At 43.3% G+C, this 57,044-nt stretch carries 63 protein-coding genes (1 of these 63 only partly in view); 49 read left to right on the top strand and 14 right to left on the bottom strand.

All coding sequences use genetic code 11. The features are described 5' to 3' along the window. The 3 genes from ACSQ2E_RS06735 to ACSQ2E_RS06745 form a co-directional block, all read left to right on the top strand. On the top strand, positions 1-129 hold the 3' portion of the coding sequence (locus ACSQ2E_RS06735; protein WP_435989842.1) for a cyclase. It extends 99 nt beyond the left edge of the window; the window shows 129 of its 228 coding nt (coding positions 100-228); its start codon lies off the left edge, out of view; the stop codon is at positions 127-129. A 174-nt stretch (positions 130-303) separates the two neighbouring features. Then, complete coding sequence (locus ACSQ2E_RS06740) at positions 304-888, top strand: histidine phosphatase family protein (RefSeq protein WP_435989843.1); 585 nt, start codon at positions 304-306, stop codon at positions 886-888. Between the two features lie 134 nt (positions 889-1,022). After that, a complete protein-coding gene (locus tag ACSQ2E_RS06745) occupies positions 1,023-8,570 on the top strand; it encodes a carboxypeptidase regulatory-like domain-containing protein (RefSeq protein WP_435989844.1) in 7,548 nt (2,515 codons plus the stop codon). Positions 8,571-8,685: 115 nt separating this feature from the next. Here the strand turns inward: ACSQ2E_RS06745 and mraY are convergent, their stop codons facing one another. Next, positions 8,686-9,636, bottom strand: a complete 951-nt coding sequence (gene mraY, locus ACSQ2E_RS06750) for a phospho-N-acetylmuramoyl-pentapeptide-transferase (protein WP_435989845.1) — start codon at positions 9,634-9,636, stop codon at positions 8,686-8,688. 167 nt (positions 9,637-9,803) lie between these two features. On the opposite strand from mraY, the gene ACSQ2E_RS06755 reads away from it, so the two are divergent. Next, positions 9,804-10,613, top strand: a complete 810-nt coding sequence (locus ACSQ2E_RS06755; protein WP_435994435.1) for a class I SAM-dependent methyltransferase — start codon at positions 9,804-9,806, stop codon at positions 10,611-10,613. Positions 10,614-10,636: 23 nt separating this feature from the next. Beyond that, on the top strand, positions 10,637-11,062 hold the full coding sequence (locus ACSQ2E_RS06760; protein ID WP_435989846.1) for a VOC family protein: 426 nt from the start codon (positions 10,637-10,639) through the stop codon (positions 11,060-11,062). Positions 11,063-11,305: 243 nt separating this feature from the next. On the opposite strand, the gene ACSQ2E_RS06765 is transcribed toward ACSQ2E_RS06760, so the two are convergent. Next, the gene (locus ACSQ2E_RS06765) at positions 11,306-14,338 is read right to left on the bottom strand and encodes an efflux RND transporter permease subunit (RefSeq protein ID WP_435989847.1); all 3,033 of its coding nucleotides are present in this window, start codon (positions 14,336-14,338) and stop codon (positions 11,306-11,308) included. A gap of 393 nt (positions 14,339-14,731) precedes the next feature. On the opposite strand from ACSQ2E_RS06765, the gene ACSQ2E_RS06770 reads away from it, so the two are divergent. The 8 genes from ACSQ2E_RS06770 (at position 14,732) to ACSQ2E_RS06805 (ending at position 19,009) form a co-directional block, all read left to right on the top strand. Continuing rightward, a complete protein-coding gene (locus tag ACSQ2E_RS06770) occupies positions 14,732-15,070 on the top strand; it encodes a hypothetical protein (RefSeq protein WP_435989848.1) in 339 nt (112 codons plus the stop codon). Between the two features lie 36 nt (positions 15,071-15,106). Continuing rightward, entirely contained in the window at positions 15,107-15,490 is a 384-nt protein-coding gene (locus ACSQ2E_RS06775; RefSeq protein ID WP_435989849.1) for a hypothetical protein, read from the top strand. Positions 15,491-15,534: 44 nt separating this feature from the next. Continuing rightward, the gene (locus tag ACSQ2E_RS06780; protein ID WP_435989850.1) at positions 15,535-16,206 is read left to right on the top strand and encodes an HAD hydrolase-like protein; all 672 of its coding nucleotides are present in this window, start codon (positions 15,535-15,537) and stop codon (positions 16,204-16,206) included. Between the two features lie 26 nt (positions 16,207-16,232). Further along, positions 16,233-16,895 carry an AraC family transcriptional regulator gene (locus ACSQ2E_RS06785; protein WP_435989851.1) on the top strand — a complete coding sequence of 221 codons (663 nt, stop codon included), beginning with the start codon at positions 16,233-16,235 and terminating at the stop codon, positions 16,893-16,895. Between the two features lie 84 nt (positions 16,896-16,979). Beyond that, positions 16,980-17,753: a class I SAM-dependent methyltransferase gene (locus ACSQ2E_RS06790; protein WP_435989852.1), complete on the top strand. Its 774-nt coding sequence runs from the start codon at positions 16,980-16,982 to the stop codon at positions 17,751-17,753. Between the two features lie 22 nt (positions 17,754-17,775). Beyond that, positions 17,776-17,991 (top strand): hypothetical protein, encoded by a 216-nt coding sequence (locus ACSQ2E_RS06795; protein ID WP_435989853.1) that lies wholly within the window; start codon positions 17,776-17,778, stop codon positions 17,989-17,991. Between the two features lie 59 nt (positions 17,992-18,050). Continuing rightward, positions 18,051-18,449 (top strand): VOC family protein, encoded by a 399-nt coding sequence (locus ACSQ2E_RS06800; protein WP_435989854.1) that lies wholly within the window; start codon positions 18,051-18,053, stop codon positions 18,447-18,449. A gap of 17 nt (positions 18,450-18,466) precedes the next feature. Continuing rightward, positions 18,467-19,009, top strand: a complete 543-nt coding sequence (locus ACSQ2E_RS06805; RefSeq protein ID WP_435989855.1) for a DUF402 domain-containing protein — start codon at positions 18,467-18,469, stop codon at positions 19,007-19,009. 48 nt (positions 19,010-19,057) lie between these two features. Here ACSQ2E_RS06805 and ACSQ2E_RS06810 read toward each other — a convergent pair whose 3' ends face one another. Next, positions 19,058-20,041: a phosphotransferase enzyme family protein gene (locus ACSQ2E_RS06810; protein WP_435989856.1), complete on the bottom strand. Its 984-nt coding sequence runs from the start codon at positions 20,039-20,041 to the stop codon at positions 19,058-19,060. A 392-nt stretch (positions 20,042-20,433) separates the two neighbouring features. On the opposite strand from ACSQ2E_RS06810, the gene ACSQ2E_RS06815 reads away from it, so the two are divergent. The 4 genes from ACSQ2E_RS06815 (at position 20,434) to ACSQ2E_RS06830 (ending at position 22,934) form a co-directional block, all read left to right on the top strand. Beyond that, positions 20,434-20,838, top strand: a complete 405-nt coding sequence (locus ACSQ2E_RS06815) for an SRPBCC family protein (protein ID WP_435989857.1) — start codon at positions 20,434-20,436, stop codon at positions 20,836-20,838. A 119-nt stretch (positions 20,839-20,957) separates the two neighbouring features. Next, positions 20,958-21,308, top strand: a complete 351-nt coding sequence (locus ACSQ2E_RS06820) for a PadR family transcriptional regulator (protein WP_435989858.1) — start codon at positions 20,958-20,960, stop codon at positions 21,306-21,308. Then, complete coding sequence (locus ACSQ2E_RS06825) at positions 21,295-22,122, top strand: permease prefix domain 1-containing protein (protein ID WP_435989859.1); 828 nt, start codon at positions 21,295-21,297, stop codon at positions 22,120-22,122. The genes ACSQ2E_RS06820 and ACSQ2E_RS06825 overlap by 14 nt, the downstream gene beginning before the upstream one ends. A 206-nt stretch (positions 22,123-22,328) precedes the next feature. Next, the gene (locus tag ACSQ2E_RS06830) at positions 22,329-22,934 is read left to right on the top strand and encodes a hypothetical protein (RefSeq protein ID WP_435989860.1); all 606 of its coding nucleotides are present in this window, start codon (positions 22,329-22,331) and stop codon (positions 22,932-22,934) included. Positions 22,935-22,973: 39 nt separating this feature from the next. Here the strand turns inward: ACSQ2E_RS06830 and ACSQ2E_RS06835 are convergent, their stop codons facing one another. After that, positions 22,974-24,674, bottom strand: a complete 1,701-nt coding sequence (locus ACSQ2E_RS06835) for a pyruvate oxidase (RefSeq protein ID WP_435989861.1) — start codon at positions 24,672-24,674, stop codon at positions 22,974-22,976. Between the two features lie 115 nt (positions 24,675-24,789). Between ACSQ2E_RS06835 and gpmA the strand changes: the two genes are divergently transcribed. Further along, positions 24,790-25,557, top strand: a complete 768-nt coding sequence (gpmA, locus tag ACSQ2E_RS06840; RefSeq protein ID WP_435989862.1) for a 2,3-diphosphoglycerate-dependent phosphoglycerate mutase — start codon at positions 24,790-24,792, stop codon at positions 25,555-25,557. A gap of 234 nt (positions 25,558-25,791) precedes the next feature. Here the strand turns inward: gpmA and ACSQ2E_RS06845 are convergent, their stop codons facing one another. From ACSQ2E_RS06845 to ACSQ2E_RS06860, 4 genes are all read right to left on the bottom strand, one after another. After that, entirely contained in the window at positions 25,792-26,004 is a 213-nt protein-coding gene (locus ACSQ2E_RS06845; RefSeq protein WP_435989863.1) for a type II toxin-antitoxin system PemK/MazF family toxin, read from the bottom strand. Continuing rightward, positions 25,994-26,191 carry a DUF2281 domain-containing protein gene (locus ACSQ2E_RS06850; protein WP_435989864.1) on the bottom strand — a complete coding sequence of 66 codons (198 nt, stop codon included), beginning with the start codon at positions 26,189-26,191 and terminating at the stop codon, positions 25,994-25,996. The genes ACSQ2E_RS06845 and ACSQ2E_RS06850 overlap by 11 nt, the downstream gene beginning before the upstream one ends. Before the next feature lie 105 nt (positions 26,192-26,296). Then, the gene (locus tag ACSQ2E_RS06855) at positions 26,297-26,824 is read right to left on the bottom strand and encodes a histidine phosphatase family protein (protein ID WP_435989865.1); all 528 of its coding nucleotides are present in this window, start codon (positions 26,822-26,824) and stop codon (positions 26,297-26,299) included. 216 nt (positions 26,825-27,040) lie between these two features. Beyond that, entirely contained in the window at positions 27,041-27,844 is an 804-nt protein-coding gene (locus ACSQ2E_RS06860) for an alpha/beta fold hydrolase (RefSeq protein WP_435989866.1), read from the bottom strand. 169 nt (positions 27,845-28,013) lie between these two features. Here ACSQ2E_RS06860 and ACSQ2E_RS06865 point away from each other — a divergent pair, with 169 nt between their 5' ends. Both ACSQ2E_RS06865 and ACSQ2E_RS06870 read left to right on the top strand, forming a co-directional pair. Then, positions 28,014-28,559 (top strand): sigma-70 family RNA polymerase sigma factor, encoded by a 546-nt coding sequence (locus ACSQ2E_RS06865; RefSeq protein ID WP_435989867.1) that lies wholly within the window; start codon positions 28,014-28,016, stop codon positions 28,557-28,559. After that, positions 28,546-29,217 carry a hypothetical protein gene (locus ACSQ2E_RS06870; protein ID WP_435989868.1) on the top strand — a complete coding sequence of 224 codons (672 nt, stop codon included), beginning with the start codon at positions 28,546-28,548 and terminating at the stop codon, positions 29,215-29,217. Before ACSQ2E_RS06865 ends, ACSQ2E_RS06870 begins: the two co-directional genes overlap by 14 nt. Positions 29,218-29,501: 284 nt before the next feature. Here ACSQ2E_RS06870 and ACSQ2E_RS06875 read toward each other — a convergent pair whose 3' ends face one another. Then, complete coding sequence (locus ACSQ2E_RS06875) at positions 29,502-30,728, bottom strand: TolB family protein (protein WP_435989869.1); 1,227 nt, start codon at positions 30,726-30,728, stop codon at positions 29,502-29,504. Between the two features lie 148 nt (positions 30,729-30,876). On the opposite strand from ACSQ2E_RS06875, the gene ACSQ2E_RS06880 reads away from it, so the two are divergent. The 19 genes from ACSQ2E_RS06880 to ACSQ2E_RS06970 all read left to right on the top strand — a co-directional run bounded on the left by ACSQ2E_RS06880 (position 30,877) and on the right by ACSQ2E_RS06970 (position 40,974). Next, positions 30,877-31,347, top strand: coding sequence for a DinB family protein (locus ACSQ2E_RS06880; RefSeq protein WP_435989870.1), 471 nt, complete (start codon positions 30,877-30,879; stop codon positions 31,345-31,347). 137 nt (positions 31,348-31,484) lie between these two features. Beyond that, a complete protein-coding gene (locus ACSQ2E_RS06885) occupies positions 31,485-31,901 on the top strand; it encodes a MarR family winged helix-turn-helix transcriptional regulator (RefSeq protein ID WP_435989871.1) in 417 nt (138 codons plus the stop codon). Beyond that, positions 31,892-32,260, top strand: a complete 369-nt coding sequence (locus ACSQ2E_RS06890; protein WP_435989872.1) for a DUF3147 family protein — start codon at positions 31,892-31,894, stop codon at positions 32,258-32,260. The genes ACSQ2E_RS06885 and ACSQ2E_RS06890 overlap by 10 nt, the downstream gene beginning before the upstream one ends. A gap of 103 nt (positions 32,261-32,363) precedes the next feature. Then, positions 32,364-32,909 carry an N-acetyltransferase family protein gene (locus ACSQ2E_RS06895; protein WP_435989873.1) on the top strand — a complete coding sequence of 182 codons (546 nt, stop codon included), beginning with the start codon at positions 32,364-32,366 and terminating at the stop codon, positions 32,907-32,909. Positions 32,910-32,921: 12 nt separating this feature from the next. Continuing rightward, positions 32,922-33,662, top strand: a complete 741-nt coding sequence (locus ACSQ2E_RS06900; RefSeq protein ID WP_435989874.1) for an HAD family hydrolase — start codon at positions 32,922-32,924, stop codon at positions 33,660-33,662. Positions 33,663-33,750: 88 nt separating this feature from the next. Next, entirely contained in the window at positions 33,751-34,101 is a 351-nt protein-coding gene (locus tag ACSQ2E_RS06905; protein WP_435989875.1) for a DUF4440 domain-containing protein, read from the top strand. A gap of 31 nt (positions 34,102-34,132) precedes the next feature. After that, positions 34,133-34,978 (top strand): DinB family protein, encoded by an 846-nt coding sequence (locus ACSQ2E_RS06910; protein WP_435989876.1) that lies wholly within the window; start codon positions 34,133-34,135, stop codon positions 34,976-34,978. Positions 34,979-35,103: 125 nt separating this feature from the next. Then, positions 35,104-35,244, top strand: a complete 141-nt coding sequence (locus tag ACSQ2E_RS06915; protein ID WP_435989877.1) for a hypothetical protein — start codon at positions 35,104-35,106, stop codon at positions 35,242-35,244. A 38-nt stretch (positions 35,245-35,282) separates the two neighbouring features. Then, a complete protein-coding gene (locus tag ACSQ2E_RS06920) occupies positions 35,283-35,483 on the top strand; it encodes a hypothetical protein (protein ID WP_435989878.1) in 201 nt (66 codons plus the stop codon). A 57-nt stretch (positions 35,484-35,540) separates the two neighbouring features. Next, positions 35,541-36,002 (top strand): NUDIX hydrolase, encoded by a 462-nt coding sequence (locus ACSQ2E_RS06925; RefSeq protein ID WP_435989879.1) that lies wholly within the window; start codon positions 35,541-35,543, stop codon positions 36,000-36,002. Further along, complete coding sequence (locus ACSQ2E_RS06930) at positions 35,999-36,763, top strand: hypothetical protein (protein WP_435989880.1); 765 nt, start codon at positions 35,999-36,001, stop codon at positions 36,761-36,763. Before ACSQ2E_RS06925 ends, ACSQ2E_RS06930 begins: the two co-directional genes overlap by 4 nt. Before the next feature lie 24 nt (positions 36,764-36,787). Next, positions 36,788-37,312: a phosphoribosylanthranilate isomerase gene (locus ACSQ2E_RS06935; protein WP_435989881.1), complete on the top strand. Its 525-nt coding sequence runs from the start codon at positions 36,788-36,790 to the stop codon at positions 37,310-37,312. Positions 37,313-37,366: 54 nt separating this feature from the next. Continuing rightward, complete coding sequence (locus ACSQ2E_RS06940; RefSeq protein WP_435989882.1) at positions 37,367-37,576, top strand: hypothetical protein; 210 nt, start codon at positions 37,367-37,369, stop codon at positions 37,574-37,576. Between the two features lie 49 nt (positions 37,577-37,625). Next, the gene (locus ACSQ2E_RS06945) at positions 37,626-38,030 is read left to right on the top strand and encodes a hypothetical protein (protein ID WP_435989883.1); all 405 of its coding nucleotides are present in this window, start codon (positions 37,626-37,628) and stop codon (positions 38,028-38,030) included. A gap of 205 nt (positions 38,031-38,235) precedes the next feature. Continuing rightward, entirely contained in the window at positions 38,236-39,036 is an 801-nt protein-coding gene (locus tag ACSQ2E_RS06950) for a class I SAM-dependent methyltransferase (RefSeq protein ID WP_435989884.1), read from the top strand. A gap of 36 nt (positions 39,037-39,072) precedes the next feature. Continuing rightward, the gene (locus ACSQ2E_RS06955) at positions 39,073-39,600 is read left to right on the top strand and encodes a chloramphenicol phosphotransferase CPT family protein (protein WP_435989885.1); all 528 of its coding nucleotides are present in this window, start codon (positions 39,073-39,075) and stop codon (positions 39,598-39,600) included. Positions 39,601-39,621: 21 nt separating this feature from the next. Continuing rightward, a complete protein-coding gene (locus ACSQ2E_RS06960) occupies positions 39,622-39,960 on the top strand; it encodes a hypothetical protein (RefSeq protein ID WP_435989886.1) in 339 nt (112 codons plus the stop codon). A gap of 81 nt (positions 39,961-40,041) precedes the next feature. Then, positions 40,042-40,236 (top strand): hypothetical protein, encoded by a 195-nt coding sequence (locus tag ACSQ2E_RS06965; protein WP_435989887.1) that lies wholly within the window; start codon positions 40,042-40,044, stop codon positions 40,234-40,236. 285 nt (positions 40,237-40,521) lie between these two features. After that, entirely contained in the window at positions 40,522-40,974 is a 453-nt protein-coding gene (locus tag ACSQ2E_RS06970; RefSeq protein ID WP_435989888.1) for a GNAT family N-acetyltransferase, read from the top strand. A 42-nt stretch (positions 40,975-41,016) separates the two neighbouring features. On the opposite strand, the gene ACSQ2E_RS06975 is transcribed toward ACSQ2E_RS06970, so the two are convergent. After that, the gene (locus tag ACSQ2E_RS06975) at positions 41,017-41,982 is read right to left on the bottom strand and encodes a quinone oxidoreductase family protein (RefSeq protein WP_435994437.1); all 966 of its coding nucleotides are present in this window, start codon (positions 41,980-41,982) and stop codon (positions 41,017-41,019) included. Between the two features lie 243 nt (positions 41,983-42,225). Here ACSQ2E_RS06975 and ACSQ2E_RS06980 point away from each other — a divergent pair, with 243 nt between their 5' ends. From ACSQ2E_RS06980 to ACSQ2E_RS07010, 7 genes are all read left to right on the top strand, one after another. Beyond that, positions 42,226-42,753 (top strand): sigma-70 family RNA polymerase sigma factor, encoded by a 528-nt coding sequence (locus tag ACSQ2E_RS06980; protein ID WP_435989889.1) that lies wholly within the window; start codon positions 42,226-42,228, stop codon positions 42,751-42,753. Next, a complete protein-coding gene (locus ACSQ2E_RS06985; RefSeq protein ID WP_435989890.1) occupies positions 42,746-43,429 on the top strand; it encodes a DUF3600 domain-containing protein in 684 nt (227 codons plus the stop codon). Before ACSQ2E_RS06980 ends, ACSQ2E_RS06985 begins: the two co-directional genes overlap by 8 nt. A gap of 703 nt (positions 43,430-44,132) precedes the next feature. Further along, complete coding sequence (locus ACSQ2E_RS06990; RefSeq protein WP_435989891.1) at positions 44,133-45,338, top strand: MFS transporter; 1,206 nt, start codon at positions 44,133-44,135, stop codon at positions 45,336-45,338. A gap of 173 nt (positions 45,339-45,511) precedes the next feature. Further along, positions 45,512-45,880 carry a cytidine deaminase gene (locus ACSQ2E_RS06995; protein WP_435989892.1) on the top strand — a complete coding sequence of 123 codons (369 nt, stop codon included), beginning with the start codon at positions 45,512-45,514 and terminating at the stop codon, positions 45,878-45,880. Positions 45,881-46,112: 232 nt separating this feature from the next. Next, positions 46,113-47,153 carry a DUF4362 domain-containing protein gene (locus tag ACSQ2E_RS07000; RefSeq protein ID WP_435989893.1) on the top strand — a complete coding sequence of 347 codons (1,041 nt, stop codon included), beginning with the start codon at positions 46,113-46,115 and terminating at the stop codon, positions 47,151-47,153. A 112-nt stretch (positions 47,154-47,265) separates the two neighbouring features. Continuing rightward, on the top strand, positions 47,266-48,159 hold the full coding sequence (locus ACSQ2E_RS07005) for an alpha/beta fold hydrolase (RefSeq protein ID WP_435989894.1): 894 nt from the start codon (positions 47,266-47,268) through the stop codon (positions 48,157-48,159). Next, positions 48,119-48,520: a GNAT family N-acetyltransferase gene (locus ACSQ2E_RS07010; RefSeq protein WP_435989895.1), complete on the top strand. Its 402-nt coding sequence runs from the start codon at positions 48,119-48,121 to the stop codon at positions 48,518-48,520. Before ACSQ2E_RS07005 ends, ACSQ2E_RS07010 begins: the two co-directional genes overlap by 41 nt. A 100-nt stretch (positions 48,521-48,620) precedes the next feature. Here the strand turns inward: ACSQ2E_RS07010 and ACSQ2E_RS07015 are convergent, their stop codons facing one another. From ACSQ2E_RS07015 to ACSQ2E_RS07030, 4 genes are all read right to left on the bottom strand, one after another. Further along, positions 48,621-49,637, bottom strand: a complete 1,017-nt coding sequence (locus ACSQ2E_RS07015) for a DUF4179 domain-containing protein (protein ID WP_435989896.1) — start codon at positions 49,635-49,637, stop codon at positions 48,621-48,623. Next, positions 49,634-50,197 carry a sigma-70 family RNA polymerase sigma factor gene (locus ACSQ2E_RS07020; protein WP_435989897.1) on the bottom strand — a complete coding sequence of 188 codons (564 nt, stop codon included), beginning with the start codon at positions 50,195-50,197 and terminating at the stop codon, positions 49,634-49,636. The genes ACSQ2E_RS07015 and ACSQ2E_RS07020 overlap by 4 nt, the downstream gene beginning before the upstream one ends. 393 nt (positions 50,198-50,590) lie before the next feature. Further along, complete coding sequence (gene ytrI, locus ACSQ2E_RS07025; RefSeq protein WP_435989898.1) at positions 50,591-51,097, bottom strand: sporulation membrane protein YtrI; 507 nt, start codon at positions 51,095-51,097, stop codon at positions 50,591-50,593. Then, positions 51,094-51,429, bottom strand: coding sequence for a YtrH family sporulation protein (locus tag ACSQ2E_RS07030; RefSeq protein ID WP_034756917.1), 336 nt, complete (start codon positions 51,427-51,429; stop codon positions 51,094-51,096). Before ACSQ2E_RS07030 ends, ytrI begins: the two co-directional genes overlap by 4 nt. Before the next feature lie 137 nt (positions 51,430-51,566). Between ACSQ2E_RS07030 and dnaE the strand changes: the two genes are divergently transcribed. The 3 genes from dnaE (at position 51,567) to ACSQ2E_RS07045 (ending at position 56,975) form a co-directional block, all read left to right on the top strand. Further along, positions 51,567-54,917, top strand: coding sequence for a DNA polymerase III subunit alpha (gene dnaE / locus ACSQ2E_RS07035; RefSeq protein ID WP_435989899.1), 3,351 nt, complete (start codon positions 51,567-51,569; stop codon positions 54,915-54,917). A 163-nt stretch (positions 54,918-55,080) separates the two neighbouring features. Further along, positions 55,081-56,319 (top strand): NAD(P)-dependent malic enzyme, encoded by a 1,239-nt coding sequence (locus ACSQ2E_RS07040; RefSeq protein ID WP_435989900.1) that lies wholly within the window; start codon positions 55,081-55,083, stop codon positions 56,317-56,319. Beyond that, on the top strand, positions 56,316-56,975 hold the full coding sequence (locus ACSQ2E_RS07045; RefSeq protein ID WP_435989901.1) for a FadR/GntR family transcriptional regulator: 660 nt from the start codon (positions 56,316-56,318) through the stop codon (positions 56,973-56,975). The genes ACSQ2E_RS07040 and ACSQ2E_RS07045 overlap by 4 nt, the downstream gene beginning before the upstream one ends. Positions 56,976-57,044: the final 69 nt, after the last annotated feature.

Raw genomic sequence — 57,044 nt, forward strand, 5'->3', positions numbered from 1 at the left:
TCTGATCAAGAACTGGCCAACTACATCGTGGAAGATATGAGATTACTGATGGTGGGAGAAGTAAGAATACTAAATAAGAAGATCATCCATGAGAAGCATAAACGCATGGTTAAAAAGAGAATGGAGTAACACGGAAAGGTGCATTTCTTTGTCGGAAATGCACCTTTCCTATTTTAAATAAAGGGGAACAAGTATTTAAGAAGAATGTCATTAACGTAGTTTAATATAACCGTTTAAGCATAAAAAGGAAGTTTCTATGAAAAAGGGGGAATTGTATGTTGGAAATTTATCTAACCCGTCACGGTGCAACGGAATGGAATAGAAAATCGTCTGCAGGGCTCTCTTAATTCCTACTTAACTGAAAGTGGAGTCAGAAACGCGACCGCTTTGGGAAGGCGTCTGTCAGACATTGAATTTACGAGGATATACGTAAGCCCAAGTAAGCGGGCGTTAGAGACAGCAAAATTGATCATATCCGATGATTCCTCATTCACGATTATAGATGAGTTGAATGAAATATCTTTTGGAGACTGGGAAGGGAAAACCAGGGAAGAAATAGAGTTAAAAGGGAAGGAGGAATACGATAACTTCTTGAACCGTCCACACAAATATAATCATCTGCACCACAACGGAGAGTCGTTGGAAGCCTTTAAACAACGGCTGGCAGTCGCCATGGAACGGATTCTTTCCGAAAATCCAGAAGGAAGAATACTGATTGTGACACACGGTGTTGTTATCCGTGCGCTTATGGCATTCTTCTGGAATATACCCCTTGTGAAAATGTGGGATCCACCCAATATTCACGGGACAAGTCTGTCCATCGTCCGCTTTGACGGTGATCATTTTGAGAAGGTGATATTAGGGGATACGATCCACATGAAAGAATAAGGGAAAAGAAAAGAAAGAGATTTACTCAGGATAAAAGGACTAAGAAATTTACTTTAATAGACGTTTGAACAGACAACTTCTAACCCTCCTAAATATAATGGTAAAGATCATATCATTTATAGGAGGTTTTTTCTGTGGCATTTCCCAGTAATTCACAGTATACCCCTGTTATAGTGGGGGGGACACCCGTATTTGATGTCTTAGGAGATGAAAGTCCCGTTTCAACAGACATTGTAGGGAATTCAACTTTTCCTGCAGGTTTCTTTGCGTACGACGGGACGAATGTATATTTCCGATTAAGACTGAACGGGGATCCCCGGAACAATCAATTAACAGGTTTCAGAAATTTCGCATGGGGGGTTTTAATTAATACAACCGGTGTTGCCGGGACATACGATTGGCTTTTTAACGTGAATGGATTGAATAACCGAGTGAGTTTGATTCAAAATACGGTGAAATTGGTCAATTCGTGGAATGACCCTGCGGAAGGGACTGGAGGAGGGAACCCAAACTTCTCCCAGCCCATCACCAATTTTGATTATGCCCGGGTGACGCCTGCAGATTCAAGCATCGGAGGCGATCAGGATTTTTTCCTGGAATGGTTCCTTCCAGCAAGCACGGTATTCTCCCTTTTGGGCATAAATGAATCAACAGCCATCCGTGCCATTTATTTTACATCAGCAAACGCAAACAACTACAACAAAGATTCTTTAAGGACGAGTGAAGGATTTTCCTTTGCGAATGCATTAAGTGACCCCGTCACGCCAAGTCAGGCCGATATCAGGGCCAGGCTTTCGACCAACAAGGTAAGAAATTCCGGACCACAAACGGTTCTTCTTGGTCAGCAGGCAACGTGGACAGGTACCGTAACTGTGACGAATACGGGTCTTTCACAAGCTACGACGGTCTTTCTCGATGACATCATCGGGCCGGATCAGGTTACCGGATTTGTCGTGAATTCCACATCCCAAGGGCTCACCACGTATAACTCAGCTACTAAACTACTGACGTGGAATGTCGGAAACCTGAATCCGGGTGCCACCGCTACCCTAACATTCTCTCTGAGCGGTGCCTATACAACCAGCGGATCGAGAAACTTGGATCGGGTACAGGCATCAGGTGTAGATTCATCGTCGGGTAACCCCATTCAATCCAACACTTCCGTGGTGACGATCACCGTTCAACAGAGCGCTACGGTCAATGGGACCATCACGGATCAAACAACCGGGTTGGTACTCCCGAACGCTACCGTTTCGCTTCTGCAGGGAATGAGCGTCATTGCCACCACACAAACGAATACAAGCGGCTTTTATTCGTTTACCAATGTCGTGCCTGGAAACTATACGGTTCAGGCTTCATTAACCAATTACGTGACAGGAAGCGTGAATGTGACGGCGACGGCAGGAACTTCGACAACCGGCAATATTGCCCTCGTACCTCAGCCAAGTACCATAACAGGTAACGTTTCGAATGGTGGTGCCATCAATAATGCGACCGTCCAGCTTCTGAATAATGCCGGTACGGTGGTGGATACCACAACCACCAACATAGCCGGTAATTATTCCTTCACTAATGTGACACCTGGACTCTATAACGTATCTGTTGTGGCCACAGGATTTCAATCTCAGACAAAAGCGGTGATGACAGAACCGAACCAGGCGTCTGTGGTCAATTTCACGCTTCTTGCAAATCCCGGTGCAATATCCGGTACAGTCCGTGATGCTGCTACTACTAACACAATCCCATTTGCCAATTTAGAGCTCTTGGACTCCAATGGGGTGCTCATTGCTACGACCACGGCTGATGGAAGTGGTCAATATACCTTCAATAATTTAGCACCTGGAACGTATCAGGTCAGGTCCTTTGCTGCTAACTATAGTTCCACGACGGTCTCTTCGATTGTCACCGCCGGAAATACCACCATTACGAACCTCTTCCTCGACCCGAATCCAGGATCTATTCAAGGGACGGTCATTGACGCTGACACCATGACGGCGATATCCGGTGCTTCCGTTCAGGCAATCAATAGTCAGAATGTGGTTGTAGCGAGTACCACAACGAATGGAAGTGGGCAATACTCCTTCACCAGTCTCACTCCCGGTTCTTATTCTCTCATATTTACAGCGAATGGTTATGCGACTCGAACTCTCGGTGCCATCGTCGTATCGAATACAGTCACCATTGTTGATGCTGGGTTATCCAGGCTTGCGGGTGCGCTGGTTGGTACCATTCAGGACCCTAATAGTGCAGCGATTCCCGGAGCAACCGTCACGGTATTTCAGAACAATATCCAAATCAGTATGGTCGTGACAGATGCAAATGGGCAATATATGGTACCCGGCCTCCCTCCTGGAAGTTATTCTGTGGTTGTGAGTGCACCAAATTACACTACTGAAACAGTTGCTGCCATGATTGAAAGTGGCCAAACGACAACGCTAAATGTCACATTAAATGAAAACCCCGGTACATTGACCGGTTTTGTCAGGGATACCAATAGCAATCCGATTGCAGGTGGAAGTGTCACCGTGCAAATCAGCACGGGAACGGGCATCATCGTTGCTACGACTGTGACGGCACCTGATGGGTCCTATACGGTTCAGAACCTTGCTCCGGGAAATTATATTGTCATCGCTGCCGCTACCAATTATCAGGCAGCCACTCAAGGGGTGACAATTGCGTCCAATGCGACGAGCGTTGTGAACTTTAATTTGGCATCCGATCCAGGATCCATTGCAGGGAACGTAACGAATGCTCAAACGGGAACGCCTATCATTGGTGCAAACGTTCAGGTGAGAGTGGTGGACTCCAGTGGAGCCGTTATCGCAACAGCTCTAACCGACAATAACGGTCAATATGCCGTGAATGGGTTAGCACCGGGAGTATATACGGTGGTTGTATCAGCACTCAATTTCCAGACTAACGCTGCAACTGTACAGGTTTCATCCAACCAAACGGTCGATGGCAGTATTGCCTTGGAGCCTGATCCAGGAAGGATAACGGGAACCGTTGTGGACAGTCCGGGAGGCAATCCTATCGCGGGGGCTAGCGTGAATATTGTCAACAGTTCCGGTAGTCTGATTACGACGGTACTGACGGATTCAAATGGATTATTCATGGTAGAAGGACTGGCACCTGATAATTATACAGTGAACGTGTTCGCTGCCAATTTCCAGAACGCTACAGTCGGTGCTCTCGTTTCATCAGGTCAGACAACACCCGTCTCGGTTTCATTGCTACCCAACCCTGGAGCGATTACAGGAACCGTTTCTCCTATCGTGCCAAACACAATCATTCAGTTAAGAGATGTAAACAATGTCCTGATCGATTCTACAGTCGCCAATCAAGACGGGACTTTCTCTTTTACAAACTTGACCCCAGGCACCTATACAGTGTCTGCATCAGCTCCCAATTATTCCACGGCTCAGGCAGGGGTTTCTGTTCTTGCCAATCAAACCTCTTCGGTTGCCATAACACTTACCCCAAATCCGGGATCTATATCAGGATTTGTAACCGATAATGTAGGAACTCCAATCGGAAACGCCATCATTCAGGTGTTCGATCAAAACAATATCTTGATTGGGACCGGATTCACGGACGCATCGGGTCATTATGTAATAGGAAATTTACCAAGTGGCTCTTTTACCGTGGTGGCCAATGCACCTGGATTTGGACAGGTGATCACCGGAATCAGTCTGGGAGTGGGGGAAGATTTAACCGGCGTCAATATTTCATTGGTTCCGAATCCCGGAAGTATCAATGGGCAGATCACCAATCTGACAACTGGCGATGCCATTCCCGGGGCCACGGTAGTCATTATCGATGGGATCTCCCAAATCCCCGTAGCAACGACAACGACATCCGTTTTCGGTAACTATTCTGTCAGTGGGCTGGCTCCCGGATCTTATATCGTCTCGGCCTCGAAAGTGGATTTTACGACAGAACAAATCGGAGCCATCGTCCAAAGTGACTCATCGACGATAGCGAATCTGGCTTTAAATGAGAATCCTGGTACGCTTACAGGAAATGTGGAAGATACAAACGGAAATCCAATTACAGGTAACAACATTCAAATCTCTGTGTTTAACGAAAATAATGTGCTCGTTGTCAGTTTCTTTGCGAACTCTGATGGGACATATTCAGTGCCTTCACTTGCACCAGGGACGTATTTCGTTACAGCTACAGCCCCGAATTATTCGTCGTCCACCGTATCGGCGATCATTCAATCCAATCAAACCACAACCGTTACCAACGTGCTAGCAGCAAATCCTGTGACCCTTTCCGTGCAGGTATTGATTCAGAATACTTCGACTCCTATAGAAGGATCGACCGTCACCATTCGGCATTCCAACAATATCACGATTGCCACCGGTATTACGGATGCGAACGGAAATGTCACCTTCACTTCTTTGCCGGTAGGTACACTGAATATTACAGCGGATGCAGCCACATTCGGGACAGATACGAAGTCTGTTATCGGGGGACCTGGAGACATTCTCTTTGCTGAACTCAATCTTTCTCCAAATCCTGGACAGATTCAAGGTTTCATTACCAATCTTGCAAATGGAAATCCCATCTCAAACGCCGTCATCCAACTTTACGATGTCACGAATGTACTCGTCCAAACCACATTATCCAACCAAAATGGGGAGTATACGTTTGCCGGTGTCACTCCTGGAGTGTATACTGTCGTGGCCAATGCAGCCGAATTTGGTCCGGAGACAGCGGGAGCGATCGTCATATCTGATCAAACCAGCTTTTTGAGCTTTGCATTGAAGCCGAACCCTGGAATCGTTCAAGGATTCGTAAGGGACTCGATTACGCTTGCTCCAATAGCTGGAGCCACTGTAGTCGTCCGTGAACTTTCCGGAACCGGTCCGATCATTTTCACCACCATCACCGATTCGAGCGGATTCTTTCAGACGACGACTCTTTCTCCTTTGGTGTATGTACTGGTGGGAAGCAGTCCGAGTTACGGGGCATCTGCTGTTTCGGCGGAAGTCACGAGCGGAGGAGTCACCAATGTTGAAATTCTTCTCACGCCGAATCCCGGTTCATTAACGGGGACGGTCAGGGATGCGCAAACCCTGCTACCTTTATCGGACACCCTGGTCAGGGTCATTGACAGTCAGGGTACCGTTATCGGCACAGCACACACGGATGTGAACGGGGAGTATGTCATTCCTGGTCTGGCAGAAGGAAGCTATACCGTTGCGGCGATCAATACGGGTTATCAGGCATTGCTCCAACAGGTAAATATTCAACCCAACACCACCACCATACTGGACTTCAATCTCCTGGCTAACCCTGCCACACTCAGTGGGAATGTAGTGGATGCCGTTACAGCTTCTCCTTTGACAGGAGTCATCATTGAAGTTTATGCAAGTGGCACAGGTATATTAGTGAGGAGGGTCCTTACGGATGAAAACGGTGATTATTTGATAGAAGGTTTGCCTCAGGGAGCGTTTGACGTCATTGCCCAACTTGAAGGATACGCCATCAATGTAAATAATGTCTTCTTGGCACCTGGTCAAGCTGAGGTACTTGATATTGCCCTTACGCCGTTTCCTGCAACGATTCAAGGGACGATACTAGATGCCGTTACTATGAATCCGATCAGTGGAGCACTTGTCAAAGTGGTGATGCCAAATACAGATATCGTTGTTGCAAGCGCCTTGACGTCGAGTGATGGAACGTATTCCATCGGCAACTTGCCAACCGGCAATTACAATGTGGTCATTTCAGCAGACGGCTATGGAACAGTAATCATCCCGGTCATCCTTACCCCGAATGGGACAGAAACGGTGAATGCAGCCTTAGAACCAAATCCTGCTGGAATGACAGGTACCGTCTTCAATGCACAAACTGCGACTGGAATCCCAGGGGCACTCGTAAGGATCTTTAACTCAGACGGTGTGTTTATTACCAGCACTCTGACTGATGAAAATGGAGCCTATGTGATTACCGGGTTAGCAGCAGGTCAATATACGGCCATAGCAAGCGCGGATGGATTTGGAGATCAAATAGCGGTTGTGACGTTGTCACCAGGTGAAACGGAAATTGTTAACTTCAGTCTTTCGAACCTACAAGCGGTTCTTAAGGGAACCGTTCGGGATAGAGCCAACAATCAACCTATTCAAGCAGCACTGGTTCAAGTATTCAGGGTTGGGACGACACTGCCGGTAGCTTCTGTCCTCACCGATAGCTCTGGGAATTACTTGATTACGGGCCTTGAGCCCCGTGAGTATCGGGTGGTGTTCTCTGCAGAGGGTTATACGAGTGAAGTATTCAGGATTTTCCTGACGAATGGAGAAACGAGGACTCTCGATGTAGAACTTGGACGTCAGCCTGCCACGCTGACAGGCACGGTTACGGATGCCGGGACGGGAACGCCAATTCTCGGTGCCGCTGTCGTAACTGTCATCAGTGGATCAGGAATTGTTGTGGCATCAACATTAACCGATCAAGAGGGAAGGTATATTCTGACCGGGCTTCCTGCAGGTGATTACAATGTCATATTCTCCGCAGAGGGATATGTAAGCCAGACAATCCCTATCACCCTTAGTCCAGGGGAATCGGCGGTTCTAAATGCAGCATTGGAATCAAACCCTTCCACGATAACAGGAAATGTCAGAGATGCTGGCACTCTGACAGCCATAGATAATGCCCTTATCCAAGCCTTTACAACCGATGGACGGTTACTGGGGGTGACGCTGACGGACATGGATGGGAACTATACGCTTTCGGGGCTCCCTGGAGGAGAAGTGGTCATTGTTGTGAGAGCGAGAGGCTATCAAAGTCAGTTCCAAACGGTCACGCTCATCAGGGGAACCACAAGGACCCTCAACTTTCTGCTGGAAGGCAATCCTGCAAGCGTCAGGGGATATGTAACAGATATCCAAACGGGGGCACCGATTTCTCAGGTGCTGGTTCAAATCTTTCCGATTGGATCACAGGTGGCCATTCGCTCAACGTTAACCGATCCGAATGGATTCTATATCTTGTTAGGACTCCCGCCTGGTAATTTCATCATCAGGTTCACAGCACCGGGATACCCGGTGAAAGAGGTGAGTATCACTCTGCAAGAAGGTGAGGATCGGGTGCTGAATGTTCAGTTAGGAGAAGTAGTCCCTCCACCATCAAATTTGAGACCTGAATGCATCGCTGTAGATAAAGTATATGATTGGGTGATTGCTACCCATAACGCAACCCAACCTATTTGGTTATCCGAAGGCTGTAGTGAGCTGGTCGATGAACTCCTGAATAGGGGAGAAGGTATACAGGTACCATGTCAGTTAACCCCTGCCGGATGTTCGGTCATCGGGTTTGAAAGAGGGACACCGGGATATGTGGAGGTGCGTGGCCAAGCAACACTTCAATTGACCATCCAATCCAGAGTAATTGAAGCAGAAACCTGCACGATGGAAACACCGGTCTTCTTTGATAAAAAGATCGCCATTTGTTTACCTGAAGGCATCGATCCTGAGAATGTGAAATGCTCCATCATCGATATCAAATGTGGGGAAAAACAAGGAACCCTCACCCAGGAACAGGTCCACATTCAATTCATTGCATGCCTGGAAATTGAAATTCTTCACCCGGTTATACTGGAAGTGCTTGCTTCTTTCTGTAGTCCAAGAACAACGGTGGATATGGTAGAAGAAGAGGATGACATGTGTTACTAAGAAAAAAGAGGTGTTCTCAGAGAGAGAGCACCTCTTTTTATATTTGCTTCCATCCGATACCAGGTTTCAAAATCAAAGGGATGATACTTTGATGCTCGTCCATTTTCTATGAGGACTAGAGAACGAACTTCCAATATGCAAAGCAAATAAACGTACAAATCCACGAAACAAATCCAAAGGCGGTCACAATCGTCGTTTCCCCCCAGCCGTATTTTAAGCCGTAGTGATAATGAATCGGAGTCATTCTGAAGATTCGCTTACCCCTTGATTTAAATGAAGCCACCTGCAGAATGACCGACAGTTGTTCAGCAAAGTAGATAAAGAACAATAAGGGAATGAGAATCTCCACTTTTTCAATGATGGCCAGAAAGGAAAGGGACCCTCCAATCGCAAGTGACCCCGTATCGCCCATGAAAGCCTTGGCCGGAAAGATGTTATAAATCAGAAATCCGAGTAGGCAGCCGATCATGATTAAACAAAATAGTTTTACCTCGTGTGTATCTGAAATCATGAAAAAGAAAAAGTAGGTGGGGATGGCCACCACTCCCAATAGCCCATCCAAACCGTCCGTGAAATTGATGGCATTTGCAGAACCCACCACAAATAGAGTGATCACAATGAAATATGCCACAGCTGGAAGGTTGATGGAGAGGTTATAATACACATCAATTGTCGTATCAATCTCCATTTCATACATCAAGTAGTAAAGAAGGGCACCTGTAAAAAGAAATTGGAAGATAAGCTTCGTTCTACTTGATACACCGCCGGGATCCTGACGGGATGCTTTCCAGAAGTCATCCAGAAAGCCGATAAAGCTGAATAGGATGTAAGTGATGGCCAGGAAGTACATCAGTGGGGTAGGTGAGATCACTAAGGCTACGATAATTCCGATGAAAAGAATGATCCCAAACATTAACGGTGTACCCTTTTTTATTTGATGATTGGAAGGTAATTCTTTACGAATGGGCTGCAGGAGGCCCAGTTTTCTTAATAGTGCAATGAACAAAGGGGATAATGCCGAGACTAATACAAAAGCAATAATGGCCGGGATGAGTTGATCTCTCACTTCTTATCTTCTCCTATTCTATTTAATCGTCTTTACATAAGTTCGATGAAGAGAGAGGATATCCTCTCTCCTGAAGAAGATACTTTTCAAAAAAATGGGTATTCGGCAGGATTTGACATGGATTGCCGCGAATACAGTAGGTGAAAAGTGGAATGTGGGTGGAGGAACTGAGTACTATTATCGACTATTACAATCAATATGATGAATGGGGAAGACTTGAACGTGAACCAGTTGAATTTCAGGTGAATTGGCATTATATACGGAAACATATGCCTACTGGGGGGACTGTTCTTGATAATGGTGCCGGACCGGGGAAATATTCAATGGAGCTCGCCAAAGCGGGATATCAAGTGACATTGACCGATTTAACACCAAGACTAGTGGGAATTGCAGAAGGTAAAGCAAACGAACTTCATCTGGAAGGACAATTCGACGGTTTTCATGCAGCCGACGCCAGGGACCTGCACATGCTTGAAGATGAGCAGTTCGACTCTTCACTCATGCTCGGGCCCATGTACCATCTGCAGGAAGAAAGCGACCGCATAAGGGCCGTGAAAGAACTTAATCGAGTGACCAAAAAGGATGGCCTCGTATTTGTAGCCTTCATGCCGAGGATCAGGCATATCCTCACCTCGCTCGTCTCTCCTGACAACTGGAAGCCCCATGATGAGGTGGATGCGATCCTGCAATTCGACCAAACAGGCTGTTTCAACCATGCCGATCAAGGACGTTTCACGGGTGCCTATTATTTTGATATAGAAGACATCAATCCATTTATGGAAGTCAACGGCTTTGAAACCATTGACCTCATCGGATCGAATGCAGGTGCTCTTCTAAATCAGACCCACTGGGATTACTGGAGAGAAAAAGGGGAAGTAGAAGTGAGGAAAATCATTGATCTTATTATAGAAAGAGCAACAGATCCTTATATCCTTGGGGTATCATCACACTTGCTTTATATCGGCAGGAAAAAATAACAAATGTTTCGGAGGAATCAACGATGAACGAAAAATTAATAAGAGTCGGAACCACGTATATACCAGTTCACGACGTGGAAATGTCTTCAGAATGGTATGTGACGAAACTGGAGGCTGAATTAAACTATAAAGATGAAGATAAGGCGATTTTGAATCTCGCCAACCAAAGCATCTTTCTTGTGAAATCAAAAGAAAACGAGAGTGCTAACTTTATAGATGTCCATGGTAATGAACGCTTTTCTTTAACATTTGAAGTGGATGGGTTAGAAGCGTTAGAAAATGTGCGCGGGGAGTTTTTACATCGCGGTATGAAGGTTGGAGAGATTGAGGACCGAGGTCACTCTGGAAGGAATTTTGTTTTTTATGATGTGGATGGGAATAAGTTTGATGTGTGGAGTGAACTTAGTCCGACGTTTAGGGAGAAGTATTTGATTTCTGAATCAAAGTGATATAGATGGGGGGGCCACATCTGAGGGGTGTGGCTTTTTTTATGGTTGAGGTTTGCGGGTTCAGCTGCTGAATATTTGGAGATAATCAGCAGCTGAATTTTTGGGTTGAATCAGCAGGTGAAAACCAACGAATATTCAGCAGCTGATAATAAGGGTTCATTCAGCAGCTGAATGAACCAATATCCAAACTTTTCCCCACCAAAAAAGGTGCTTATCCAAAGCAGGATAAGCACCTTTATCAAATTACTGAGCGACTTTCTCCTCACTCTCCAACTGCTGAGCACGTTGACGCTTCGACTTCCTGAAATACAGCAATTCATAAAACACAGGAACGACCACAAGTGTCAGCACCGTGGCACCGGCAAGACCGCCGATCACCACAACAGCAAGTGATTTCGAGACGAGACTTCCATCTTCCGTGTGACCGAAGAGAAGGGGAAGCATGGCACAGATGGTGGCAATTGCAGTCATGACCACAGGACGGAGACGGGTGCCGCATGCTTCCAGGATCGCGTCACGAATGATCATCGTTTCCTCATTCTGCTTGACGCGGTCAATCAAGACAATGGCGTTTGTCACAACAATCCCAATCAGCATCAACGCTCCTATAAGCGCCGTTGCGTCTGCAGGTACCCTGGCAATGAGCAGTCCGAGGACGGCGCCGATTGAAGCGAGTGGCAGCGTGATCAGAATCGCGAGTGGTGCTTTTAACGTCTTAAAGGTCAGGACCATGATCAGGTAGACGATCATGATGGATGCAAGCATCGTCATGCCAAGGTCCTTGAAGTCGTCAGCTTGCTGGGCAGCGGCTCCACCGGTATCAAGGGAAACCCCTTTTGGCAAATCGATGTCCTTGATTTCGGTATCAATACTCTTCGAAATGACCGAAAGCTCTTCAGGCTTTACTTCTGCCGTGATCCGGACATATAAGTCACCATCTTTATGCAGGACGGTGCTAGGTTTTTCTTCTTCCGTGATGGAAGCCACTTCCGTAAGAGGTTGGATGCCTGAGTTTGTTGCAATCGTCAAGTCTTTCAAATCTGACGTTGATTCAGGATTGACGCCTGCGTCCAGAAATACAGGTGTCGTTACATCATCCAGGTTGATGGCCCCGATCGGCTGTGGATTCAATAAGGAACGGATTTGCATGGCCGTTTGCTGGGCATTCGCTTTCTCCGTATTGACGTTCACCGTGAAAACAGGTGACGTTTTCTCCTGATTGCTTGAGACTTTCTTCACACCGTCTACATCTTTGATCTTATCCATGATGGTTTTGGAAGTAGTCAGAAGTTCATTGGCGTCATTTCCGACAACATCATAGGTGATGCTTGAGTTGGATGAGCCTCCGAAGATGGACGATGGTGAAGCTGTAATCGTCACACCTTTTTCATCCTTCTTTGTTTCATTCACTTCTTCGATGAAGGATTCTGCATCGGATCCTTCTTTCATGATGACGGTATACACCGCTGTGTTTGGATCACTCACGGCTCCGTATTCGGCGTTTTCTTCACTTGCACCGTACTGGGTGATCAAGTAATCGTACCCTTTAAACCCTGATAGCGTTTCTTCGAATTCCATGGTGCGCTCTTTAATCGTGTCTTCTGGTGTATCACTCGGAAACTCCATGGAGACGGCTACGAAAGAGGCATCATTCGCACTCGTTGCAGCTTTGGGTAACGTGATATAAAGAGCAATGGATCCCCCGAATACAAGAATGGCCAACAGGATCGGAATCCATTTGTGATTGAGTGACCAACGCAACACATTCACATAGCGGTGCGGCTTGTTGTGTTTTGGCAAGGTTGTATTTTTCAACATTCCTCGGCTTAATAATGGCACGACCGTAACGGCTACAAGCAGAGATGCGAGCAATGAATACGTAACAGTCAAACCGAACGGAAGCAGGAATGCTTTCAACGATCCGTTGACAAGTCCCATCGGCAGGAATACAGCCACTGTGATGAGAGTGGAAGACGTAATCGCACGGGAAACTTCCTTTGTTGCGAGCAGGACATTCTGTTTGGTCAGTTTCTCATTTTGGCTTCGCCTGAAAATATTCTCGACGACGACGATGCTGTCATCAACGAGTCGACCGACCGCTACTGCGACCCCTCCCAGTGTAAGGATGTTCAAGGTGACTCCGGATAACCAGAGCAGGAATAACGTGATACAGAGTGATAATGGAATAGACACAACGGTAATCAGTGTTGGCTTGAACTTCCTTAGGAACAACAGAATGACAAGGGTTGCGAAAAGAGCACCAAGTGCCACTTCGCGAACCATGCTGTTCACTGAGTTTTCCACCATATCACCTGTGGTAAACAGTGCCGTTGCTTCTACACCGTCATAGTCCTTATTGATTTGATCGACTGTTTCTTTCACATCGTCTCCGGCGGTAACGGCACTGGCATCGCTCTCTTTGAAAAGGACGAATGCCAAAGCTTCTTTCCCATTTACACGGGTGATGGTGTTTTCCGCTTTCACTTTTTCAACGTTTGCGATGTCTTTCAATTTGACTGCAGGAGCATTCGGGACTTGCATTGGTACCGGCAAGTTCTCCAAGGCTTCTACGGAAGTCAGATTGTCCGTGACGTTGATCGTACTCTTCTGGCCGTCAATCGTCGTGCTTCCGACAGAGGCAGAAACATCCTGCCCTTGCAGTACGCCCATAACCGCATTGACCGGAATATGTAACTTCTCCAGTTTGTCGTGATCAAGATTGATTTGGACCCGTGGGCTGTTTTCTCCAGCGATGCTTACCTGAGAGAGGGAGCCCTTATTTTCAAAGAGCGGCTTGAACTCATCATTGACGAGATCAAGGTTCTTTTTCGTCAATCCATCATCAAATGTCACAGACACCTGACTGATCGGGATCATCGAGGTGTTCAGCTGAGAGATTTGCGGCTGTCCGACTCCTTCAGGAAGCTGGATTCCTTTGATGGCCTCTTCGACCTTGTTCTTGGCTTCCTTCATGTCACTTTTTGAATCGAAGTTAATGGTCACCTGGGAATATCCTTCCCCGGTCGTGGACAGGATCGATGTCTTCCCTGAAATCGATGTCACTGCCTGTTCAACGGGTTCTGTGATGTTCGTGGTCATGGAGCCTGCGTCATACCCCTGACCCAGGGTGACGACGGTCACTTGTGGATTATCCGCTTCAGGCAGGAATTCCATAGGCAGACGGAAATAACTTATGATGCCGAGAAGCAATGTGATGATGATAAATAGTGTCATGGCTGCCTTATTGCGGAATACCCAATTGGTTAAAGCTTGCATGTGTTTCCCCCCTAATACTGATTTGGCTTTTAACCTTCTTTTTAAAGATACTGTAATACGGACTGCATCACAGCCACCTCCAGGCTAATATTCGCCTAGGTCTTGAGGCGGATTTCCTCCTGTCACAAAATTCATTTTACTGTAGAGCACTCCCTGTTATTCTTAAAAACTTGTAAATTTTATGTAAGGACCTGCTCTGTGTAAAAATATTCCTGTCACAATATAGTATTATAGTATGAATGGTAAGAAGTGGGAATAGTGAATATCGTGTAAACCAAAGATTTAAAAACCGATTGTTTATTGGAGGAGTTTTTGGAATAATTGGAATTGAATGGAATGAAGGGATAAGAAAAAAATGTTAATTGAAGCAGACATATTTAGAGGGGGATTGATATGAAAGATTTAAAAGCTTCTATTTGGATTAATCTCCTTGCTGCGATTGGTATCGTGATCAGTTTCTTCGTGTATGGGCCCTACACATATGTGCGAATTGTATTATTAATTTTCGCATTTACTGAACCAATGCTTCTGTACTTTCAAAAGAAAATGGAGCGTGCCAAACTTTGGTTCTGGACATATTGTATTTTCATCCTGTCCAGTGTTTTTCTGGCTTATTCTTTAGATGAACCCCTTATGAACACATCTAAATTATTTTATTTTCTTCTATTTACCATGGTGTTGCTAACGGCAACATATAAAGGATTACTTCAATCAAATAAACAATGCATATGAGAAATAATCGTTTTCTTATGGAGGAGAAGTGTGAGAATGAAGAGGATCATAGTCTTAGCCATTTTAGTGCTCTCGATATTAACCGCATGCAGTTCATTGAAGGATTCGTCAACATTAAGCTTCAGTAAAGTGAAAACTGTCCCAGCTGATGTACAAAATAAAATCGAACCGGAATACACACTCCAGCTGATGGATGAAGGAAAAAAGGGTTCATATATCGTATTTCAATCAAGTGGAGAAGTAGAAACAGATGTGCAGTCAAAAGATGATACGGTCACAATCAAGTTCAACACCTCCGAGTCAAAAGAGAATGTTGTGGAGCAACATGTCTATTATTTAACAAGAGATAAAGGGCAAGACGTCATTCATGTTTTAGTGGATGGTAAGCCTGCCGTTTTTGATAATGTTACTGGGTTGTGAGCAGAACGATTTTGCACGATGACAAAGAGAAAGGAACACTTATAATGACACAATCATTGATCTTCGATATGGATGGAACACTCTTTCAAACAGACAAAATATTAGAAGTCTCTCTTGATGATGCGTTCGAACGATTACGGTCAGAAGGCAAGTGGGATGAGGTAACCCCGATTGAGAAATACCGGGAAATTATGGGTGTTCCTCTGCCAAAGGTATGGGAGGCACTGTTGCCTGACCATTCTCTTGAAGAAAGAGAGAGGACGGATGCCTTTTTTCTTGAGAGATTAATTCAGAATATAAGGAATGGAAAAGGGGCCCTATATCCTCATGTTCAGGAGGTTTTTAGCCATTTAAAAGAAAATGGATTCAGCCTTTACATAGCCAGTAACGGATTAATTGAATACTTAAACGCTATTATTGATTATTATGCCCTGGACCAATGGATAACGGATACATTCAGTATTCAGCATATTGAATCTCTTAATAAATCAGATTTAGTCGGGCATATTGTGGAGAAATACGAGATTACGAGTGGAGCTGTGGTAGGGGACCGGTTATCGGATATACATGCGGCGAAGGACAATGGGTTGATTTCCATTGGTTGTCGTTTTGATTTTGCCCGGGAAGAGGAGCTTGTTCAGGCTGATGTGGTTATTGAGGATTTACTGGAACTGAACAGGCTTTTCCCGGTGAAAATGGCAGAAGTAAAAAAATAGATTAAGTTCGTCCTGGAGGTGGTCATATGATTTCTAATCAAACATTTCATATTCTGAATGGAACAGAGATGTACAAACGCTTCAAAGAGACTGGGTTCCTTAAAACAGAAAAGATGATCCCATTTAACGAAGCCATGTGTTGGGGAGAGACGTGCGAAAACATATTTTCAGATGAGTTTATTGAGATGCGTTCGAAGGTTCATCATGTAACACGGGATCAATATGTTGATATCACTCAGAAGCCCTTGCAGCCGCTCGTTAATGAGAGTGTGGACCATATGGCCTTGTGGTTTGATGAAGATATGTTTTGTCAAATGAATATGCTGACGATACTCGCCTGGCTGGACCAGAGAGAGTATAAAGGGACGGTTGACCTTCATCTTGTGGATCATCAATATAAGCCAGTGAGCGAATACTCTCTCCAAGCGAAAGGGTATGCAGCTCTTTACGAACTAGTAATGATTCATCGAACGAGGCCTGAGGACGTTGTGCTAGAGCCTTTAAAAGAGGGAATTGAGCTTTATTTAAACTACCGGGAGAAGGATAGTGAACTGATGATGTATATCCTGAAGCATCGGGATGTTCCTGCAGAGAAGCTGGTATGGCTTATGCTTGAGAATTTTAGAGAGTATGGGTTGGGGGATACGCAGTATGAAGAAATGATTAATTCTACTCGAAAGAATCTTTGATATTCAAATAGATGATACAAATGTACTTATAGATATTATGATCAGCAGGTTCATATTATAGATCCTGTAGGGGAGTGTCAATGTATGCCAATCTATAATCAAATAGGAAAAACCTACAACACAACCAGAAAAGCAGATCCACGAATTACTCAAATGATTCTGCAGCAACTCAAACTGGAACCCTCTGCGACGATCTTAGACATTGGTGCAGGAACCGGAAATTATAGCTATGAACTTTCTGATAAGGGATACCATGTCATTGCTCTTGAACCTTCAGAAATCATGAGGACCCAGGGCAGGCAGCATAGGAATCTGACTTGGAAAGAGGGCGCTGCAGAGCAAATTCCATTAGAAGATGCGTCTGTTGATGGAATCATTTGCACCCTCGCCTCTCATCATTTTCACGATTTATCCCTTAGTTTTCAGGAAATGAGAAGAGTGTTAAAGGAGAATGGCAAGATTGTCATTTTTACTTTGGATCCAAGATTATGTGAAGATGAATGTTGGTTGTTCGATTATTTCGGACCAGTATTAAAGGATGCGTATAGGATCCATCCTCCAGTGAAAGAACTGTCCCAATTACTTGCGGAACAGATCGAGCGTACTGTTACCATGGTTCCCTATCCATTGCCTCATGATTTAGTGGACCAATTCTTCTTTACAGGTTGGAGAACACCAGAGCGATATTTAGACAGGGACTTTCAACAAGGGACTTCTCCACTTGCAAAGGGTGATGAAGTGAACCGTTGCCTGGAACATTTGCAGAATGATCTTGAGAATGGAAATTGGCATGAAAACTATCAGTACGTCATGAACTTAGAAGAGTATGACTGCGGGCATTTCTTTTTAGTGGTTTGAAAAATACGAATGAGGTGATGTAATGGGTGTTTATTATTTTGCTATTCTATTTATAGGGTTTTTCCTCATTTTCCGTGCAGGTTTGCAGGCGTTTAAGCAGGGAACAATTCTAAAACCAAAGGTGTTTTTCTATGGTGTAATGGGTGCTGCATTGATTGGATTATCTATATTTATGTTTACACCGGGGAGTGCGGATATGGTTGCTGAACTTTTAGGATTGGCTAATAAACCAGATTAGAAATACCATTTCTATTCAACTATACTTAAGAAAACAGTTGTAAAAGGAGTAGATTTACAATGAACAAGGTCACACCATTTTTAATGTTCCAAAACCGAAATGCAGAAGAAGCAATGAACTTTTACACATCACTGATTGAAGATTCAGCCATTACCAATATTGTTCGATATGGAGCAAACGAAAGTGGAGATGAAGGGACAGTGATGCAGGCCACTTTCACCTTGAAAGGGCAGGAATTTATGTGCATCGACAGTAATGTGAAGCATCAGTTTGACTTCACGCCTTCTTTCTCCATCTTTCTTACATGCGATACGGAAGAAGAACTTGAGACGATCTATGAGAAACTGAATGAAGGTGGTCAAGCTCTCATGCCACTTGGAGATTATGGATTCAGTAAGAAATTTGGCTGGCTGAATGACCGTTATGGGGTTTCGTGGCAGCTGAATCTGCCTAAATGAAGCAAAGGAATGAATTTATGCTTAAAAGAAAATACGGAAACCGTGCTGATTGGAAGAGAGTAGAACAAAGGAAATACGCTCAAACCCATCTTCACACGAAGGAGTTCCAAGGGTATATCACTCTGTTGAACACAGTGAAAGTGAATGAACCTTTAATCACCCAATACGGAGACAGAGAAGTGTGCATCGTTGATAACGGATATATGTGGCTACAGCACTTTCCTTTGGGAAAAAATCATTCCGTCACTACCATGTTTGATGCAAATGGAGAGATCGTTCAGTGGTACATAGATATATGCCTGGAAAATGGAGTCGAGGACGGTGTTCCGTGGATGGATGATCTCTACTTGGATATTGTGGTACTGCCTTCAGGTGAGATCTATTTACTGGATGAGGATGAGTTGGAGCAGGCGTATAAACGTGGAACTCTCTCTAAGGAGAAATATGATATTGCACGGATTGAAGTCAAAGAAATTCTGAGACAGTTAGATAATAACGAGTTTAGATTAATGACACTGGCTCAAGAACATAAGAGAATGTTGGAGAACTTAAGTAAATAGTGTAAAGGTGTCTGACCTCAGCACATTGAGCCAGACACCCGTTTTAATTTATAGATCTTTACCAAAACACTTCGATTTATTTTTCATTGCCTCAATTAACCCTCCTCTTAAGCCTACTAACCATTCCGGTTCATGGTTCCACTGATCTTCTGTTGACTTCAAAATACGCACATACCCGTATAAATCGGCAAACCTTCTGAAGGCCGACAGTAATGGCAGCATATCATCTTGGATTTCAAATTCGGTTCGATATCCATCCAGGAAGCATTCTTTTTTCTCTTGATACTTTTCAGGTGGAATACAATCTTGCAAACTATCAAGTGTCTGCTCAATGTCCATCACATACCAATGATACATCGCATCGTCAAAATCAATGACATGACAATATTGAGATTTTGTATCATAGAAGACATTGTCGTATTCAAAATCATAATGAATCAATCCAAAATGGCTCTTTGTCTTAGGAAGGGACTTAAAATAATCTTTTAGTAACTTTGTTTCCTTTAACGCTAATGTTTCATGAGGAAGATCCATCAGAACCGACTCAATGGAAGCGAGAACATCGCTAAAGGACCACCGCTTGGATTGAACAGGATGGTACTCACTGGACAATCGATGGAGTTTCCCTAATGATTTTCCATAATTGAACATAATATGATCATTCAGTTCAGTCTCGCTAATCGGTACACCTGGTACCTGTTTGAACACGGTAGCATAGTACTTACCCCATGGTGTTTGAACTTCAACCAACTTCTCTCCGCTTTTTGATTCCACAACTTCTAATACGCCATACTCCTTTGAACGAAGATAAGAAATAAAATCAAGTTCCGCGAGAAGATTTTCCCGACACTTCTCTGATGTTGGGGCAAATCTGAGAAACTGCGTCTTGCCATTGAATTGATAAGAATAGGTAGCATTTGATGAGATCCTGTAGGTTTTGAACAGGTCAGGTGATTGTCCATCATATTCCCAATTACTTACCAACATTTCTGCCAGGTCTTCGTTGTTAAAAAGATATTTCAGCTTCAACATTAAACAGTCAACTCCTCATTTTGTTTGGTCATCCATTTGAGAAGATTAACTGGAGAAGATATTTGCTAGTAAGATACGAAAATAGTAAAAGCCACAAGGTATATAACATAACCTTGTGGCTAAAGTTTCGTTCTTCATAATAAGCAGATGATGCCATACTCATTCTATTTTCACAATGTATCCGTATGAGTGAGAGGGCAATCCATATCATTCTCCAAGGTTATCTTCATGAAATTAGTCATTGCGTTCTCTCACTCCCTTCCTTAATAATATGAAAATTATACCATTTTAAGGGTTGGGAAATCAAGGGATTTCGAATGGGTGAGTCTGAGGTATAATTAGTGTTAAATATATTGAAAGCGAGTGAATGACTCATGAATAACATCTCTCAAATGAAAATCCAAAAGCCGGCACATGAAATCTTCGAGGCATTTGTTGATCCTGAAAAGATAGGAGGCTTCTGGTTCTCTTCAAGCTCTGAACGATGGGAGGAAGGAAAGACTGTTACGTTGAGATATGAAGAGTATGGGGCCGAAGGGGAAATACATATAGTAGAAATGGAAGAACACAAAAAAATTGTCTTCGAGTGGGCAGGAAACCACAAAGTAACCATATCCTTCATTCAAGAAGAAACAGGCAGCACAATTGTGGGGGTTAAAGAAGAAGGGTTCGATGAGGACAATGAAAATGTTATCAACGAATTAGTAGACAATAAAGAGGGCTGGGTATATATGCTAACATGCTTGAAAGGGTACATGGAGTATGGTGTGAATCTTAGAGCATCGCTTGTTAAATAAATCTGAATGATAGCCCATTTTAAAAAAATCATCCTTACACATAAGGATGATTTTTATATAAATGAATACCTTGCATTATTAGGTAATATATTATATAAATATGTAAAGAGGTGTAAAATTTGGAAATTAATAAAGAGGTCTTAAAAGGGCATATCGATACATTGATCCTTTCTCTACTGAATAGCCGGGATATGTATGGTTATGAGCTGGCAAAAACGGTCCGTGAAAAAAGTGAAGATCAATTTGAATTAAAAGAAGGTACGCTTTATTTATCATTGAAAAGGCTAGAAAAAAACCAGTGGATCTCTTCTTACTGGGGTGATGAGCAGGGGCCGGGCGGAAGAAGAAAGTATTATACGCTTACCCCAATAGGCCAAGAGGGCTTTGAAGAAAAGCGCAGAGAGTGGCATTTCGTAAAGAAAATCATTGATACCTTTATTGAAGGGGGAGAGAACCTTGAGACAGATTGATGCATATGTAGATTCTGTTTATGAAAATATCGGGGGTAATCGAAAAGAGATTCAGGAATTGAAAGCTGAGATGAAAAGTCACTTATTGGAGGCTGTTCACGAACTTAAAGCTGAAGGAATGCGTGAGCAAGAAGCCGTTGATACGGCCATTGAGCGCTTCGGTGGGGAGCAGGAAATGCGTTCGATTGTAGGACAGCTCTTCAAGGCTCAAAAATCGTTCGCTAAATGGGTCCTTTATCTTGCACTTGTTGTTCTTCTCTTTACCGTTTCTGCGTTCGGGTATATTTGGTCACTGGAAGAAGAAAATGCTAATGAAAATTCTGAAGTAGCTACACAGGTTTCAACTATTTTACAAGATAAAACCAGCGTTTCTGATGACATGAAAATGAAAATAAATAGCTTAATAGAAGGTACGGATCAAATCGCCAATATTGAAATTTACGATGTAAGCAGTGTTAAGAATACTAATATGGTATTTGACTATGTAAGAGATGCAAAGCCGGAATACCGTTACGAACAAAAAGTGTGGAGTCCAAAATGGCTACAGGCTGATTTCTTCCCATACGGAAACGGGGATGGCAAACAGTGGTATGTGGAAATGGAAACAAGACATATTAGCGATTTGATGTCGATCATTTTGTTCTCGGGAATGGCGATTTATATCACACTGTTCACGATATGGGCAACGGTTAATGCCTATCATAACAGGCGATTAACGATTGGATGGATCGTTGTGTTTGGAGTGTTTAATGTTTTAGGGTATTTGGTTTATTATCTGGTGGGGAAAAAGAGAAACCGGAAGTTAGTAGTCTGAGGGACGGACCTCAATTCCATAAAGGGACGGACCTTGCATTTCAAGGTCCGTCCCTCATCTTTTGGATTAAAGGTGTCTGACCCTCAGCGCATACCCGTGAGAGCCAGACACCTAATTATTAAATCGTTAATAACATTTATTTACAGAAATGTGTGGAATAGATAAACTAATCTATATAGATATGTAAAAGCATTTGAGGTGAAGAAATGACAGGTTGGCGTTATAAACGAATCATTCTTATTCTATGCTTATTCCCTTTGTTGAACGGATGTCGCGTCATTGTTTTTGATGAAAGTAAAGAGGAACAAAAAGTTGAGAAGATTATACAAAGTCCAAGTGAAAATTGGAAGTTGGACGCAAAGGTGCAGGTATTCAAAAAATCTCTCCTTATACGCAGTGAGACCACTTTACCCAAAGGAGCAATCGTGGATGTTCAATTAAAACCATATCCCGATGATGCGACCTCCCTTCAAATCATTCGAACCGCTGTCGAACCACTGGACACTGTCGCATCTTCAGGGACGGTCAAAGTGAAGAAGGATGGAACAATTGAGTCAATCACGATTCCGAGACCGGATGAAAACAAACGCTATAGACTGGAGATCATCCTTGATCCGAGAAAACAAGATGAAGATGTACAAGAGGCCATCGGTCCATTTGGTGAAAAGCTATCCAACAGTGACGGGAATATTTCCATCACAGAAAAATCACAAGACATAACCTTCCTAAAAAAATTCGCCAACATCATGAAAAGAGAAGAACCTGATGGCTTCATGGCAAAAATCAACCTCGTCGCCTTAGACAAACAATAAGAGGGACGGACCTTGCTATGCAAGGTCCGTCCCTCTCTCTTATAGTGGTGGAAGGTCAAATTTCCCTTCTTCGAATAGTTGTTTGAGCATGTGTTTGGTGTAGCCGGCGGCTTGGGAGAATTGGATTTTGGCCGGCATTGGTGCTTCGTCGGCGTCGACTACGACGTCGATGATGCATGGTTTCTTTTGTTGGATTGCTTTTTGTAGCGATGGCAGGATGTCCTCCGGGCGTTCGACGCGGTATCCGACTCCCCCGCAGGCTTCGGCGTATTTAGCGAAGTCCGGGTTCTGGAGGTTGGTGCCGAATTCAATATTCCCCATCACTTCCTGTTCGAACTTGATCATGGCAATCTTATGATTGTTTAGTATGACGACGATGATGGGTAAGTCATATTTGACTGCTGTGACGAAGTCCGCCATCGTCATGGCGAAACCGCCGTCGCCGCAAATCGCAAATACCTGTCGATCAGGATAGGCGATTTGACCGGCAATGGCACCCGGAAGTCCACAGCCGAGGGTAGCGAGCCAACTCGAAATGATGAAGGACTGATTGGTGATCGGGAAATGCCGTGCCATCCACACTGTTACATTTCCGACGTCAACGGACAGGATGGCGTCGTCCGACGCGACTTCCTTAAGGGCATGAATCAGTCGCTGCGGTTTGAGCGGGACCGATCCATCCTCCTCTTGTGACTCTAAGTTATCCCACCATTTGCTCGTGCGTTCCTGATTTTTCTCCAGGAATGTTCGATCTTCTTTCCTTGCGACATGTTCGGTCAGCCACTTAAGGGAAGTGCCGGCGTCCCCTGCAAGACCGACATCTACAGGGTAGCGCTTCCCGATTTGGGATGGGTCAATGTCGATATGAATCGTTTTGGCACTGTCAGGCAGGAATCCGGTGAACGGGAATGAGGTCCCGATCATCATGAGCATATCGGCTTCCTGCATCGCTTCATACGATGGCTTTGTCCCGATTAGGCCGAGACCTCCCAAGCAATAGGGATGCTTATCAGGAATGACCCCTTTGCCGGGCAGGGTCAACACGATGGGTGCCCCGACTTTTTCAGCAAAGGATAATAGTGTTTCGCGGTGACCGTGAACGCCTTTTCCCCCAAGAATAATCGGTCGTCCCGCACCTTCGATGAGTTCTTTTGCTCTTTGCAAATCCTCAGGAAGAGGCGTAATGTTCTGCTTTACTGAAAAATGGGACGTCACACGTGCTTCTTTTCCGACTTCAAAGCGGGGGATGTCATCCGGGATGGTCAGGACAGACACCCCTTTTTTCGCATAGGCCGTCCGGATCGCCTGATTGACGACAGCAGGGAGCTGATCAGCAGACATGATGCGTTGATTATACACGGCCACATCGTCGAACATCCGCTCAAGATTCACTTCTTGAAAGGAGTCCGTCCCTAAAAGGTCCGTTTCCACTTGACCTGTGATGGCCAACACCGGAGCTTTATCAAGCTTAGCATCATACAATCCGTTGAGAAGGTGGATCGCTCCTGGACCGGCAATCGCCGTGCATACGCCAAGTTTTCCCGTTAATTTCGCATAAGCGGCAGCGGCCAGTGCCCCTGCTTCCTCATGCCTGACTTGAATGAATTTGATTTTGTCCTGTCGTTTCCGAAGTGGTTCTATAATGGAATTGATGGAGTCCCCGGGCATCCCGTAAATATGGTCGACTCCCCATTCAATCAAGAGATCAATTAATTTTTCTCCAGCGTTTTGTTTGAACATTACATCGTCTCCTTTCGAAATTGGTTATTCCTATTTTGGTACAATACTTCCTAAATTACTCAATATTTCTATTCCGAGATGCACATACTTTAAAAAAAGATCTGGAGTGATGAACATGAAGAAGCTTGTGTTCCTTCGACACGGCGAGAGCCTCTATAATCTTGAAAACAGGTTCACCGGTTGGACGGATGTCGATTTAACCGATGACGGCTATTCAGAAGCAAGAAAAGCAGGGGCGATCCTGAAGAAACACGGGTTCATTTTCGATGTTGCCCATACATCGGTCTTGAAAAGGGCGATCCGGACGCTATGGATCGCTCTGCACGAAATGGATCTGGTCTGGATTCCCGTGTATAAATCATGGAGATTAAATGAGCGGCATTATGGGGGTCTGCAGGGACTGGATAAAGATGAAGTGACGGAGCAATTCGGCGAAGAGCAGGTCCATGAATGGAGGCGGTCCGCCGATGTCCGGCCACCGGCGATTTCAGAAGAGGGGCATCGCGGCAACCTATCCGATCCGAGATACGCCACCGTTGGCAAGGAGAATATGCCATTATCTGAAAGTCTCCTCGATACGGAAAAAAGGGCCCTCGTCTATTGGCACGAGGAGATTGTCCCGAGCATCCGGGACAATAAACGTGTCATCATCTCCGCACACGGAAACACTCTCCGGGCGCTCGTGAAATTCCTTGACCACATCCCGGATGACGGGGTTGTCAGTCTCAACATACCAAATGGCATCCCACTCGTGTATGAATTGGATGACGACTTGAAACCCATCAGGCATTATTACTTGGACGACGAGGGAGAGGTTCCTCATGATCGAATTCCTCGGCATATGGATATAGAGGATAGGGAGAATTGGGATTGGATGGGGTGAGGGCAAGGGAAAAGGACCGGTTGCTTAACGTGTGAAAATGAGAAACGGCCAGTGGTTGGGTGCCACTGGCCGTTTTCTTGTTATTTAATTAACTCATTAACTTTTGTTCGAACTTCTTCTAAAACTCTGTTATGAACTGCTCCAATTTCTAAAAGATGGTGAGCTGAAGGTTACATCTGCAATTAGAGCCGACAAAGTTTATACACTTTCAAAAGATATAGTTAGGTCTAGAGTTTACAGAACGAGCACATCTGGTAAATCTTTTGATTCAATGATCACTGAATAATCAAAATTCCTTAATTGTGATGTAACAGCCATAACAACAATATCGTCAGTTATTTTATTATAACGATCACTTGAAATTACGAGAACAGGACGTTGCTTTCTATTTGTTAAATCACTGAAAGGAATAGGTAATAAAACTATATCACCTTGTTTATACATCATTCCACACCTTATCATCAGTGTCATTATCCCAAAACCCCAGGCTACTTTCACTAGCTTTTGTTAAGTTATCTGATAAGGTTTTTTCCCTCTTTATTTTAAGATACTCTGCGAAGTCCAAGATTTTATTCACTTCTTGTTCAGGTATTTCATTAATTATCTTAAGTAAACGCTCTTTGGGTGTATTCATATTGCGTTCACCTCTTCCGTAAGTAGTTTATTTTGTTATATCATGACATGTTATCTTCAACGAAATTCCTTATACAAAATATTCTTTTATTGTACATGTTACTCATTATTTAAAGGTAAACGTTTTATAGTCCCCAGTATCTGATGAAAACTTTAATAAGTTTCCATCAGAAGGTATCCCTTCGAAGAAAGCACCAATACAACCCGTGGTACACCTATGACCAGATATTAGTATATTAAGTTCTTTCTTCCCATAGCTACATTCAAGGTCGTTCATAAAGCTAAACACTCGAGTAATAAATTTATTGGGTTCTTCGACTCCTTGGTAGACAGAAGAATCAGGAGCTGGACCTGCCATTTTTACTTCGTTAATATGTAGTCTGTCCGCTTCCCCCAAATCAAAGACATTCAATCTATCGTCCAAAACAGTATGTTTTCCTGAAACAACTTCCGCTGTTTGGATAGCTCGCTCTTGCGGGGAAGAATATACAAGATGGAAATCTATATTTTGTAAACTCTTCTCTAATATGTTTGCTTGTTCGATTCCGTATTCATTTAATGGCAAACCCATTCTCCCTTGCATTTTGCGTTCTTTGTTCAAATCTGTTTGTCCATGTCTAATTACATATATCAATTGAAATACCCCCTTACTGATAAGTTTTGGATAAGCATCTTTCCCACCAAACACATTGACCTACACTTGAGTAAATGACTAAGCAGCAGTTTATCCCTTGTACTAAACTGTCCTCTACTTGAAAAGGGCAGCTGTTTGAGCAGCACTCGTGTGTTCCCTTTAACCTGCTCGTTAATGGAACATTCCCACTCCGATTACAAGGTCTCGATTTAGATCTTACAACTGATCCAACCTATCTAATTCCAACTTGTCCAACCAATTATGCACGAGAGAATTGAACACATCCTCCTGCTCGATCTGCACATTATGACCACCCATATCAAGCACTGCGAAGGTGGCCCTTGGATAGTTCTCAATCAATCGCCACGCATCCTGATAACCGACTACATGGTCTTGCCGTCCCGTTATAATCAACGTTGGATAGGCAATTTTCTGCGAGAGCTCGAAGGTGAAGCCATACCCATTCTCCCTGATCCTGTTTGCGAACTCCTCATTCGTTTGAGTAGATGGAAGCAGGATGTCATCCCTGAACCTTTCCCATTCCCTTTTTCCTTGAACCACACCCATGGAGGCAAAAGCTTCGGCTTCCAGTGGAGAGAGGTTCGATAGTAAATCAGGATCCTTTTTCAATACGATTTGCTGAGGTAGTTCTCTTTTACCAGCATCAGGTATGACCATAGGTGCCAAGAGCATCAAGCCTCGTACTCGATCATGTCGCGCCTCTACGATTCCCCTCGCCATATATCCCCCGAATGAATACCCGCAAATGATAAAGGGTTGATCGGGAATCAGTTCGTTCATCAATTCAAGAACAGCTTCCAGCATGTCGTCTGAATTCTTGATGGAAGGTTGTGCGTTCGATTTTCCCATTCCAGGCAGGTCAATGTAAATCCTTTTCCATCCGGTGCGGTTCTTGAAATTCGGTTCCATAGCATGCATCATCGCCTGATGATCCAGCGTCCACCCATGGACCATCACGATGGGAAATCCTTCTCCGGTAATTTTATGGTATACAGTCATGCGTAATCCCCTCCTATTAATCTATTAAAAGTATATGTTATTTTCTGGATTAATCAAAGGATACACCGCTATGCTTGTTGAATGCAGTTAAAGGTAGTATTTTTGAAAAAATGAAACCATATAGAGATTGATTCGTCTTAGCATTAAACGGAAATGAGGTGAGGGACGTGTGAGAAAGGTAAAGAACGAAGACCATTCGGACCGGGATGCCTGGCTTGAAGCGATTATGGATGAATACGGGGAGCGCCTGACGAAATTGGCTTATAACTATGTGAAGGACTGGAGTCTGGCTGAAGACATCGTGCAGGATGTCTTTGTCACATGCTTCAGACATTATGAAGAAATAGATGAGATTACTTCGTACAAAGCGTGGATCTACAGACTCGTTATCAATCGGGCGAAGGATGTCCTAAAGAGTTCTGCGTTTAAGAGAGTGGTGATGAATTCAAACCTTTACTCTCTTTTCACATCAAAGGAACCGTTACCTGAAATGAGTTTGGTGAAGCGAAGCGAGGAAGAGATTCTTTCAAGGAGCGTTCTCGACTTGCCCATAAAATATCGGGAAGTTATTATCCTTTATTATTATGAAGAATGTTCCATAAGCGAGATGGTGAATGTATTAGGTGTAAATGCCAACACCATCAAAACAAGATTGAACCGAGGAAGGAATAAGTTGAAAAACAGGATGGAAAGGTGGGGGCATGATGGAAAATAAGCTTGCTGAGTTGAAGGAAGCGATGGATAGTACCACTCATAAAGGCCGGCGCTTCACAGAATTGCAGAAAAATAGAATTCGCCTTGCCGTTCATCGTCCTGTGGAATTAAAAACTCCAAATCCATTCATTATTTTCATCATGACGACTGTAGCTCTTTGTTTAATAGCATTCTTTGTTTCAACTGAGTTGATGGTAAAGAAAAATGAAACTAAGAATGGGAGTCCAAATATTGTGCTAGAAAGAAGTGCCATCATTTTACCTGAAGATATACCGACCTTTGTTCAAGAAAGTGACTTTGATACTATCCAGTGGGATCAAAGGGCAGCAACCTTTGGACGGAATTTGATCGGGAATGAAGGTAAATCGGGCATCATTGGCGCCGATATGCCAAGCTTGAACGGGCAGAAGTGGATGTGGCATCTTTGGGGTACGGATGCTTCTGAATTAACCGTGGTTGCTTATCAAAAAGATTCAGGAACCGTGAATCCTATTTTGAATAACGGTGAAAGTTGGACGATTCCACTCGGCGGAGAAAATAACGGAGCGGATGTCCATGCTCCATCATCCGTGACGATTCCAGAACAAGGTGAGTGGGCGTTTGTGCTTTATGCCGACGGGAAGTTGTTTGATGTGATTGTGATGGAGATTACCAATTGAGCGTGTAGGGACAGAAATATAGTTGTTTATATCCCATTTGTATCAGAATGATTATCTAATTTAGCTGAGATGGTATTTCACGACCTGATTCATGGTCAAAAGCCTGGGAGAATCATGCGGCTTATTGGATGAATCATACCAGATGGAAGATTATCGAGCGGGATCTGATATTTTCATGCGGGTATAGGATTTATCATGCGAGAATACGAATAATCGTGTTAGGATGTCGAATTTCCTTTATATGAACTTTAGGAAGAAAAAACGACATCCATCCATCGACTCCATCAACCAGGGTAAAATACGATCTCCTCAATATTCCGAAGCCACTCCTTAGCTTCAGTCCCATTCTTATTTCCAATCCACAGATCCCTTTTCGTATCAGTAAGGGATTTCCCCCTTAACCAAGAGAGTTTTCCAATGGAAGGGATATACTGAGGAGCATAGTCCCCATACCCTTTAGGAGGACTCGTTATCTTCGTTTGTTTCTTCGAATCGATATTCAAGGTGTAAAGGACGGGCAGCGGATGCTTGTTAAAGTCGTTCGTCCACTCCTGTTCCTTAATCCTCGACACGACCAGTGATTTGTCAGTCATCCAATCAAAGTCAACATCAGCATAATCAGCAGGTGTGTAAGTTCCTGACGCAGGCATTTCTTTCACCTTTATATCCTTGTTTTTGAAGCCGAACACGATTCTTCCGCCGCCTGCGATATAGGCTAAAGTATCGGTTGAAGGTGACCATTTGGGCTGTCCTACCTGCAAAATCATTTCATCCAATACCTCGAAATTCTTCCCGAGATTATCAATGACACAGACCATATCGCTGTCCATGGACCAGGAAGCGGTGGGAGATACGACAAATGAAATCCAGTTGCCGCTGGGTGAATAGGTCAGCTCTTCTGCATTGACGGCAATCAGTTTGTTTTGTTCATTTGTCCCGATTTCTTTAGGTAGTGTGAAAAACGGCTCCACGCCTCCGAACAAAACAATATCCTCATAGTTTTCGCCGACTTTTTTAGTAAACAAAGAGGCGCTTGACCATCCATCCGGGTTAAGGGTTCCTGATGAAGAAAGAAGGAATCCACTGCCGTCCGGAAGCCACGTGAAATCACTGACCCCGGTTGCGATGTTGTAGAAGCGGTTGAGGTCAGAGATATCTAATATCCCTTTGTCATTATAGGCGATATGGTTTTTATGGGGAGCCCATTCCGGTGTGGTGCCATTATATGAAATTCGATTCTCTTGTCCGGTTTGGAGATTGTAAGTCCATAGTTCTGACTGCCCTTCCGATGCTGTCTCTACTTGATAGGCAAGGAGGGTGCCATCAGTCGACCATTTGGGCTTAGAGTGAACATTACCGGTATTGGTTAGTTGTTTTTCCTTTCCATCTACCAAGGTCCACACATTCCCCTCCCTGACAAAAGCGGCTTTCACTTGATTTACTGGGGCTGCAGATGTGGCTAATGGAAAAAGTAGAAACAGGACGATGGTCAGGAGGATTGCTTTTTTCATTTGGTAAGGCTCCTTTTTTGTAGATGGTCTTACTATTTTCCTTAAGGGAAAACTTTATGTGACAAAGAAGGTATTTCAAAAGAAGGAGTTCTTCCCTTTATGATGAAATACTATCCATGGCACGACAATATAAAGGAGGCAGACGAAAATGAATCGTACCGATCTACTCTTAAGAATGCTCGACACTACATACGACCAGGAAAGTTGGTATGCACCGTTAAAAACAGCAATTGAAGGGCTCTCTGCAGAACAGGCTTGTTGGAGACCGGATGGAGAAGCGACGAAAACCATTTGGGAGAATGTGAATCATCTGATTTATTATAAAGAGAGAATGACGGCAAAGTTGGAAGACCGTGAATGGACGAATACTCTTGATGGCAATGATACTTTCTACCTGACCGAGCAACTAAATGATGACAAGGAATGGGGGGCAGTCGTTGCACGTGTTGAGGCGGCTCATCGGGGATTAAGAGAGGCGCTTGGTAAAACAACCGAGGCAAAGATTGAAGAGGATTCCCTTGAGGAAAAGCTACTGGACATCATGCTTCATGATGCTTACCACACCGGGCAAATTATGCAATTGAGGAAGATGCAGGGGTCGTGGCCGTCGCATCGGTGAGTGGCGGGAGAGAAATTTATAAAAAAGCTGGGGATCAAAAATGATCTTCAGCTTTTTTCTATGTAGAAAATAAAACCCTTTATTTTACATCGTATATTACGATATAATCTTTAGTAACGATATAAAGGGGTGTTTTTTTGAAAGATAAAGTTATGTTGGTAAATCAGTATTGGACAGATATTTATTTTCACTTGCATTATCTCCATAGAGAAAAAATTTCTCATCAGGTGGTGCGTATTCTTCAACTTGTAGACAAGAAGTCAGGGGTTGGAGTAAATGAAATTGCTTCATACTTACAAATTTCTCATAATACTGCGTCAGAACATGTGAAGAGAACGATTGAAAAAGGGTATTTAGTGAAGGTGAGAGATCCCCTTGATGAACGAAAAGTAATTCTGAGTTTAACTGAATCTGGGGAAGAGGTTCTGTATCGGAATACAAGCCTTGATGAAGAAAAGCTAGGAAAGGTTCTGGAGCAACTGAACGATCATGAAGGAGAACTGGTTGAACAAGCTCTCAAAATACTAAGTAAGAGGGCAAAAAAATGTACGTAATGGCGAAAATTATTGTATCAGCAATTGTTATAGGTGTGGTGACTGAAATTTCAAGAAGGTTTCCTTCATATGGTGGAATAATCGCTGCACTGCCTTTAGTGAGTTTACTGAGTATTATTTGGCTCTACGTTCAAGGAGAACAATCCACTGAAATAAGCAAATTTGCATTAGGGGTCCTTTGGGGATTCCCGGCTACCGCTTTCCTTCTGGTAATCGTTTATGTAGCGATTCAGCATTCGATCAATCTATTTTTATCTATTGGGATAGGAATATGTGGCTGGGGATTGTTCTTATCCATTCAAGAGTTGTTTTTGAAATATTTTAAAGAATCTTTTATAAATTGGTTCGTTCAGAAATAGGACATGTGCAGTTTTTTCTCTAGTAGATCAATAGTGTTGTTATGAATTAGAAATTATTGGATAATGGGTATAGGCTTAATCATTAAAGTTGGGAGAAATTAAAATGATCATTAATCCAATAAAATTTCATAATCGAAATCTAACCTATACCATAAGATCAGCAAAAGTAGATGATGCTCAGATCCTGTCAGAAGTACGGCTGCAGGTAGACGGAGAGACGGAAAACATGGATAGGGAAAAAGGTGAAGCGTACATAGATGAAGCGGGTTTTAAACAAATAATCAGAGAAGATACAGAGAGTCCCCTGAATCTCTTTTTGGTTTGTGAAGTGGGGGACAGGATTGCAGGTTTCTCCAGGTGTGAAGGGAAATCATTAAAGCGCATCGCTCATAAAGTTGAGTTCGGTGTAGGAGTATTACAGGAATTCTGGGGATACGGCATTGGGAAAAATCTATTAAAAGAGAGCATACGCTGGGCAGATGAGAACGACATTAAGAAGATCACTTTGAATGTACTTGAAACCAATGAAAAAGCCATCATGCTCTATAAGAATAAAAGTTTTGAAGTTGAAGGAGTATTGAAGAGAGATAAATTATTATCGGATGGACGTTACTACAATACTGTGGTGATGGGACGATTTCATCCGTAAGGGGTGGTTCCTATGAATCTGACATATAAGCCAATGAAAAAGTATAGCCTTCTTTTATTTGACCTGGATGACACGTTGCTTGAAAATTCGTCCTGGTTTGACGATGGACTGGTTCAGACTCTTGCGGAACATCCATTGACAAAGGGAATGGATGGACAACATTTTTTAAAGAAAATAAAACAACCTTCAAGATTTCTAATAGATAAACTTGTAAGTGGTGAACTAACTACATTTGAATTTAAAAGAGAAAGATGGAAGAGTGCTCTTGATTCCTTTGACGTGAAAGCAGAGATTGAGGAAATTGATCAGCTTGAATCACTCTTTATTAGCGCAAGTATGAACTTTATAACGATTGACGAATACGTATTAAATTTAATGAATGAACTGACTAAGCATTTTGAAGTTGGCATTGTTACAAACGGGCTTTATGACCCTCAACAAAAGATTCTCAACATGGGTTTAGGGGATATATTCAGCCAGGATAAAATATTTCATGCAGAACCATTAGGTATTAGAAAGCCTGATTCCAGAATCTATACTACTGCTCTAGAAGCATTTAATAAGAAACCTGAAGAGACGATATTCATAGGTGACTCGTGGACGCATGATGTTGTTGGTCCCATGGAAGCAGGGATGGAAGCGATATGGGTCAATTTCAGAGGGGAAGAAAAGCCAACGCATCATACTCCGTATGCAATTGTGTCTTCTATTATGGAAATAAGAGATATTTTGGTGAGTGGCAGTGGTAAATAGTCAGATTGATCGGATTACAAGATAATCAAAAAGATATTAGATAGGTACAGGATTCAATTGAGTAATTCAAAAGGGGGAGAAGTAAGTTATGAATAAAACTTTAAAAGAACAACTCCACCAGCTAGAAGAGAACCTATTGAAACCAGAAATTCGCTCATCCAAAACAGAGCTCAACAGGATTCTAGCAGATGATTTTTTTGAAATTGGGAGTTCGGGTAAGATACTTTATCAAGATGAGGAGATCAGTGAAGAAGGTATTGGTTTAGTGAAGATGACAATGGATCACTTTGAAGTTCATCCATTATCTGATGAAATCGTACTGACTACATATAGAATTTTCAACGAGGAAACTCAACAACATTCGTTAAGAAGTTCGATTTGGAAATGGGCAGATGAGAGATGGCAAATGGTGTTTCATCAAGGTACCAGGGTTAGTTAGGAGAACACATTTTTTTGGGAGGGGTTAAAATATGCAAAATGCAAAGCCTAGATTGGTTTTAAGGGTGGAAGATCTTGAACGATCTCTTTCATTCTATCGTTATATATTTGGTTGGAGTGAGGAATGGAGAAAAGATACGATTGCACAATGGAGGCTTCCTAGTGGTGGGGCGGTTTTATTCACGGAAGGAAACCAAGAGGATTTCAAGAAGTATACCGATGTCGCTTTTGTCAAACCTGATCCGGGCCAGCGGTTTTATATTATGGGGGAGAAAATTGAAAACCTGAAGCGAAAGTTTGAGGAAGAACAAGTTGATTATGAACTGGAAGTAGATCCGGGGTTTGGTCAGTTAATGATGGTGAAGGACCCAGACGGGTTCATCGTTTCACATTGGGAAGAGTTGTTTATGTCAGACGAAGAGATACTATCGCTTTATAAAAGTGGGATTGATCGAATAGACACCGCGCTAAAGGGGTTATCTAACGATGATTTGGACTTGGTTAGAGCTGAAGGGAAATGGTCCATTCGACAAACTGTGCTGCATTTCATTGATTCGGACTTGACCATGTTCCATCGTATCAAGTTTGCGCTCGCTGAAGACGGTAGAAATTATAAGAATAACCCATACGACCCCAATCTATGGGAAATGGGAACGAATTACAAAGGTCGATCAATCGAAACCGAGGTATCCCTTTTTAAATTGATAAGGGAACACGTACTTAATCTTTGTGAGAGCTTACCGGACTCCCTCGATAGAAAAATTCAAACGGAAGACCAGGGTGAGCTTACCGTCAGGAGAATGATCAAGATGGTAGCGGGCCATGCAAAAGGGCATCTTGAACAGATTGAAGAAACAAGAGACATTCATCACGTGTGAGGCGGGAAGCTTATCAATTTCTAATGATAAGCTTCTTTTTTATAACTATATATTGAGTTGTTGTCAGTAAACTGGAATAATTGGAATTGTCAGTAATAAAGCTATTGTATCAGGGGGGACTTCATTTGACCCTTGATGAGAATGGATTCCTCAGGGACAGCAGTGAGTCGAATCCCACGAATGCCAAAATGAGTGAAGACACTGAGGTTAAGGTAACGGTGAAGTGGGATGATCAAGAGGAAACATTTACTCTAGAAAAAAATTAAAAATTTACTCTAGAAAAAAATTAAAAAGGGTGGATTCTATGTCAGAGAAAACATTTCAAGTGGGGTTGTGGTTGACAGCCGTACTGGGCTCGCTTGCCCTGTTTGTTGCGACAAAAATCATCTGGAACGAAGCGAATGATGTACTTTTACTGGTTTATTTAGTCGTTGGGTTTCTGATGAATTTTACTGTTTCGAAAATCAGAAGTATGAGGACTGGGGAAGCAAGACATATAGGGTGAATGATCTTGAATCAGGTTGAATGATCGTTATGGTAAATGGCACAAGGAGGGAAAATAATGAACTACGTCAAAGATCTGCGTAAACTGGTTGGCACCAGACCCTTAATCCTGCCCGGGGCTGTCGTCATCATCTTAAACGACCAACAGGAAGTCCTTCTCCAGCACCGGACAGACGGTGGCTGGGGGCTTCCGGGAGGATTGATGGAACTAGGTGAAAGTTTAGAGGAGGCGGCAAGGAGAGAAGTGAAGGAAGAAACCGGTCTTGAGATAGGGGAGCTGACCCTTGTAAATATCTTCTCCGGTAAGGACTATTATTTCAAAGTATTGAATGGGGATGAACTATATTCCGTCACGGCTGTTTATGTCACAAAGGATGTGAGGGGAAAAATGGACATCGATGAAACCGAATCGGTTGCAGTCCAATTTTTTAAACTGAATGAACTGCCGGATGGATTAACGGATGAATATAAAAGCTATATTATGCCGTACATAGATCAATTAAAGAAGGTGCAAGAATGAACGCTTCAGAAAGCATATTAAAAACATGGACTAAATTTAATGATTTTCCCATGGAAACGTTAACGAAAGTCTGGTTTTATCAGCAGGGTAGTGTGAAGAAACAGCGGGATGTTTCTCTAATGCGTGAGCATCGGGAACAATTCGGCATGTCTGGGAATTGTTTCGATCTCGCACTCTGGTTACTGGATGAATTTAAAAGAGATGGTGTCGAGGCTTATCCCGTCGGTCATAACCTGAATTCGGAAGAGGCTCACGCAGCCGTCATCGCTTTGAATGAAAATGGGGAACGATTTCTTTGTGACCTGGGCGATCAGTGGTTGAATCCTATTTTAATAGATACGAAGAGTCCCGATTACTCCAACGAAAAAGTAGATGGTTTCTTTCCTGCTGCAAAGGTGCAGGTTCAAGCTCATCCATCAGGTACTGAAATCCTCTATCATCGACCGAATGGAAAAGTATCGAAACAAGTTTTCCAGACTGAACGAATTGAGATGGATACCTTCTTAGAGGCGGCTGAGCATTCTCAACATATGATAAAGAACCATCCATTATTGGAGTGCAGAATCCCGTATAAATCTGAAACGGCGCACTGGGAGTTTTATAATTGGGAGAGCTTTCTGAGTACGACAGAAGGATTAATAAAAGACTCGAAGCTTGAAACGGTGTCCGAATGGGCTGAAAGGATTCATGGGAAAACGGGCTACAACAAAGCAATTCTAACCGAGATATTAGAGCATTACAAAAGCATCGATTATGTATGAGTATTCTCAGGGAGGAGTTCTTTAATGAAGGGGAATGAAAAGTTTAATGAATTTATTAAAATTGCCAGGAAGCTAAATGGCATTGGAATTACACCACTGCTAATGGGCTCGGTGGGATTGGAAGTGGTCACCGGCAGGAGCTGGGATGCACAGGACCTGGACATCCATGTGCCTGGCGATAAGAGGGGATGGGAAGTGCCTGCAGAAACATCCATACATAACTGGAGTGAAATTGAAGAGCTCATGAATTCCATGGGCTATGCGCTGATCGATTTGCATGAACATGAATTCTCGAAAGCTGGACTATCCGTGGAGTTTGGGATCATCGATACGCTGCCGGCATTTGCTAGAGTTCGTATGGAAGATTTAGAGATTCATCGAAAGGGAGAAGTGACCTATTATTTGTTGAATCAGGAACAATACTTGCGTGTCTATGAAGCGTCATCTAAAGACAGCTATCGGGCAGATCAGAATAATCATAAGGACTTGGAGAAGATCGAGTATTTGAAACGTGAGTTAAGATCTCATAGTGAAGAAGCAAACTCATAAACTGTTTATGTTACAGTAAAAATAAGGAAAATTCGAAATGAGGGAGGTGTAATCATGTATTTCTTGATCTTTCTGGGAATCGTCATCTTATATTTTGCCATCCGTATTTTCATCGGTTCAAGGAAAATGGAGTTTTATGGAGACAGCATTAAAAAGAATTCGTCAGATCCAAGAGACGAAGCTTATCAAAAGTCGGCTCAACATTCTCAACAAGCCATGAATGCCAATCATCAAACAGGTGGTGGCGGTGGTCCATCAGCTTAATTTTTCATCAATTTTCAAGAAGATATGAAAAGAAAGTGAGATGTTTGCCTTGAGAAGCTTGCCTTTCTCCCTCTCTCTCGTAGTAGGTTTGGTAGTTGGCTGTAATAACCATGAAGTTAAGCATAATAAAGACTTCGAGAAGTCCATCTATTCTATGGTTAAAGATCATAACAACAGGGAAATTGAGGTCAATTCAATAGCAGACTTCAAGTGGGACAAAGCTTACCTGTTTGAACCCTATTCCCCCGAAGAGCACATTGAAAAGCAGTTGGGGGTTGAATTTAACGACCCAAGCAATATCAGTAGTAGAGATGATATCTATTTACTTGTTTTTCTACATGAGGGTATAGTGACTCAGTATGCAGAAATAAATCGTCAAAAAGGGAATTTTTCAACTGGGGGAAAAGAGTATCTGTCCCCAAGTGAGGATGGATTGAAGATTGAAAGCCAGTAACATCTTAAACTCTTCTTCTTGCCAAACCAAAAGGGAACTTCTTATTTAAGAAGTTCCCTTGGGTGTAAGGTTTTACTGGTTCATTTTCTCCAGTAATCCCCGTGTTGAAGTGGGGAATGTTTCAAATTATTTTAATGAGTATTTGGACCTGAATGCAGTTGGGTCTTAGTAGGAATAAAAAAAACAGTGTGTGGAGGGAGAAAACATGAATTCATTAGAAGAACAATACCGTAATCCAACGAAACTTAATACCCGGATCAACATTCACGAAAAATATAGTGAAAATAAAGTGGATTGGCATCGATGGCTTTTTGAACAAATAAACATATCTCCTAATAGCAGGGTTCTTGAAATCGGATGTGGAGACGGTACTTTTTGGTTGAAAAATAGAGAGCGGATTGATCCGAGCTGGAAATTGATTCTCTCTGATTATTCAGAGGGGATGGTCCAGTCTGTCCAACAAAATTTAATAGAAATACCTAATATCCAGTACACTCAATTTGACATCGAGGATATTCCTTTTGAAGATAACCGTTTCGATGTGATCATTGCCAACCATATGTTGTATCATGTCCCGAATAGAAAGAAAGCTTTAAGTGAAGTAAGGCGAATTTTAAAGCCAGGTGGAATTTTCTACTGTTCAACGATCGGTCAGAATCATTTGAAGGAATTTGGTGAGTTGTTAAAACGCTTTGATCCAGCTCTGGACTTTCCATCTGCTAGAGAACATGCTTTGAACTTCGGAGTGGAAAACGGGGCTGAGCAGCTTCAGGGCTATTTCATTGAAATAGTCTATAAAGATTTTCCAGGTGGGTTGAACATTACAGACGAAAAAGCCATTGTAGATTATCTGCTTTCTTCAAATACAGACTTAAATAAGATCTTAGTCAATGAGACACTAACAGAGTTCCTTCGTTTTCTTACATCTGAAAAAGAAGCTAACAATGGAGTTATTCATATCACAAAGTCAACGGGATTGTTTGAGTCTAGATCATTTAGCTTGTAAGTCTATCCATTTTATAAGAAAAGCGAGGCAATCACTATGACCAATATCATCATCCTAAACGGAGGCTCAAGCTCCGGCAAAACGACCCTCGCAAAACGTCTCCAAAATTCGTTTTCAGAGCCATGGCTGAGATTCAGCATAGATGACCTGATCGAGTCTATGCCTGATGCCATGCTTAAGAAAGACAGCGGAATAAAATTGAATGAGGACGGATCGGTCAGTCCAGGTGCGAATTTTAGAGAGCTGGAATCGGCATGGATGCACGGTATTGGAGAGATGGCACAAAGAGGAGCCAGGATCATTATCGACGATGTTTTCCTTAATGGGGTGGAAGCCCGCAAACGATGGGAAGCTTGCTTGGAAGGATTGCAGGTGCTGTGGGTTGGCGTCTTCTGTGATCCGGTCGTAGCGGCTACACGTGAGAAAGATAGAGGAGACCGCATTGAAGGCATGGCTGTATCACAGGCAACTATCGTGCACAAAGATATGAATTATGATGTAACGGTGGATACGTCCAAGTCACCGGCGGAGGAATGTATTCGATTGATTAAACAAAAAGTGTAAGCTTATTAAAGGTGGTATATTGTGTTATCAAAAAAGAGAATGTTCATTTCAGGAATCGTTATATTCATCATGTTATTTGCCATATTGGATTATACATCTCCAACTAGCGAAGAAATGGAACAATGGATGTTGGATGAGAATGACATTGTTTGTACAAATGATGGAGGAGTTAATTACTGTGAAAAAGACAATCAAGCCGTCTGGGGACGATCCGGACACTTTAAAAATGTTGGATTTTTTTCTTCATACGAGAGGAATTATGAGTATGATACGGGAGAACAACTGACCTTCAGAACCTTTGGCTTTCTAGGTAAGATCATCCCAATGGAAGGTGGTCGAGTTTGGGAGGTAGTGAATTAATTCATATCGAAAGCAGCAGCTATCGATAATGGATATTTATGTTAAAATCTATTATATCTTATTTTTCCTGGAGGAAGATTCATGACTCATGTATCAAAGGGTATCGTATTTGTTTTAGCAGGAATTTTATTCTTATTATTATCATTCATTCTCCCGCTCCCAACCCCGTTGTGGGCTGTCATCCTTAGTGCGAGTATTATTCTAAACTGTATAGGGACTGCGTTTCTGATCAGATTCATTCAGAAATCTGATCAGAAGGGTAAGGAGTTGGAATAGAAAGTTATATGAAAAACGGCAGAAGTTATGTGGCATACTTTCTATTTTAGACTACAAAAAAAATAGCTTACCAACAACACTGGTAAGCCGCTACAAATAAGGAATTTTTCGATTTACATAAGGGGTCCTGCCTTAAACCACTATCTTCAAGATGAAGAATAATTTCAGTATACTATTTATTTCAGGTTAGTAAAGGTGATATGCCTAGATGAATATTTTTTTCTTAATATGTTGTTCAGAATAAGTTATGTTTGAAAATCTTTAGGAATTCAGTGGAGGTAGGAAATGATTATTAGAAAGCGAAACAAAGATGAAGAACTTCCCATGGAGTTGCTTCTCCTGGCAGATCCTTCAGAGACAATCGTGAAGGAATATACTACCAGAGGAGAATGCTTTGTAGCGGAGCTCGAAAAGAAAATCGTAGGCGTTTACGTCTTACTGCCAACAAGACCGGAAACGATCGAGCTAGTGAATGTCGCGGTTGCCGAAGAGCTGCATGGGAGAGGGATAGGTAAGCAGCTTGTGATGGATGCCGTAAAGGTGGCCAAGGAGAAAGGGTACAAGACCATTGAAGTGGGGACCGGGAATGCAGGCGTTGGCCAATTAGCCCTTTATCAAAAATGTGGTTTCAGGATCGTTGGGGTGGATTTGGACTTCTTCATCAGACACTATCCTGAAGAAATTTATGAAAATGGAATTCAGTGCAGAGATATGGTTCGGTTGTCGCAGGATTTATAGAAAGAGACCCTTCCGAGTTGGATAGGGTCTCTTTCAATTTATTTAAGGGATTAATAATATTTTCCCCGTGCTTTTCCTGCTTTCTAAATATTCATGGGCTTTTGCACCCTCGCTTAAAGGAAAGACCGTTGGTTCAGAGATCTTTAACTTTCCTGCTTGGATCCAGCCGAACAATTCGTGGGAACGGTTCACCCGTTCTTCGTGAGACGTCAATACATTCCATAAGTCCCCTCCGGTCAGGGTTTTCGAGGTGTCCATCAGCATCCGTGGATCAACTGAAACAGGATCGCCTCCTGCCATACCGAAGAAGACGACCGTCCCACCGATGCGAGTTGATTCGAAACTGTCCATCAGAGTCGAACCGACTGATTCATATACCACGTCTACGCCGTTACCATCTGTCACATCCTGCACGCTCTGTTTCCAGTCTTCCCTGTATAAAAACATATGGTCGGCTCCAACAGCCAACGCTGCCTGTCTTTTTTCTTCCGTAGATGTTAACCCGATGACAGTTCCGCCCATTATCTTAATGATTTGGACAAGCAGCTGCCCGACCCCGCCTGCTGCTGCATGAACTAAAACGGTATCCCCACTCTTGATACTATAGCTGTCTTTCGTTAAGTAATGAGCTGTAAGACCTTGTAACAAAAGGGATGCAGCCGTTTCATACGAAATTTCATCCGGCAGTGGGATGGCTTTATCCTTTGGCACTGCCACCAGTTCCGCATTCGCATAAGGTACATCGGCAAAAGCGATGCGGTCCCCAACAGCCATTCCTTGCACGTTGGCCCCAACCTTTTTGACGACGCCTGCTCCTTCATACCCACATGTGTACGGTGGATCTCCTGCTAAGTGGTAATTCCCTTTTCTTCTATATACATCGGCGAAATTCAACCCAATTGCCTTCATCTCCACTAACATTTCATCCGGTCCCATTTGGGGAGAATCAATCTCCTGAAAGTGAAGGACATCTGGTCCGCCGAACTTTTCAAATACAAGTGCTTTCATCATGTACTCTCCTCTTTAACATTATTCTCTTTTAGTGTAACCAGTTGTTTGATTTTTGACTAGGAAAGAGCTTATCTGATACAAAGCCCAAGACTAATGGGATGTAATGTATAATACTGGAATAGAGCATTGGTTTAATGAAGTCTACAGCAATCATAGTTCTCTATTGATTTTACCTTTATAAAAAAATTAAAGCCAAATCGTCTTTTCAGTTGTCTAATGGATAAAAGAAGTTAATAAGGGGTGACGAACATCGATAGATTAGTTAAGAAAGCTCAAAAAGGCAATGAGAAGGCGTTTTTAAAACTTTTTAAACAATATGAAGAAGACATTTACAGAATGGCCTATGTGTATGTGAAAAATGAAAATGATGCGTTAGATGTAGTACAAGAGGTCGCATACCGCGCTTTTAAGAATATTGAAACGGTAAAGAATCCTGCGTATTTTAAAACCTGGTTAATTAAAATTGCGATAACTACTGCATTAAATATATTGAAAAAAAATAAAAAAGTGGTTCAACTAAAACCGGAATATGAGGAAATGATCGGATTGGAAGATCAGGATACTCTCCTTAGCATCACTCTTCATGAGCTATTGGAGAAATTAAGTGAAGAAGAGAAAAGCGTCGTTACCCTGAGATTCTATGAAGGGTATTCCTTCAAAGAAATTGCAGAGATAGTAGAAATACCCTTAGGTACTGCAAAAACCATCTTATATCGTGCGTTAGGAAAACTTCGAAAGCACGTGAGGGAGGCTGATACGAGTGAGTAATATCAAGGAGGAGATAAACAAAATTGTCATTCCACCGACCCTGCACGAACGATCAAAAATGGGAGTGAGAAAAGCATGCCTCGAAAAAGGTGGCAGAGTTAACAGGTTTATCAAGAAAAACATTGTATCAGCTATACTTGCGGCTTCTTTAATCGTTCCAACAGGAGCTATTGCTTATCAAACGATTCTGGCTGATGAGCTCTATGGCTCATTTGAAAATGTTAAGGCTCATCTTTCGAGTGCCACAATGGAAGGATATCTGCTTTTGGATGCAAAATTGACTCAAGCCCAAGGGGACATGGAAAAAGTAGAGTTCAAGCGCTTTAAAGAATTATTAAATGTAGTAACGAGTGCGAAGGTAGAGTATGGAGATAAATATGGAAACATTGATTATTCAAAGGTTCCGGATAAACAGCTGACTGAACTGAAAAACACCTTATATGAGATACAGCCTTTCTTTGATCGACTAAATGGACAGAAATCAAGCAAAGAGGTATTGTCATCAAAAGAATATGAAAAATATATCGAAGCAATCATGATATATGAGCAAACGATGGCCAAAGGTGGAATGAAAGAATCCGATGAAATCGATAAACTTTCTGATGATCAAAGAGAAATTTTTTTAGAAGCTCAACATGTACTTAGAAAAGTAAATGAAAAACAATTAGATCAGTAATGTAACTAAATCCAATGAAGCATACTGCTTAGATGATGGCGACAGATTTATAAGCGGAGAAATTCCGGTTAAGGCAGCTGGTTGAGGGTTACAACGCTGATTTAAGCGGAAAAACTCCGGCTAATTTTCAATGAAATAGCTATATTTTCCGGTTTAGACGGAATTTTTCCGCTTATTTTCATACGCCACAGAAGCGATCGGTTCTCCTTATTCAACATAAGGGTGCACTTTAGAAATTGATAAAAATGGATGGCTCGAAGCATAAGGCTCTGAGCTTTTTTACGTGTTCATTTCACTGCTGAAATATTCTACTGATTCTACTGAAATTCCCTGTGCGAAAAGCACTGCTAATTCAAATTTTTCACCTTTAAAACCGAACCCGTTATCAATAGAGTGAGCGTTTTTTGCATTGACTAGGGTACTTCCAGGTGCCTATGCCACTTCAAAGTGCGTTCTTCCCAAAAAGTTAGCTAGCCCTCATAATTCAATTTAGCTTTTCAAACAGTACCTGCCTATTTTCATTGAAGAGGTTTGAAAGATATATAGGCACTTAGGAGTCCCTAGGTTACAAAAAAGTACCTACATGACTTTAAAGTGCGTACTTCTCATAAACATTTGTACCCATTATCATGTGTGTACAGAGAAACGAAAGGCGCCTTCGTTTTCTCATTTCAATTAAAAAATTTTAGGAGGATGTTACGTTATGAGTTCAAATTCAGCTACTATACATCAGTCAAAAACGAAAGGCGGCACACCGGCGTTGCTTGCCCTTGCCATCAGCGCCTTTGGAATCGGAACGACAGAATTTGTTCCTGTTGGATTATTATCATCGATTGCCGATGATTTATCGATATCAATCACACTCGCAGGATTATTGATTTCAGGTTATGCCATTGGAGTCGCCATTGGGGCACCGGTATTAACTGCATTAACAAGTAAGATGAGCCGAAAATCGCTGCTTATGTCCTTGATGCTCATATTCATTGTAGGAAACTCGGTTGCGGCCATGTCCACAAGCTTTGGGCTATTGCTAGTAGCCCGCTTTATCACAGCATTTTCACACGGGATTTTCTTCTCGATCGGTTCAACGATTGCTGCCGATCTAGTGCCGGCTCATAAACGGGCCAGTGCCATTGCCTTTATGTTCACAGGATTAACGGTTGCGACCGTTACAGGAGTACCACTTGGAACATTCATCGGCCAGGCTTTCGGATGGAGAGCCACATTCTGGGGAGTTGCTCTTCTCGGTATTGTCGGAATCATTGCCAGTTCCATTCTTGTACCAAAGAACCTTAAAGAAGCACCACCAGCCAAGTTCAGTGAGCAATTGAAGATTTTAACAAACGGTCGATTATTATTAGCTTTTGCCATCACAGCCCTTGGGTATGGAGGAACGTTCGTCGCATTCACTTATTTAACACCGTTACTACAAGATGTAACAGGCTTCAGCGCGAAATGGGTGAGTATCATTCTTCTTGTTTACGGAATTGCCGTTGCGATCGGAAATGTTGTCGGAGGAAAAGCATCTGACAAAAGCCCATTAAAAGCGTTATTCTGGATGTTTGTTCTGCAAGCCATCATTCTAGTTGCTCTTACATTCGCAGCACCATTCAAAGTGGCAGGTCTCATTGCCATCTTCCTGATGGGATTATTCGCATTCATGAACGTGCCGGGACTGCAGATCCTTGTGGTGAACCTGGCTGAGAAATACGTTCCTTCAGCAGTCAATGTAGCATCTGCCTTAAATATCGCCGCACTTAACGTCGGGATTGCCATCGGTTCTTTTGTTGGAGGACTTATCGTGGATGGAATTGGTTTGATTCATACACCGTGGATCGGAGCTATCATGGTGGCAGGAGCTGTTCTGTTAACAGCGTGGCTTCGCGGCATCGAACGCAAGTCAGCCTGAAAAAACGTATGAATAGTCAGAAGGGAATTAAGTAAAACCTCAAGTCATTGAATTTAATGACTTGAGGTTTTTTGTCTTCATAACGGGAGCGAGCTTTCTCCTGAATACATCTGGTATTATGGAAGATTTCCCAGTAGTATTAAAATCATAGTATTGATTATGGGGGCAGGTACATGAATATTGAACAAACACTATTCAAAGCTGCGGTAGCTTTAATCGAAAAAAGATATCCAACTGGCTGGGGCGGTGCTGCGGCCATGTATACAAAAAGCGGGGAAATCCTGACCAGCGTTTCCCCGGAAATCATCAATGCGTCCACGGAGCTTTGTATTGAAACGGGAGCGATATTGGAGGCGCACAAATTGGATACGGAAGTGACTCATTCGATTTGTGTCGTACGTGATGATGAAAACTCCGAGTACAAAGTATTAACACCTTGTGGAATTTGCCAGGAGAGGCTTTTTTATTGGGGAACGAATGTGAAGGTAGGCATCTACCATTCAGAAGGTGATCTTCAGTTTAAGACATTAAAAGAAGTCTAGCCTTTTCATTGGTATGAAGCCTATAGAAAGTAAGTGTAAGGAACATTTCAAAAATACGAAATGTTCCTTTTTTTAATGCTATAATATGGTTGGATAAAAAAGGGAGTTGTCATCGTTAAGTATCCCGGGTTCATATTATATCGCCTGGATGTCTCAGTTTTTTGTGTAATAGCAAACCGCTTGTAACGGGAAATGGTATGTAAGTCAATTTTAGAATATATGGGGGGAGTCTATGAAACATCCAAAATGGTTATGGATACTTGCCATCATCTTGGTCTTTCTCACAGCATGCAATGAATCCAATCAGACCGCAGAACCTACCGCAGAACCTACTGAAGAAAACGATTCTGAACTGAATGCGGATGTAGTGGACATGCATGGTGGGATTTCAGGATTGGATAAAATGGAGAACTATTTTCAGCAGGTAAAGAAGCAGAAAAAAGGAGATTTGAGAGTCGTATCCTACACGATCGAGGGAGATCCAATACTTACGGATTTAGCTTACGATGGGAAACACATCAATGTGACATTTGACCACACAAGAGACCAGTATGGCAATGGAGAGGTGAAGTCCTTTCATTGCGGAAAACTGAAACGGGAAGAGAATCCTACCAATCTGTCCTATTATCTGACAGATTGTGATGGGGTAAAGGGTGAAACCTGGGGGGTTCTCGAGACTTCTTATGACGTAAAGCGCCAGGATGTGTTTGAGGTGGAGTTAAGGTATGGACCCAAAGAAGGAGAAAAACAAACGATTCAACTAAATGATGAGGATAAGCAAGAGGTCTATAAACAGTTGGTGTTGGCGAATTATCTAGACTCCAAGCCTAAGAGCGATGAATGTCCTAAAGAAAAACATGCGGACAACTATCTGATGAAAGTGAAGATAAATGGAGGTGGCCGCACGCTTAACTGGAATGCCTGCGGATCTCATGAAAGCTCCAAGGCGTTCACTGATATTGCTGAGTACATTATTTATGCCTCCGAACATCCCAAAAAAACCAGTGAAAATGTCGTCTACGGATACATCTTGGAGGTGAAGGAAAATCAGATCCTGATTGGAGAAGATTTGACGGCCGCTGATTTAGTGTCTCTGGAAAAGGTGAAAGTGGAAGATTTAGCGAATATGAACATTACGTTTTTATATGTAGAAACGGAAGACGCACAAGAATTTTCAAAGGGAGACAAAATTATCATGAAAGTCGATGAGGTGTTGGAGGAAGGTTCACCTGGAAGGGTTAGGGCAAGTGATATTAAGAAGGTAACTGAATAGATATAGGTAATGATCAACCTTACTTATAGGGAATCCCAGGTTGAAGAATCGTGAGTAATCAGGTTTCCCATTTCGGGAAGGCTTTTTTAAAAGTGAAAAAAGGGGTGAAAGAATGGAAGCATGGGAAAGAAAGTTACTGCATACAGCACGGGGAGTATTTGAAGTATTCATCAAGGGGGAAGGGGACCCTCTATGTGTCACCCACCATTACTCGGAGTTCAATGAGACTGGAGACTATTTCGCGGAGACGTTCACAGAGACCAACCAGGTTTTCTTGATCAACTTGCGGGAAGCAGGAGAATCAGAAAAAGCCCATGAACCTTATCACTTGAGTATGCTGGAAACCATATTTGACCTGGAGGCAATCCGGGAAGCTTTAGGATTTCGTCAGTGGGGGTTTGCCGGTCATTCAACGGGTGGAATGTTAGGGGTACTTTACGGCATTCATTTTTCAAGAAGTCTGGATTACACGGTGATTGTCGGGGCGGCGGCAAGAGAGTATATGACCTTCTCGAAGGACTGCATATACAACGAATCTCATCATGACTTTAGCAGGATGCAGGAACTGATTGAAGCGTTAAAACAACCGGGCTTACCACATGGAAAAAGAAAAGAGCTATCAGTGGAAAGGACCAAGTTGTCTTTACATAAACCTGAAAGGTATAGTGAGCTATTTTCCCTCGGTATTCATAAAGGGATGTCGGCAGCACGGATGAACTTCTTTATCCGAGAATTGCCAATATATGATGTTACGAGAAAGCTGGAGTTTATTGGGGTCCCGACGTTAATCATGTGTGGCCGTTTCGATGTGCAATGCCCATTGAAGTACTCGATTGAAATGGCTGAGGGGATACCGGATTCGAGACTGGTCATCTTTGAGAGGAGTAATCATTATCCGTTTCTGGAAGAGGCAGAGCGGTTCACAGAGGAGTACGGGTTGTTTTTGAAGAAAAGGGGGGATGCTTATGGAAGAAATCAAAACAAAATCCATTCACCCGGATATTAAAAAACTATTATCCTTTGCAACTTCAGTAGAAAAAGTTGAAGAGGAATATGATCAGTACATCCATTCCACCGAACGAAAATTATATGGGTTTACGTCTGGAGATGAGCTGGTCGGATGTATAGGAGTTGAATTCCTGGATGAGGGAGTGTGGGAAATAAAGCATTTAGCCGTGATACCGAAACACCGGGGCAAGGGGATAGGCCATAAGATGATCGATAGTATCGTCCATTGCGCTATGATTACTGCTGAAACGGATCAGGATGCAGTGATATTTTATAAGAAAATTGGGTTTGAGATTACGAGTTTGGGTGAGAAATACCCTGGGGTGGAGCGGTTTAGGTGTGTGATGGAAAAGCTTTAGTCAGATTGTTAATAGAAAGTGTGACCATCTGGTAAGATCACACTTTTATAAAAAACAAATCCCCTATTAAAATCGTTCAATTTCAATAGGGGAATGGGAATTATTTTTCTAAATCAAAGATGATCGGTTCGAGTTCAATCTCTGTATGACCTTTCCCCGACCCGAGACTGGCGATTTCAATGGGTTCGATGATGAGTCGGCTGGCTCCATCCTGGATGGTTCCGAATTCTGTTGTCCCTTCGTATGTTTTTCCGTTATCTGTTGAAAAACCGCCACCGCCCGTTCCATCCATATACACATGACCCAGGTCGTCGGTCACTTTGAAGACGGGTGAAACCTCAGGCCACTCCTCGAGCAGATTGTCCGTCGCCACTTGTTTGTATGCAATGACGGTTGATACATCGGTGAACTCAACAGATTTCAACGTGAAGGTTACATCTTTACTCTGAACCGTTTCATTGATTAGCTGCAGGTCGCCTTTCAGCCGTTTTAATGAGAAGGCGAAAGACCAGTCTCCTTTGACTTCTGTATCATTGGACGTGCTGTAAAGAGTCTGAGGTTCCCAGGTTATCTCCACCTTCTCCGGAAAGTCGCCGCCTTTAAAGCTTGGGGTGATGGTGGACAGTCCGACATAGCGGGTAGGGCTGATCTTGGTGAGTTGACTGCTTCCGCCGCTTCCGTTCGCACCCTTAACGTCAAACCAATTCCCTCCGCTGTGTATGTCTTCCCCGAAGTCTTTGTCTGTTTCGATGGCATAGGATATTTTAATATTCGTGCCGTCATAAACGGCGTTATCAATCAGGATGGTCACACCATTGCTTGTTTCGGTAAGACCGATATCAGTCGAGTAGTCTTCAAACTCTTTGTACGGTTCATCAGTAAAATAGCGTATGACATCGTCCATAAACGGGAGTTGTGTGGCAAAAGACGGATACGCAAAGCTTGCGGCTGTGGAGACGCCGATCAGCATAACGGACGCGACGGCCATATTCCTCCAAACATTTGTCTTTTTACGTTTATTTAATATATGTTGTTTGACCCGCTTTTTTTCCAACTCCGTCACTTCTTCAAGTTCAAGTGAATCTATATCTAAATCCATCCATTCCTTCATGCTCATACCAGCCGCTCCTTTAAATTCACATTCGTAGCTAATTTTTTCTTTCCGCGGTATAACCGGTTATCCACCGCCGCTTTCGAAAGGTTGAGGTGATCTGCAATCTCCTTATTGGTTAAATCTAAATAATACTTCATCATGAAAATATCCCGATCCAGTTCCTCCAGCTGACTGATGGCTGCCAATAATTCGTTTTTTTCTTCCCGATGCAAAATGGATATATCGGTCCCGGGAGTACTTGATTTTGCAAGGAGGGATTCGTCCTGCTGTTCACGGGCATTCCGTTTTTCGGCCTGCCGGTATCGGTCGATTGCCTTGTATTTCGTGATCATCCCGACCCACTTTCTGAAGTCTTCACGCTCTCCTTTAAACTGATTTGCGTTTTGCCAGACGGTCAGGAAGACATCGTTGATACATTCATCGACGTCCAGACGATTTTGATTGTGTAGGATTTTTGTAGCGATTGTTTTCACAAGCGGCATGTATGCATCGATGATATACTCCAATGCATCCTCTTTTTTCTTTTTTAACCTGGTGATGAAATTGGTCGGTGAACTTTTCATTGAATTCGCTCCTTATATGGTTGAAAGGCCTTTACACTATATACAACGAAAGGATGTGGAAGTTATTCTCAGGTAAGTTGGAATTTTTTTGGACTTATTCCAGTATACAATTAAGGCTGGGTATGGAAGTGGGTAATTTTGTAATTTGACGCAATTATCGGTGGGAATTGGAAATGACGCAATCAAGGACGTTTTTGACGCAATTATCAAAATAATGACGCAATAAATTGAATTTTGACGCAATTGCGGTCGAAAATGACGCAATCATGATGAAAAAGAAGAAGATGTCTCTCAGAAAGCGTGTCAAAGAGGCAATCAAACAACCATTTCAAAACCATCGCGAGCAAATTAAACAAAAAAGAACCCATCACACGACAGGTTCATCCAACAAATCTAATCATCCTCATACTTCAACTCCAGCGTAATCTGAGTAGTCGTGTAAAAGTACATTTCCTTCACTTTCAGCCGGAAGTTCTTATCATTCAGCTTGACGGTTTTATTTTCAATGATTTTCTTGATGAGCTCTTTATTTCCGTACACCGTTTCTAAATCCTTGGTCAAAAGGCTCCGCAAATCTTCGCTCAGTTTGTCCTCGGTTTCATGAATACTGAGCAGTTCCACTTTTGTCTTGGTGTTATTGATGATCTTAATCTTGACTTCCTGGATGATCAGTTCGTTTTCGTTTTCCTGATTTAACTGTTTATATTCTTCCTGTAAGTAGGACAGAGTGTTTTTCAATTTGCTGATGTCGTTTTTCTGTTCTTCTATTTTAAGGGCCTGTTTTTCATGCATGGTGCCGAACATGAAGAGGAAGATCATCCAGCTGATGATGCCTCCTACGACCATTCCGGCGAAGAACCGCTGCCAGGAGGGAAGCCGGTAGAAAGGGGGGATTCTCATGACGGCATATGTTCCTGGGTGAGCCAGGTGATGATCATGGCAGCGGTGTTCGCTCCTCCGAGTGCAGACAGGATCCACAGGAATTGCTTGAAGAGTTCTTTTGTCTCCCCGTTCAGGAAGCCTTTTTCAAAGCTGTACACTGTATCGAATGTGCCGCCGATTGCTGCGATGATGGCCCAGATGCGCAAGAAATCGGATAGTCGTCTCATTTCAATGAACAGGGGCTGCCCCATGGCAAACGAGGCCAATCCGCCGAGCAGTGATCCACCGAGCAGTACTCCCATAGCGATAAAGAAGCTTTTGAATAATTCCGGAAAGAAAGCTTCCGCCATTTCATCATCTCCATCTGTTACGTGTCTTTACGATAACTATATGGGATTCGGGGACAAGATATGAGGGAGAACATATTTTCTTTTTTGCGGTTTCTTACCTATAATAAAGGTATATTGAGAAAAAGGTTGTGCATAACATGTCATTTGTTCATTTACAAATAGCGAGTGCCTATAGTCTCTTGTCTAGCACGATTTCGATAAATGGACTTGTACATAAAGCGAAGAAGTCAGGGTATAAGGCGCTTGCCTTGACCGATAAGAATATGATGTATGCCGCGATCCCTTTTTATAAGGCGTGTATAAAAGAAGATATCAAGCCGATCATCGGATTGACCGCAGATATTGCCTCAGATGAAGGTTCCCATCCCCTTGTTCTCCTTGTGAAAAATCAGACGGGCTATCAGAATCTATTAAAAATCTCAAGTGCCATCGGGGCGAAGTCGAAAGAAGGACTACCGCTGAAGTGGCTTTCATCCTACAGTAAGGGATTGATCGCCATCACTCCAGGCGTCTCTGGTGAGATTGAGAGTCTGCTATTACATGATCAAACTGAAAAAGCGAAGGAATGCATCCACACCTATCAGCAGATATTCGGCCGGGACTCCTTTTATTTAAGCATTCAAAAGCATGGCATTGCCTCTGAGGATGCGCTTATCCCAATACTACAACAGGTAGCGGAAGAGACCGGGACGGAAATGGTCGCCACCAATGATGTGCAGTACCTGGAGCAGGAAGATCATTTTGCCCATGAGTGTATGGCTGCGATCCGGGACGGGGTGAAATTGGCTGAGGATGACCGGGACGTACTCGGATCACAGGAGTATTACTTCAAAAACAAGGATCAGATGGTGGAGCTATTCTCTGATCATGTTGAGGCACTGGAAAATACGATGAAGATTGCCGATCTCTGTCATTTGACCATTCCTTTTCATCAACAGCTCCTACCGAAATATCCTCTGCCTGAAGGAGTCACCGCCCTCGTGGAATTGACTCATCTTTGTGAAAAGGGGTTAAGTGAGCGGGTGGAGTCTGTTTCCGATGAGTATATTGAGCGCTTGGATTATGAGCTTGAAGTCATCGGCAGGATGGGGTTCAGCGATTACTTCCTGATCGTGTGGGATTTCATGAAATATGCGAAGGACAAAAAGATCCTGACCGGACCGGGACGTGGGTCGGCAGCAGGTTCCCTCGTTTCCTACGCTCTCCGGATCACGGACGTGGATCCCCTGGAGCATCAGCTGTTGTTTGAACGATTCCTGAATCCTGAACGGGTGTCAATGCCGGATATCGACATCGATTTCCCGGATCATCGGCGCGATGAAGTGATCGAATATGTGGAAGGGAAGTACGGCAGCCTGCATGTCGCCCAGATCATCACGTTCGGGACGTTTGCAGCGAAAGCGGCGCTCCGTGATACGGGGCGTGTGTTCGGACTCAATATGAAGGAGCAGGAGCAGGTATCGAAGCTCGTGCCGAATCAGCTGGGGATCACGCTGCAGGAAGCGTATGAAAAGTCGAAGGGGTTCCGGGAATTTGTGACGGGCTCTGATCATTATAAAAAGTTGTTTCAGACGGCTCTTAAACTGGAAGGGCTTCCGAGACACACCTCCACCCATGCGGCGGGAGTCGTGATGAGTGAAGCTCCTTTAGTGCAATGGGTGCCGATCCAGGGGAGTTCATCTGGTATTCATCTGACACAGTATTCTATGGATATTTTAGAAGAGATCGGATTGTTGAAGATGGATTTCCTCGGACTTCGCAATCTGAGTATATTGGAAAGAATCGTGAAGAACGTTGAAATCGGGACGGGAAAACCGTTTGCTATCGAGTCGATCCCGATGAATGATGCCAAAACGTTCGAACTGCTCACTAAAGGGCAGACGAATGGGATCTTCCAGCTGGAATCGGATGGGATGCGGAATGTGCTGAAAAGGCTCAAGCCTAATTCCTTTGAAGACATCGTGGCGGTGAACGCCTTGTACCGTCCGGGTCCGATGGAGAACATCCCGATGTATATCAATCGGAAACATGGAAAAGAACAGGTGGAATATCCTCATCCCGATTTGAAACCGATCCTTGAAATGACGTATGGGGTCATCGTGTATCAAGAGCAGATCATGCAGATCGCTTCGAAAATGGCCGGGTTCTCCCTCGGCGAAGCGGATCTCCTCAGACGAGCGGTTTCCAAGAAGAAAAAGGACGTCCTCGATCAGGAGCGGGAGCATTTCGTTTCCGGTTCGATCCGTAAAGGCTACAAAGAAGAGGTCGCCCATACGATTTATGACTTGATCGTCCGCTTCGCCGATTACGGTTTCAACCGGTCGCATGCCGTTGCCTACAGCATGATCGCCTATCAGCTCGCTTACCTGAAAGCACACTATCCTGCGTTCTTCCTATCATCCCTCCTGACTTCCGTCGTTGGGAATGAAGCGAAGGTGGCTCAGTATATGCGGGAAGCCACGCAGTATGACATTGAGATCCTTCCCCCGTCCATCAATAGCAGTCAGTTTGTTTTTACAGTAGAAGGAAAGAATGTGATCCGCTACAGCATCGGGGCGATTAAAGGTATCGGGGCTGCGGCTCTAAAGGAAATCACCCGTGCGAGAAAGGAAAAGCCGTTTCAGGATCTGTTCGATTTCTGCATGAGGGTGTCATCGAAGACGATCAACCGGAAGATCTTAGAGAATCTTGTTCTCTCCGGGGCGTTTGATGAATTCGGGATCGACCGCGCTACCTTGCTTGCAAGCCTTGATGTGGCAGCGCAGCATGCAGAGCTTGTGAATCCTGATGACGATCCTGACTTGTTCCATGAGGAAGAGGCGTTTATGCTAAAGCCTAAATACGTGGAAGTGGATGACATGACGATCGATACGAAGCTTCAGTTTGAGAAACAGGTACTTGGACTATACTTATCGGATCACCCGGTTTCTTCTTACCGGCCTTTATTTGAAAATCTCGGATTGCAGCAGATAGCCGACCTTCAAAAAGGATCGAAAATGTCACTCGGCGGTTATATTACCGGGATGAAATCGATTCGAACAAAAAAAGGGGAAGTGATGGCTTTCCTTGAGATCGGGGACGAAAGCGGTGAGATGGAAGCCGTCGTGTTTCCGAATGTGTACAAACATAATATGCCATTACTGAAAGAAGGAAATATTCTCCTATTCGGGGGCAATGTGGAAGATCGCAACGATAAGCTTCAGTTCATCGTGAACCAGCTCGAAACGATGGAAGACGTTCAAGCAAGGGTGAAAGAGAGCAGCCAAAAGCTCTATTTAAAAATCGCCGCGGGTCAGGACGAAGAAGCTTGTATGGAGAGGATCCATCAAGCCATTAACCGGTTCAAAGGAAAGATTCCGGTCATCGTCTACAACGAGCAAGCCAAAAAGAGTATAAGGCTTCCGGATCATCTGCGCATCAATCCTTCACAAGGGGCTCTTAGGGAATTGTACCGAATTCTTGGGGAGTCAAATGTGATATTGCAATAACATACTTTACTAAAACCATAATTTATATTATTGTTTAATAGAAAAAGGTGGTCTGACCACCTCTGAACTTATTATTTTATTTATCCATTTTTACATTTAGAAGAGTCGTCTTTGGCACGATTCGATCCATAGCATGTAAAAGAATCAGAAGGAGTGAGCCAATTTGTCATTACGTGAAGAAGCTCTGCATATGCATCGAGTGAATAAAGGGAAATTAGAGTCGAAATCCAAGGTGGAAGTCCGAAATGCGGATGACTTGAGCTTAGCTTACTCCCCCGGGGTGGCGGAACCTTGTAAGGTGATTTATGACAAGCCTGAAACCGTCTATGATTACACGATGAAAGGGAATATGGTCGCGGTTGTTTCCGATGGTACGGCTGTTCTGGGTCTTGGGAATATCGGACCTGAAGCGGCTCTTCCCGTCATGGAAGGAAAAGCGGTACTATTCAAGAGTTTTGCAGGAGTAGACGCATTCCCGATCTGTTTGAACACAACGGATGTGGACAAGATCGTTGAAACCGTCAAGCTCCTTGAGCCGACGTTCGGAGGCGTGAACCTTGAAGATATCGCCGCTCCGAATTGCTTTGAAATTGAAGAGCGCCTGAAGAAAGAAACGAATATCCCTATTTTCCATGATGATCAGCATGGTACGGCAATCGTTACTGTGGCGGGACTTGTGAACGCTCTCAAAATTGTCGGGAAGAAAATGTCCGAAATCAAAGTCGTGGCGAATGGCGCCGGTGCTGCCGGTATGGCCATCATTAAGCTTCTCTACCGTTACGGGGTAAGGGACATCATCATGTGTGATTCCAAGGGTGCGATTTATGAAGGTCGTCCTGAAGGGATGAACAGCACGAAAGACGAAGTGGCGAAATTTACAAATCGTGACCATATCAAGGGCGGCTTAGCTGAAGTATTGAAAGATGCCGACGTATTCATCGGTGTATCTGTTGCCGGTGCACTGACGGAAGAAATGGTTTCTTCCATGAAACAGGATCCAATCATCTTCGCCATGGCGAACCCTGTTCCTGAAATCATGCCGGAGCTTGCGAAAGCAGCGGGAGCCAAAGTGATTGGAACAGGACGTTCTGATTTCCCTAACCAGGTGAACAATGTCCTTGCCTTCCCTGGGATCTTCAGGGGTGCACTGGACGTACGTGCAACACACATCAATGAAAAAATGAAGCAGGCTGCTGTAGAAGCGATTGCTTCTTTGATCACGGAAGACGAACTGAACGCGGACTATGTCATTCCTGCGCCATTCGATAAACGCGTCGCACCGGCTGTAGCTGCTGCCGTAGCCAAGACGGCTATGGAAACAGGGGTTGCCCGATTAAAGGTGGACCCGGAAGAAATCCGTAAGAAAACAGAAGATTTAGCAGTCATCGGGAAGAGTGAATGATGACAGAAGTGAACTCTCTCCAAACTCACGCTAAGGTATATATTGGAATTGTTCACCAGCTTAGAGAAATGATATCAAAGGATTGTCTGAAGCCTGGAGATAAAATCCCGTCCGAAAGGGAGCTGTCCGAGCGCCTGAACGTCGGACGCTCCTCAGTAAGGGAAGCACTCAGGGCCCTAGAACTGTTAGGGCTGATTGAAACCCGCAGAGGGGAAGGTACCTTCCTTCGGGATTTCAGGGACCACCATCTGATCGACCTTCTGGGCATGTTTATCCTCCAGGATGACATGGCTCAGGAAGACATCCTTCAGACGAAGATGATGATTGAAAAAGAAGCATTGAAGGCTTTGTATATAGATAAAAGGAAAACAGATTCCCTGCATGTGAACGTTTCAGAATCAGAGAATCTGGACGACGTGTTCAGGGAGATCGTCATGATGAGTTCGAATTACTTATCCCAACGGATCTGGAATATCCTGAATGATTTCGAGACGTTGATCTGTGGTGAGAAGAAGCTCACGGCAGCTATGAGGGAAGAACTGATCTCAATGCTCAGTGGCATCGATCACCAGGAGAAAGAGACTGTGCAAGAGACGTATAGAAGGGTTAGGAAAATTGTCGATGAAGACGCGACAATTTCCAACATCTTTTTTTAAACACTTCCATTAAACTGATAGTCAAGCAGTTAAAGCACTTACTATAGAGAAGCGAATGGGCAGCTGTCA

It is taken from the genome of Rossellomorea sp. LjRoot5, from assembly GCF_964253455.1.
GTDB lineage: Bacteria > Bacillota > Bacilli > Bacillales > Bacillaceae_B > Rossellomorea.

Excerpts from the sequence above, each read along its gene's own strand:
- ACSQ2E_RS06830 (WP_435989860.1), top strand. The coding sequence starts at position 22,329 with ATGACAGGTTGGCGTTATAAACGAATCATTCTTATTCTATGCTTATTC.
- ACSQ2E_RS06970 (WP_435989888.1), top strand. The coding sequence starts at position 40,522 with ATGATTATTAGAAAGCGAAACAAAGATGAAGAACTTCCCATGGAGTTG.
- ACSQ2E_RS06930 (WP_435989880.1), top strand. The coding sequence starts at position 35,999 with ATGAACGCTTCAGAAAGCATATTAAAAACATGGACTAAATTTAATGAT.
- ACSQ2E_RS06845 (WP_435989863.1), bottom strand. The coding sequence starts at position 26,004 with ATGATGTATAAACAAGGTGATATAGTTTTATTACCTATTCCTTTCAGT.
- ACSQ2E_RS06780 (WP_435989850.1), top strand. The coding sequence starts at position 15,535 with ATGACACAATCATTGATCTTCGATATGGATGGAACACTCTTTCAAACA.
- ACSQ2E_RS06880 (WP_435989870.1), top strand. The coding sequence starts at position 30,877 with ATGAATCGTACCGATCTACTCTTAAGAATGCTCGACACTACATACGAC.
- ACSQ2E_RS06785 (WP_435989851.1), top strand. The coding sequence starts at position 16,233 with ATGATTTCTAATCAAACATTTCATATTCTGAATGGAACAGAGATGTAC.
- ACSQ2E_RS06990 (WP_435989891.1), top strand. The coding sequence starts at position 44,133 with ATGAGTTCAAATTCAGCTACTATACATCAGTCAAAAACGAAAGGCGGC.
- ACSQ2E_RS06905 (WP_435989875.1), top strand. The coding sequence starts at position 33,751 with ATGAATAAAACTTTAAAAGAACAACTCCACCAGCTAGAAGAGAACCTA.
- ACSQ2E_RS06770 (WP_435989848.1), top strand. The coding sequence starts at position 14,732 with ATGAAAGATTTAAAAGCTTCTATTTGGATTAATCTCCTTGCTGCGATT.
- ACSQ2E_RS06800 (WP_435989854.1), top strand. The coding sequence starts at position 18,051 with ATGAACAAGGTCACACCATTTTTAATGTTCCAAAACCGAAATGCAGAA.
- ACSQ2E_RS06815 (WP_435989857.1), top strand. The coding sequence starts at position 20,434 with ATGAAAATCCAAAAGCCGGCACATGAAATCTTCGAGGCATTTGTTGAT.
- ACSQ2E_RS06940 (WP_435989882.1), top strand. The coding sequence starts at position 37,367 with ATGTATTTCTTGATCTTTCTGGGAATCGTCATCTTATATTTTGCCATC.
- ACSQ2E_RS06900 (WP_435989874.1), top strand. The coding sequence starts at position 32,922 with ATGAATCTGACATATAAGCCAATGAAAAAGTATAGCCTTCTTTTATTT.
- ACSQ2E_RS06995 (WP_435989892.1), top strand. The coding sequence starts at position 45,512 with ATGAATATTGAACAAACACTATTCAAAGCTGCGGTAGCTTTAATCGAA.
- ACSQ2E_RS06910 (WP_435989876.1), top strand. The coding sequence starts at position 34,133 with ATGCAAAATGCAAAGCCTAGATTGGTTTTAAGGGTGGAAGATCTTGAA.
- ACSQ2E_RS06895 (WP_435989873.1), top strand. The coding sequence starts at position 32,364 with ATGATCATTAATCCAATAAAATTTCATAATCGAAATCTAACCTATACC.
- ACSQ2E_RS07010 (WP_435989895.1), top strand. The coding sequence starts at position 48,119 with ATGGAAGAAATCAAAACAAAATCCATTCACCCGGATATTAAAAAACTA.
- ACSQ2E_RS06860 (WP_435989866.1), bottom strand. The coding sequence starts at position 27,844 with ATGACTGTATACCATAAAATTACCGGAGAAGGATTTCCCATCGTGATG.
- ACSQ2E_RS06795 (WP_435989853.1), top strand. The coding sequence starts at position 17,776 with ATGGGTGTTTATTATTTTGCTATTCTATTTATAGGGTTTTTCCTCATT.
- ACSQ2E_RS06950 (WP_435989884.1), top strand. The coding sequence starts at position 38,236 with ATGAATTCATTAGAAGAACAATACCGTAATCCAACGAAACTTAATACC.
- ACSQ2E_RS06760 (WP_435989846.1), top strand. The coding sequence starts at position 10,637 with ATGAACGAAAAATTAATAAGAGTCGGAACCACGTATATACCAGTTCAC.
- ACSQ2E_RS06870 (WP_435989868.1), top strand. The coding sequence starts at position 28,546 with ATGATGGAAAATAAGCTTGCTGAGTTGAAGGAAGCGATGGATAGTACC.
- ACSQ2E_RS06890 (WP_435989872.1), top strand. The coding sequence starts at position 31,892 with ATGTACGTAATGGCGAAAATTATTGTATCAGCAATTGTTATAGGTGTG.
- ACSQ2E_RS06975 (WP_435994437.1), bottom strand. The coding sequence starts at position 41,982 with ATGAAAGCACTTGTATTTGAAAAGTTCGGCGGACCAGATGTCCTTCAC.
- dnaE (WP_435989899.1), top strand. The coding sequence starts at position 51,567 with ATGTCATTTGTTCATTTACAAATAGCGAGTGCCTATAGTCTCTTGTCT.
- ACSQ2E_RS07030 (WP_034756917.1), bottom strand. The coding sequence starts at position 51,429 with ATGGCGGAAGCTTTCTTTCCGGAATTATTCAAAAGCTTCTTTATCGCT.
- ACSQ2E_RS06925 (WP_435989879.1), top strand. The coding sequence starts at position 35,541 with ATGAACTACGTCAAAGATCTGCGTAAACTGGTTGGCACCAGACCCTTA.
- ACSQ2E_RS07005 (WP_435989894.1), top strand. The coding sequence starts at position 47,266 with ATGGAAGCATGGGAAAGAAAGTTACTGCATACAGCACGGGGAGTATTT.
- ACSQ2E_RS07045 (WP_435989901.1), top strand. The coding sequence starts at position 56,316 with ATGATGACAGAAGTGAACTCTCTCCAAACTCACGCTAAGGTATATATT.
- ACSQ2E_RS07020 (WP_435989897.1), bottom strand. The coding sequence starts at position 50,197 with ATGAAAAGTTCACCGACCAATTTCATCACCAGGTTAAAAAAGAAAAAA.
- ACSQ2E_RS06835 (WP_435989861.1), bottom strand. The coding sequence starts at position 24,674 with ATGTTCAAACAAAACGCTGGAGAAAAATTAATTGATCTCTTGATTGAA.
- ACSQ2E_RS06935 (WP_435989881.1), top strand. The coding sequence starts at position 36,788 with ATGAAGGGGAATGAAAAGTTTAATGAATTTATTAAAATTGCCAGGAAG.
- ACSQ2E_RS07000 (WP_435989893.1), top strand. The coding sequence starts at position 46,113 with ATGAAACATCCAAAATGGTTATGGATACTTGCCATCATCTTGGTCTTT.
- ACSQ2E_RS06965 (WP_435989887.1), top strand. The coding sequence starts at position 40,042 with ATGACTCATGTATCAAAGGGTATCGTATTTGTTTTAGCAGGAATTTTA.
- ACSQ2E_RS06955 (WP_435989885.1), top strand. The coding sequence starts at position 39,073 with ATGACCAATATCATCATCCTAAACGGAGGCTCAAGCTCCGGCAAAACG.
- ACSQ2E_RS06875 (WP_435989869.1), bottom strand. The coding sequence starts at position 30,728 with ATGAAAAAAGCAATCCTCCTGACCATCGTCCTGTTTCTACTTTTTCCA.
- ACSQ2E_RS06775 (WP_435989849.1), top strand. The coding sequence starts at position 15,107 with ATGAAGAGGATCATAGTCTTAGCCATTTTAGTGCTCTCGATATTAACC.
- ACSQ2E_RS06810 (WP_435989856.1), bottom strand. The coding sequence starts at position 20,041 with ATGTTGAAGCTGAAATATCTTTTTAACAACGAAGACCTGGCAGAAATG.
- ACSQ2E_RS06920 (WP_435989878.1), top strand. The coding sequence starts at position 35,283 with ATGTCAGAGAAAACATTTCAAGTGGGGTTGTGGTTGACAGCCGTACTG.
- ACSQ2E_RS06790 (WP_435989852.1), top strand. The coding sequence starts at position 16,980 with ATGCCAATCTATAATCAAATAGGAAAAACCTACAACACAACCAGAAAA.
- ytrI (WP_435989898.1), bottom strand. The coding sequence starts at position 51,097 with ATGAGAATCCCCCCTTTCTACCGGCTTCCCTCCTGGCAGCGGTTCTTC.
- ACSQ2E_RS06850 (WP_435989864.1), bottom strand. The coding sequence starts at position 26,191 with ATGAATACACCCAAAGAGCGTTTACTTAAGATAATTAATGAAATACCT.
- ACSQ2E_RS06805 (WP_435989855.1), top strand. The coding sequence starts at position 18,467 with ATGCTTAAAAGAAAATACGGAAACCGTGCTGATTGGAAGAGAGTAGAA.
- ACSQ2E_RS07015 (WP_435989896.1), bottom strand. The coding sequence starts at position 49,637 with ATGAGCATGAAGGAATGGATGGATTTAGATATAGATTCACTTGAACTT.
- ACSQ2E_RS06765 (WP_435989847.1), bottom strand. The coding sequence starts at position 14,338 with ATGCAAGCTTTAACCAATTGGGTATTCCGCAATAAGGCAGCCATGACA.
- gpmA (WP_435989862.1), top strand. The coding sequence starts at position 24,790 with ATGAAGAAGCTTGTGTTCCTTCGACACGGCGAGAGCCTCTATAATCTT.